Source organism: Faecalicatena faecalis, assembly GCF_012524165.2.
Classification (GTDB): domain Bacteria; phylum Bacillota; class Clostridia; order Lachnospirales; family Lachnospiraceae; genus Faecalicatena_A; species Faecalicatena_A faecalis.
Genome location: NZ_JABACJ020000029.1, coordinates 1 through 57671, shown reverse-complemented (window position 1 = coordinate 57671; position 57671 = coordinate 1). Strand labels below are relative to the sequence as shown.

Annotated in this window: 54 protein-coding genes, 1 rRNA gene and 2 CRISPR repeat arrays; of the genes, 12 read left to right on the top strand and 43 right to left on the bottom strand. The window is 42.6% G+C overall.

Annotated features, from left to right (window positions below; all coding sequences use genetic code 11):
* Window positions 1-600: 600 nt before the first annotated feature.
* Window positions 601-1559: a CRISPR direct-repeat array (repeat unit 32 nt; unit sequence ATTTCAATCCACGTTCCCGCGAAGGGAACGAC).
* Between the two features lie 170 nt (window positions 1560-1729).
* The 22 genes from cas2 to HGO97_RS20580 form a co-directional block, all read right to left on the bottom strand.
* Window positions 1730-2020, bottom strand: a complete 291-nt coding sequence (gene cas2 / locus HGO97_RS20685) for a CRISPR-associated endonuclease Cas2 (RefSeq protein ID WP_216244861.1) — start codon at window positions 2018-2020, stop codon at window positions 1730-1732.
* A 31-nt stretch (window positions 2021-2051) separates the two neighbouring features.
* Window positions 2052-3083 (bottom strand): type I-C CRISPR-associated endonuclease Cas1c, encoded by a 1032-nt coding sequence (gene cas1c / locus HGO97_RS20680; RefSeq protein ID WP_216244859.1) that lies wholly within the window; start codon window positions 3081-3083, stop codon window positions 2052-2054.
* Window positions 3080-3742, bottom strand: coding sequence for a CRISPR-associated protein Cas4 (gene cas4, locus HGO97_RS20675; RefSeq protein ID WP_216244857.1), 663 nt, complete (start codon window positions 3740-3742; stop codon window positions 3080-3082). The genes cas1c and cas4 overlap by 4 nt, the downstream gene beginning before the upstream one ends.
* Complete coding sequence (gene cas7c, locus HGO97_RS20670; RefSeq protein ID WP_216244856.1) at window positions 3742-4632, bottom strand: type I-C CRISPR-associated protein Cas7/Csd2; 891 nt, start codon at window positions 4630-4632, stop codon at window positions 3742-3744. Before cas7c ends, cas4 begins: the two co-directional genes overlap by 1 nt.
* Complete coding sequence (gene cas8c, locus HGO97_RS20665; protein ID WP_216244855.1) at window positions 4633-6381, bottom strand: type I-C CRISPR-associated protein Cas8c/Csd1; 1749 nt, start codon at window positions 6379-6381, stop codon at window positions 4633-4635. It abuts the gene before it with no gap.
* Window positions 6378-7037 carry a type I-C CRISPR-associated protein Cas5c gene (gene cas5c, locus HGO97_RS20660; protein WP_216244925.1) on the bottom strand — a complete coding sequence of 220 codons (660 nt, stop codon included), beginning with the start codon at window positions 7035-7037 and terminating at the stop codon, window positions 6378-6380. The genes cas8c and cas5c overlap by 4 nt, the downstream gene beginning before the upstream one ends.
* Window positions 7038-7063: 26 nt before the next feature.
* Window positions 7064-9220 carry a CRISPR-associated helicase Cas3' gene (gene cas3, locus HGO97_RS20655; protein WP_216244854.1) on the bottom strand — a complete coding sequence of 719 codons (2157 nt, stop codon included), beginning with the start codon at window positions 9218-9220 and terminating at the stop codon, window positions 7064-7066.
* 94 nt (window positions 9221-9314) lie between these two features.
* A CRISPR array of direct repeats spans window positions 9315-10472; the repeat unit is 32 nt; unit sequence ATTTCAATCCACGTTCCCGCGAGAGGAACGAC.
* A gap of 240 nt (window positions 10473-10712) precedes the next feature.
* A complete protein-coding gene (locus HGO97_RS20650; protein ID WP_216244853.1) occupies window positions 10713-11099 on the bottom strand; it encodes a (deoxy)nucleoside triphosphate pyrophosphohydrolase in 387 nt (128 codons plus the stop codon).
* Between the two features lie 140 nt (window positions 11100-11239).
* Window positions 11240-12004 (bottom strand): HNH endonuclease, encoded by a 765-nt coding sequence (locus tag HGO97_RS20645; protein ID WP_216244852.1) that lies wholly within the window; start codon window positions 12002-12004, stop codon window positions 11240-11242.
* A gap of 353 nt (window positions 12005-12357) precedes the next feature.
* On the bottom strand, window positions 12358-13365 hold the full coding sequence (locus HGO97_RS20640) for a PDDEXK nuclease domain-containing protein (protein WP_216244851.1): 1008 nt from the start codon (window positions 13363-13365) through the stop codon (window positions 12358-12360).
* 314 nt (window positions 13366-13679) lie between these two features.
* On the bottom strand, window positions 13680-14258 hold the full coding sequence (locus HGO97_RS20635) for a hypothetical protein (protein WP_216244850.1): 579 nt from the start codon (window positions 14256-14258) through the stop codon (window positions 13680-13682).
* A gap of 300 nt (window positions 14259-14558) precedes the next feature.
* On the bottom strand, window positions 14559-15371 hold the full coding sequence (locus HGO97_RS20630) for a hypothetical protein (protein WP_216244849.1): 813 nt from the start codon (window positions 15369-15371) through the stop codon (window positions 14559-14561).
* A gap of 12 nt (window positions 15372-15383) precedes the next feature.
* Window positions 15384-16424 (bottom strand): hypothetical protein, encoded by a 1041-nt coding sequence (locus tag HGO97_RS20625; protein WP_216244847.1) that lies wholly within the window; start codon window positions 16422-16424, stop codon window positions 15384-15386.
* A 328-nt stretch (window positions 16425-16752) separates the two neighbouring features.
* Window positions 16753-17406: a flavodoxin gene (locus tag HGO97_RS20620; RefSeq protein ID WP_216244845.1), complete on the bottom strand. Its 654-nt coding sequence runs from the start codon at window positions 17404-17406 to the stop codon at window positions 16753-16755.
* Between the two features lie 17 nt (window positions 17407-17423).
* Window positions 17424-17957 carry a flavodoxin family protein gene (locus tag HGO97_RS20615; protein WP_216244844.1) on the bottom strand — a complete coding sequence of 178 codons (534 nt, stop codon included), beginning with the start codon at window positions 17955-17957 and terminating at the stop codon, window positions 17424-17426.
* 16 nt (window positions 17958-17973) lie between these two features.
* The gene (locus tag HGO97_RS20610; RefSeq protein ID WP_246597646.1) at window positions 17974-18330 is read right to left on the bottom strand and encodes a cyclophilin-like fold protein; all 357 of its coding nucleotides are present in this window, start codon (window positions 18328-18330) and stop codon (window positions 17974-17976) included.
* A 16-nt stretch (window positions 18331-18346) separates the two neighbouring features.
* Window positions 18347-19222 (bottom strand): aldo/keto reductase, encoded by an 876-nt coding sequence (locus tag HGO97_RS20605; RefSeq protein ID WP_216244842.1) that lies wholly within the window; start codon window positions 19220-19222, stop codon window positions 18347-18349.
* Between the two features lies 1 nt (window position 19223).
* Window positions 19224-20387: an MFS transporter gene (locus tag HGO97_RS20600; protein WP_216244840.1), complete on the bottom strand. Its 1164-nt coding sequence runs from the start codon at window positions 20385-20387 to the stop codon at window positions 19224-19226.
* 27 nt (window positions 20388-20414) lie between these two features.
* A complete protein-coding gene (locus HGO97_RS23905) occupies window positions 20415-20966 on the bottom strand; it encodes a cyclophilin-like fold protein (protein ID WP_246597644.1) in 552 nt (183 codons plus the stop codon).
* A gap of 16 nt (window positions 20967-20982) precedes the next feature.
* Entirely contained in the window at window positions 20983-21924 is a 942-nt protein-coding gene (locus HGO97_RS20590; protein WP_216244833.1) for an alpha/beta hydrolase, read from the bottom strand.
* A gap of 33 nt (window positions 21925-21957) precedes the next feature.
* Window positions 21958-22482, bottom strand: a complete 525-nt coding sequence (locus HGO97_RS20585; protein ID WP_216244832.1) for a flavodoxin family protein — start codon at window positions 22480-22482, stop codon at window positions 21958-21960.
* Between the two features lie 12 nt (window positions 22483-22494).
* On the bottom strand, window positions 22495-22845 hold the full coding sequence (locus HGO97_RS20580) for a cyclophilin-like fold protein (RefSeq protein ID WP_216244831.1): 351 nt from the start codon (window positions 22843-22845) through the stop codon (window positions 22495-22497).
* A gap of 146 nt (window positions 22846-22991) precedes the next feature.
* Between HGO97_RS20580 and HGO97_RS20575 the strand changes: the two genes are divergently transcribed.
* A complete protein-coding gene (locus HGO97_RS20575) occupies window positions 22992-23888 on the top strand; it encodes a LysR family transcriptional regulator (RefSeq protein ID WP_216244830.1) in 897 nt (298 codons plus the stop codon).
* A gap of 147 nt (window positions 23889-24035) precedes the next feature.
* Window positions 24036-24380, top strand: coding sequence for a hypothetical protein (locus HGO97_RS20570; RefSeq protein ID WP_216244829.1), 345 nt, complete (start codon window positions 24036-24038; stop codon window positions 24378-24380).
* Window positions 24381-24499: 119 nt separating this feature from the next.
* Here HGO97_RS20570 and HGO97_RS20565 read toward each other — a convergent pair whose 3' ends face one another.
* The 6 genes from HGO97_RS20565 to HGO97_RS20545 are packed head-to-tail and all read right to left on the bottom strand — an operon-like array spanning window position 24500 to window position 28148.
* Complete coding sequence (locus HGO97_RS20565; protein ID WP_330654309.1) at window positions 24500-25651, bottom strand: recombinase family protein; 1152 nt, start codon at window positions 25649-25651, stop codon at window positions 24500-24502.
* Window positions 25635-25835 carry a recombinase family protein gene (locus tag HGO97_RS24625; protein WP_330641311.1) on the bottom strand — a complete coding sequence of 67 codons (201 nt, stop codon included), beginning with the start codon at window positions 25833-25835 and terminating at the stop codon, window positions 25635-25637. The genes HGO97_RS20565 and HGO97_RS24625 overlap by 17 nt, the downstream gene beginning before the upstream one ends.
* Before the next feature lie 56 nt (window positions 25836-25891).
* Window positions 25892-26161 (bottom strand): hypothetical protein, encoded by a 270-nt coding sequence (locus HGO97_RS20560; RefSeq protein ID WP_216244828.1) that lies wholly within the window; start codon window positions 26159-26161, stop codon window positions 25892-25894.
* Window positions 26154-27128 carry a ParB/RepB/Spo0J family partition protein gene (locus HGO97_RS20555; RefSeq protein ID WP_216244827.1) on the bottom strand — a complete coding sequence of 325 codons (975 nt, stop codon included), beginning with the start codon at window positions 27126-27128 and terminating at the stop codon, window positions 26154-26156. Before HGO97_RS20555 ends, HGO97_RS20560 begins: the two co-directional genes overlap by 8 nt.
* Complete coding sequence (locus tag HGO97_RS20550; protein ID WP_216244826.1) at window positions 27118-27903, bottom strand: ParA family protein; 786 nt, start codon at window positions 27901-27903, stop codon at window positions 27118-27120. The genes HGO97_RS20555 and HGO97_RS20550 overlap by 11 nt, the downstream gene beginning before the upstream one ends.
* Before the next feature lie 2 nt (window positions 27904-27905).
* Window positions 27906-28148: a SymE family type I addiction module toxin gene (locus HGO97_RS20545; protein WP_216244824.1), complete on the bottom strand. Its 243-nt coding sequence runs from the start codon at window positions 28146-28148 to the stop codon at window positions 27906-27908.
* Window positions 28149-28714: 566 nt separating this feature from the next.
* Between HGO97_RS20545 and HGO97_RS20540 the strand changes: the two genes are divergently transcribed.
* Window positions 28715-28906 carry a helix-turn-helix domain-containing protein gene (locus HGO97_RS20540; protein ID WP_216244822.1) on the top strand — a complete coding sequence of 64 codons (192 nt, stop codon included), beginning with the start codon at window positions 28715-28717 and terminating at the stop codon, window positions 28904-28906.
* A gap of 114 nt (window positions 28907-29020) precedes the next feature.
* On the opposite strand, the gene rlmD is transcribed toward HGO97_RS20540, so the two are convergent.
* The 3 genes from rlmD to HGO97_RS20525 form a co-directional block, all read right to left on the bottom strand.
* Window positions 29021-30682 carry a 23S rRNA (uracil(1939)-C(5))-methyltransferase RlmD gene (gene rlmD, locus HGO97_RS20535; RefSeq protein ID WP_216244820.1) on the bottom strand — a complete coding sequence of 554 codons (1662 nt, stop codon included), beginning with the start codon at window positions 30680-30682 and terminating at the stop codon, window positions 29021-29023.
* Window positions 30683-30816: 134 nt separating this feature from the next.
* Window positions 30817-31758 carry a 3'-5' exoribonuclease YhaM family protein gene (locus tag HGO97_RS20530; RefSeq protein ID WP_216244819.1) on the bottom strand — a complete coding sequence of 314 codons (942 nt, stop codon included), beginning with the start codon at window positions 31756-31758 and terminating at the stop codon, window positions 30817-30819.
* 203 nt (window positions 31759-31961) lie between these two features.
* Entirely contained in the window at window positions 31962-33251 is a 1290-nt protein-coding gene (locus HGO97_RS20525) for a S1C family serine protease (RefSeq protein WP_168866753.1), read from the bottom strand.
* Between the two features lie 137 nt (window positions 33252-33388).
* Here HGO97_RS20525 and HGO97_RS20520 point away from each other — a divergent pair, with 137 nt between their 5' ends.
* The 3 genes from HGO97_RS20520 (at window position 33389) to HGO97_RS20510 (ending at window position 38031) form a co-directional block, all read left to right on the top strand.
* Window positions 33389-35764 carry an endonuclease MutS2 gene (locus tag HGO97_RS20520; RefSeq protein WP_216244816.1) on the top strand — a complete coding sequence of 792 codons (2376 nt, stop codon included), beginning with the start codon at window positions 33389-33391 and terminating at the stop codon, window positions 35762-35764.
* A gap of 98 nt (window positions 35765-35862) precedes the next feature.
* Window positions 35863-36564, top strand: coding sequence for a response regulator transcription factor (locus tag HGO97_RS20515; protein ID WP_216244815.1), 702 nt, complete (start codon window positions 35863-35865; stop codon window positions 36562-36564).
* A gap of 57 nt (window positions 36565-36621) precedes the next feature.
* A complete protein-coding gene (locus HGO97_RS20510) occupies window positions 36622-38031 on the top strand; it encodes a sensor histidine kinase (RefSeq protein ID WP_216244813.1) in 1410 nt (469 codons plus the stop codon).
* A gap of 130 nt (window positions 38032-38161) precedes the next feature.
* Here HGO97_RS20510 and HGO97_RS20505 read toward each other — a convergent pair whose 3' ends face one another.
* A complete protein-coding gene (locus tag HGO97_RS20505) occupies window positions 38162-39325 on the bottom strand; it encodes a substrate-binding domain-containing protein (RefSeq protein WP_216244811.1) in 1164 nt (387 codons plus the stop codon).
* A 264-nt stretch (window positions 39326-39589) separates the two neighbouring features.
* Here HGO97_RS20505 and HGO97_RS20500 point away from each other — a divergent pair, with 264 nt between their 5' ends.
* Window positions 39590-39760 (top strand): DUF362 domain-containing protein, encoded by a 171-nt coding sequence (locus HGO97_RS20500; RefSeq protein ID WP_216244809.1) that lies wholly within the window; start codon window positions 39590-39592, stop codon window positions 39758-39760.
* A 241-nt stretch (window positions 39761-40001) separates the two neighbouring features.
* Complete coding sequence (locus tag HGO97_RS24575; protein ID WP_216244807.1) at window positions 40002-40832, top strand: MerR family transcriptional regulator; 831 nt, start codon at window positions 40002-40004, stop codon at window positions 40830-40832.
* A gap of 79 nt (window positions 40833-40911) precedes the next feature.
* On the opposite strand, the gene dnaB is transcribed toward HGO97_RS24575, so the two are convergent.
* From dnaB to nhaC, 7 genes are all read right to left on the bottom strand, one after another.
* Window positions 40912-42261, bottom strand: coding sequence for a replicative DNA helicase (gene dnaB / locus HGO97_RS20490; protein WP_216244805.1), 1350 nt, complete (start codon window positions 42259-42261; stop codon window positions 40912-40914).
* 13 nt (window positions 42262-42274) lie between these two features.
* A complete protein-coding gene (gene rplI / locus HGO97_RS20485; RefSeq protein WP_216244803.1) occupies window positions 42275-42724 on the bottom strand; it encodes a 50S ribosomal protein L9 in 450 nt (149 codons plus the stop codon).
* Between the two features lie 2 nt (window positions 42725-42726).
* Complete coding sequence (locus tag HGO97_RS20480) at window positions 42727-44772, bottom strand: DHH family phosphoesterase (protein WP_216244800.1); 2046 nt, start codon at window positions 44770-44772, stop codon at window positions 42727-42729.
* A gap of 78 nt (window positions 44773-44850) precedes the next feature.
* Entirely contained in the window at window positions 44851-46080 is a 1230-nt protein-coding gene (locus tag HGO97_RS20475; protein ID WP_216244798.1) for an AI-2E family transporter, read from the bottom strand.
* Between the two features lie 202 nt (window positions 46081-46282).
* A complete protein-coding gene (locus tag HGO97_RS20470; RefSeq protein WP_216244797.1) occupies window positions 46283-47209 on the bottom strand; it encodes a DMT family transporter in 927 nt (308 codons plus the stop codon).
* A 39-nt stretch (window positions 47210-47248) separates the two neighbouring features.
* Window positions 47249-48253: an asparaginase gene (locus HGO97_RS20465; RefSeq protein ID WP_216244796.1), complete on the bottom strand. Its 1005-nt coding sequence runs from the start codon at window positions 48251-48253 to the stop codon at window positions 47249-47251.
* A gap of 22 nt (window positions 48254-48275) precedes the next feature.
* On the bottom strand, window positions 48276-49772 hold the full coding sequence (nhaC, locus tag HGO97_RS20460; protein WP_216244795.1) for a Na+/H+ antiporter NhaC: 1497 nt from the start codon (window positions 49770-49772) through the stop codon (window positions 48276-48278).
* Window positions 49773-50005: 233 nt separating this feature from the next.
* Here nhaC and HGO97_RS20455 point away from each other — a divergent pair, with 233 nt between their 5' ends.
* From HGO97_RS20455 to HGO97_RS20445, 3 genes are all read left to right on the top strand, one after another.
* On the top strand, window positions 50006-50968 hold the full coding sequence (locus HGO97_RS20455; protein WP_216244790.1) for a LysR family transcriptional regulator: 963 nt from the start codon (window positions 50006-50008) through the stop codon (window positions 50966-50968).
* 373 nt (window positions 50969-51341) lie between these two features.
* Complete coding sequence (locus HGO97_RS20450) at window positions 51342-51545, top strand: cold-shock protein (protein WP_216244788.1); 204 nt, start codon at window positions 51342-51344, stop codon at window positions 51543-51545.
* A 230-nt stretch (window positions 51546-51775) separates the two neighbouring features.
* A complete protein-coding gene (locus HGO97_RS20445; RefSeq protein WP_216244787.1) occupies window positions 51776-52396 on the top strand; it encodes a TetR/AcrR family transcriptional regulator in 621 nt (206 codons plus the stop codon).
* 6 nt (window positions 52397-52402) lie between these two features.
* Here HGO97_RS20445 and HGO97_RS20440 read toward each other — a convergent pair whose 3' ends face one another.
* The 3 genes from HGO97_RS20440 to HGO97_RS20430 are packed head-to-tail and all read right to left on the bottom strand — an operon-like array spanning window position 52403 to window position 56126.
* Window positions 52403-54394, bottom strand: a complete 1992-nt coding sequence (locus HGO97_RS20440) for an FAD-dependent oxidoreductase (protein WP_216244786.1) — start codon at window positions 54392-54394, stop codon at window positions 52403-52405.
* Window positions 54391-54852: an aconitase X swivel domain-containing protein gene (locus HGO97_RS20435; protein WP_168866493.1), complete on the bottom strand. Its 462-nt coding sequence runs from the start codon at window positions 54850-54852 to the stop codon at window positions 54391-54393. Before HGO97_RS20435 ends, HGO97_RS20440 begins: the two co-directional genes overlap by 4 nt.
* The gene (locus HGO97_RS20430; protein ID WP_168866494.1) at window positions 54852-56126 is read right to left on the bottom strand and encodes an aconitase X; all 1275 of its coding nucleotides are present in this window, start codon (window positions 56124-56126) and stop codon (window positions 54852-54854) included. The genes HGO97_RS20435 and HGO97_RS20430 overlap by 1 nt, the downstream gene beginning before the upstream one ends.
* 301 nt (window positions 56127-56427) lie before the next feature.
* Here HGO97_RS20430 and HGO97_RS20425 point away from each other — a divergent pair, with 301 nt between their 5' ends.
* Window positions 56428-57288, top strand: coding sequence for a YwqG family protein (locus HGO97_RS20425; protein WP_216244785.1), 861 nt, complete (start codon window positions 56428-56430; stop codon window positions 57286-57288).
* A gap of 275 nt (window positions 57289-57563) precedes the next feature.
* Here the strand turns inward: HGO97_RS20425 and HGO97_RS20420 are convergent.
* A 23S ribosomal RNA gene (locus HGO97_RS20420) occupies window positions 57564-57671 on the bottom strand; the annotation flags it as partial.

Genomic DNA, 57671 nt, shown 5'->3' with positions numbered 1-57671 from the left:
ATGTATATTACATCATGAATTAAGATCACAAACTAACATACAGTTGCCAGATAATGAAAAACCAATCTGACCCATTGGTGTCATTATATCATATTGCCGTGGAAAAGACTATCTAGGGTTTGCTGTTTTGCTGTTTTTGTCGGCTTTTACAAGCCTTTTTAGAAATACAGCATTGTTCCTCTCACTTTACCAAGAGCGTGTCAAAAAAAATGAACGTATACCTATGTTCTCTACTGCACTATAATCTTATCCTCTAAGTATCTGTCCACATTTACCCATGTAATAAAACTATGGCAGAGGGATGTTGTCATCTCAAGAGCATAGCTTGTTACTGACCTATTGGTAGGAAATATTCGATAAGGGATCTACATCAATCAATTATTTCATTTCGCTGCAAAGCCGTGTATTACTGCCTTATTTTTGCAACTTACTCTAGTAATAAAAACAAACCATGATGATTACGATTTGCTGATGGTCTATGATTCCGTGAGGGGAATCAGAAGGATACCTATTTGGGATTTGAGGGGGATTTTGATTTTAATCTGCGTTTCTGAAAAGGGAATGACGAGGCTGTAAGTTAATCAGAAGATTCATATAATAATTTTAATCCATGTTCCCGCAAAGGGAACGATCCGTCAGCCAGCTGCGCAATTTCTGCTGCACTAAAATTTCAATCCACGTTCCCGCGAAGGGAACGACGGTGGGAGAGCGAAGTATGCACACCAAATGCTGCATTTCAATCCACGTTCCCGCGAAGGGAACGACGATATAGGACTTTTTAATAAGGACCTCTTGACGCAATTTCAATCCACGTTCCCGCGAAGGGAACGACGTGCCCTTGCACGTGAGGAATGGGTAAAATATGCACAATTTCAATCCACGTTCCCGCGAAGGGAACGACGGGGAAAAGTTAACTGTTGATGGCATAAACAAAAATTTCAATCCACGTTCCCGCGAAGGGAACGACACTTCCACAGGATGGAAAAAGAATTTGATACAGTAATTTCAATCCACGTTCCCGCGAAGGGAACGACCGGGAATTATATATTAAGCGGATCATGGATTACATTTCAATCCACGTTCCCGCGAAGGGAACGACTTTAAATTCCTTATTTACAAGGTGCAGTTCAAAGATTTCAATCCACGTTCCCGCGAAGGGAACGACTTAATTTTCAACTAAATCGCAATTTAATTTAACGATTTCAATCCACGTTCCCGCGAAGGGAACGACCAGAACATTTATATTATTGAGCTGTTCAAAATTAATTTCAATCCACGTTCCCGCGAAGGGAACGACCATCCGGATCAAGATCACAGGTAAATGTCCTTAATTTCAATCCACGTTCCCGCGAAGGGAACGACCTTTTGTTTTTTTCCCATCTATAATTATTTCATAAATTTCAATCCACGTTCCCGCGAAGGGAACGACATGAGTTATTATGAGCTGGATGTAAGACAGTATATTTCAATCCACGTTCCCGCGAAGGGAACGACTATACGGATTGTACATATATCAAGAATATCGCAATTTCAATCCACGTTCCCGCGAAGGGAACGACAGCAAACATATCCAAATTTTCCAGCAAAATAGCACCACCTTTTGTGCCATCTCACAAAATCTTTTAGACATATTCTCATTTTAAAACTTATTTCTAATATTATCTATAGTTTTTTTGCAATTTTTCTGGTGCGAATCCCCCGGGGTTTTCATGTGTGCTTCACATTCGCACTACAAAATCAGAGGTTCATCCACTGCAATTCCCCGATCGACTCCAACATGTTCCACCTTGGTCTTATACTTATTCCCTAAATAGTAAAATCTCAGGCTATCCACCTCTTCATCTATTATTTCCGTCAAAATAGATTTCAACATGACACACTGTGCATTATCCAGGATACACTCAAAAACCGAGTTCTGTACACGTCTCCCATAATTAACACATTGTTTGGCTACTTTCCTGAGTCTGGTTTTACCGCCTGCTGATTCTGTGTTGACATCGTATGTAATGAATACTAGCATCGTATCTCCTCCCGATATATAAGTATGGGGCTCACTTCCACAAAAATGGCGGATATGCATCCAAATCTCCACGAAGATATCTTGCCAATAGCATCGCCTGCACGTAAGGAACCATTCCCCACTCTACTTTTTCTTTCAAATATGGATGCGTCAGTGTTTCCTTTTTTCTGTTCTGCCATTCTGAAAGGAAACGTTTTCTGGCATCATCCTTCATAAGAACGGCTCCATTCTCTTTTTTCAGGAAATCTTTGATACTGACCACTTTTTTATTAATCATGGAAAGAACAAAACGATCTGCCAGCACAGGGCGCAGTTCTTCAATCAAATCCAATGCAAGCGATACTCTTCCAGGACGTTCTGTGTGCATCATCCCCACATAAGGATCTAATCCTACCGTTTCTAATGCAGATGCAATATTATTTGTCAGTAAAGTATACACAAAGGATAACATTGCATTAACACAATCTGTTGGCGATCTCTTATTTCTGCCCGTAAATGTAAAGTCCTTCTTTTGCTGAAGGATCATCTCGTCAAATACGCTGAAATAAACACTGGCAGCTTCTCCTTCATATCCTCTTAGCTGATCCATAGATTCACAGTTTTGTACCACAATAGCAGCATCTTTCAACTTTCCAGAAACACGTTTCACCTTTTCAGTGTCAATCTGCATACTATGGTCCCGCACAGCCCTCTCCAACACCCATCTTGCATTGTATACTTTCCCAATAATACAATTCTTCGCTATTCCAAGGCTCACTTTCTCATCCTGGCTTGCCTCATACTGTTTCCTTCTTAAAACGACATTTCCCTTCACGCTTCCTGTCACTCGTGCCAAAAATCTTCCATTAGGGGTTACATAGCAAAGAGAAATATTCCGATCAGCACATGCGCCCATTAAAGCCGGGCTTGTCCCTCTATAGCCAAATGAAACAATGCCTTCCAGGTTATGCAGTGGAACCCTGCCAACCTCCCTGTCTTTATCCAGCACAACAATATTTTCACCATCCAAAGCAAGATAACTGTCTTCTGATGTGATATATAAAGTATTTAATAATTTTTTCATTCATCTTCCTCCAAGGCCATCTTCACATATTCCCTCACAGCCATGGTTTTCCCAAGTTTTGGCAGGCAGATATCCTTCAGCGAACATCCATTACAGCTTTTACTCCACTTGACCTTTGGAGTATACTGCCGTTCATAATACTGATGCATTTCCCGAAACATATCTCTCACCCGGTTTCTCAGCTCTTCTGTTATCTCTACAGTTTCACGCCGCCTTGTCTCACCATAGAAAATGGCTCCTTCTGGAACTTCTGTTGAAAACATTTCCTCCAAACACATGGCCTGGGCCGCCATCTGTAAAATATCTTCCTCTGAAATCTTGGGCTTCCCTTTTTTATACTCTACTGGATATATACGATAAAGTCCCCGATGCCCCTGGATATGTACGCCATCTTCACTCTTATGAAATTCTACCACATCACATTCTCCACTTATGCCCAACTCTCTGGAAGATACAGGCAGTGACCTTGTTATTAACACATCTTTTCTACTTTCTGCCAAATACGGATCGTGCACCTTTTTGTGCATTAATTCACCTGTCACAGTATGCACATTTTCCGCCCACTGCTGCTCAATATGAATCAAAGCCCACTGCCTGCGGCAAAACTTAAAATGTTGAATGCCGGATATCATCAAATACTCTTCTTCCTTATATTCCATTATATTTTCCTTATCATCTCCACAGTTCCCGGAATCTGCTCTTCATGGATTGTAACCTCATAGTCCTGATATTTTCTCGGATAAATCACATCCTCCTTGCGCTTCACCTCTACGGCTTCAAACAGCTTATAAGCAGGACAGTCTCCCATTTCCTTACTATGCTTGAATACAATGAGTTCCCTTACTGACATTTTCCCTCTTGCCGCTGAATGGTCGTGTTCGAACATATTGATGATTGCCTCCCACAGAAGTTCCAGATCGTCCTCTGAAAAGCCTGTAACTTTTCTTGCAAGATTTGCGGAAATATAACCTTCTAACCTATAGAGCCCATAAGGTACAATACTCTTTCTTCCCATTTCTGTACTCTTAATTCCTGCATCCTTTTCCGTTGTGATTGCTACCCTTGTAATGGTCACCTCCTGGCTGATGATTGGGTCCACACTCCTGGCAAATCCAAGCTGCACGGGACCTCTGACCTGTCCACAATTTAAGGGAGCTTTTACAAACGTCGTCATAACAGCCCCGAAGGTCCTGATATCAAAGAAATTTTTACACATAAAATCTCTGATCTTCTGGTCTGCTCCTGGGTCATTTTTCTTTAAATCCTTTACGCCCTTTTCGTCAATTCCTAAATACTCAAAGGCTTTATTGTCACTTCGATTCAAAGGTACATTCTCTTTAATGTAGATCTGGTAACCCTCTTCGTCTTCTTTTACCATCTCAACATAATTACGAATCTTTCTTTTTAAACAGACATCTGTCACCAGGCCGTATCCACTTTCAGGGTCAATCCTGGGCATATTGCCTGCATCAGGGTCCCCGTTTGGATTCCCATTCTCTACATCGAATAATACAACAAATTCATACCTATTCTTGATTACTTCACTCATTTACTTCTCCTCCTTTTTCTCATAGCGTTTCTGAACCTGATGGTAATATCCTAAGATAAACATTCCCTGCTCCTCAAGGGATAAACGACGAGGTAATGCACTAGACTCTCCATTCCCCACTTCTATCTTTCCCTGCAGTTCGGTCAACATTTTTTCATAATAAATCTTTTTCCCAGTCTCAAGCTTTCGAATATGACTGTTCTTAAGCTTTTGGAGGATAGGAAATACCGATGCCGGCGTCGCACATGCTGAGTTAAAGTACCTGTCTTTAATTGTTGCATTAATCCCTGGATTCGCGTCCTCCTGAATTGCTTCCAGCACAGCAAATTCTCGTCCCAATACATAAGCCACATCCTTACACTGTTCATTTAGTCCCACAAACTCACCCTCCTTTATCCATTGTTTTTCATGATTCCGTATCAGGCAGGCCCTGATAATTGCAGCTCTTCCTCGGGTAATTCTTCCCTGCTCTGCACGGATCCGTATCATCACATTACTATATAAACTCTCAGGATATCTTTTTCCTGATAAAATTGCTTCAAACACTGATGCTGCCATATTGGACTGCGGTTTTTTATCTTTCGATTTCTGGTTAAGAGTCTCCATCAACATCCGCCAGACACCTAAGAACTCCTGGCCATCCCAGGATGGTCTTACAATTTTCATCTCATCATAATGCACCTGAAGATTTGATAAAATTTTCCCAAAGCTATTCTGATAGAAAAATCTCACTGACAGACGCGCAGCATTTGGTGCAAGCCCAAGTATATAAAATTTTTGCTCTGGATTAATTTGGATTCCTTCTATGTCAATACTACGTCCCGCCTGCAGATTTGAAAAAATGCTCTTTAATATTTCCTGATTATCTTCTGCTGGCTCCATCGAATCTATGAACAGTCTCTGGTAAATCTCTTCCCCATCTTCCGCCCAGAATACAATGGTCGTATCCCCCAACATGAATACATAATCTCTTTGAGACAGCAGATAATTCAAGGCTGTCGTGTAGGCGAACATTGCATATTTTCCGACTGGTGCATTGTAGCTTTGTTCTTTTCCATAAGATTCAAAGGATGGTGCATTAAACGATACCAAAGCCGCCCCGCTGGGCTGTGCCCCCTGAACACCTTTAATAGCAGTATGTATTCTGGATATTTCCGTCTTATCACCAGTGACAAGACAGACATCTCTCGACACTTCGCTGTCTGAACGCAGGCGTTTTTCCCACAGATCACATATCTCCTGTTCATCCTGGGCATATCCCATACCTACGTAAAAAATCAAATTCCCACCTGCTGTGATATCCTCCCACTTTTCAAGGATTTCCGCATTCTCTTTTGCCTTGGTGGGATCCCATTTTTGAAAGAAATTTTTAACCGCAATAGCCGCCTCACTATGCGCAGAATCCAACAAACTGCAGTGTTTCTCTTTTGCCGCCTGAAAACATTCCATGATACGTTTTCCTGTCCCATCCTTGTCAATTCCCAATATATATTTCGAATTGTCGCAGAGAAAATTTGCAGCGATACCTGAAGAACGGGATACCATCTCCGGGACTTCTATCATTTGTGGTACCCATGCAGTCTTTTTGCCACGTTGAACTTCCTGTTTTACTGAAATAACTCCCAGCAGATTTCCCTCTGCATCAATATCTAACGCATAAGAAACCTTTGCCTGACACCAGCCTTGTTTTGCCACCTTCTCCTGCTCTGCCAGGGTCTCATAATGCTTTACCAATGCCTGCAGTATCATCGAACCACCTCACAGTCTCTCAAGTCCAGGATTCCCCGGCGCATCACTGCTCGAAAAAACATAGGCTGTATATTCTCCGGATCTGAGTAATCCATGTCATAAAGCATAAAGCCTAAATCCTTTTCTTCCACGACTTCATAAGCGCCATGCACCTCTTCTTCGCAAAGGCAGAAGTTCACGGGGAATTCACGGCATCCAAAATAAGGTGTATGATAACATTCCCCACGCTTTAACCGTCTCATAATAATATCTTTGAACTTACCCGGATTGTCTGTATCGTTGGCTTTCTCTGTCATCTCAAAGTGGGCGTCAATGACGTACTCCACATCTTTTAATAACAAAGAGGCCCTCTGGACAATATCCTCTTTACTACTGATATAAAGTTCCTTTTTTGCACCATTATAAACTGACAATACATTATTCGCAGAAACCTTACTTTTCACCTCATTCCTCCGAATCGATGTAAACTGTATGGGCTTCAATACATGAATGCGGTCAATCTTCCAACACATCCCCGGATGCCAATACACAGCCTCTAAAATCCCCCGAGCCGCAGAAGGCGTCATAACGTCGTAGCTGCAGCGTTCTACCTTCATCTCGGGACGGGAGAAAAGCGCATAATCTCCCCAGACCTTTACACGAACTCCAATACTCATTTTTGTCCTCATCTCCTTTCTTCATTTTATAACCACACATCCATTCCCAATTCTATATCTACCCGCAAGCCTGTTTCCTCTGAATAGTCCTCGCAGCTTCGTAAAACAAAGAAATCCTCTTTCAGTTCTTCCGATACTCCGCTAATCATTCCTGCACCCTGCAGTTTCTGAAAAAGATTGTCATATACATTCACACAGTATTGTCCTGCTTCTCTGATCAGTGCTTTTGTAGCCCCTTTATATCTCAACTCTTCCGCTATCTCTTTCGCACGAGTTTCTATTGGGATCAGAATCGTCTTTGTGTCCTGTTCTATTAATTTGAATTCTTTTCCAACCTTGGCAAACGCAAACCTTCCTTTTTGAAACGCTTCTAATATTTTTTTCTTGTCCAGTGCATCCCCTTTAAAGTTATAAAGCCTGGCAAAATATTCTTCTATCGCAACAAGTGAAGAAATATCCTCATACTTTCTGATTACCAATTTTGCTGTATCAATCTGTTGTTCCTGCCCAGGGATTTTCTGTGATTCTTCTAATTGAAAAATATAGGTAAAACTATCTGAAACATCTCTTTTTCCTTCTCTATTGCATCGCCCTGCTGCCTGAATCATGGAATCTACACCTGCAAGCTGCCTGTATACTGTATTAAAATCCAGATCTACACCCGCCTCCACCAGGCTGGTTGCAATCACAATACATTTCATTCCATCTTTCAGTCTCTTCCGTATAACATCCAGCACTGCCTTACGATGTAAAGGATACATGAACGTAGAAAGGTGATAAACACCTTCTCCCTTTAGTTCTTCATACATTTTTCCTACACTTCTTTTCGTGTTTAGGATACATAGGGCCTGATTTTCAGTTTTCAATCTGTCTAAAAGACCTTCTTTAGAGATTGTTCCTAAATTTTCAATCGTGGACCGCTTAAAAAAACGAAACTGTTCCTCCATGTGAGGGCATAATTCAAAACATTGTATGTCGGCTGAAAAAAATGATCTTAAAGATGGCTGCGTTGCAGTACATAATACAACACTGCTTTCATAGTGTCTTATCAGCTCCTCCATAGCTGCAATACACGGTTTTAAATAATCATTGGGCAGCATCTGGGCTTCGTCAAAGATAATAATACTGTTTGCTATATTATGTAATTTTCTGCATTTTGAAGCCTTGTTAGAAAATAAAGACTCAAAGAACTGTACATTTGTCGTTACGATTACCGGTAGATCCCAGTTTTCAGTTGCCAATTGTTTGGGTAGAAGTTCTTCTGAACCTCCATAATCTATATTGCTGTGATGTTCCAGCACATTATTTTCACCGAGAATATCACAAAAAACCTTTGCATTCTGCTCAATAATGCTGGTATAGGGAATTACATAAATAATACGCTTCATTCCATGTTCTACTGCATGATTCAAAGCAAATGCCAGAGATGCAACAGTCTTTCCCCCTCCAGTGGGTACCGTCAGACGAAACAATCCCTTTTCCATACATCCTGATTCTATACAATTTCTCAGAATTTCTGTTCTCCGACCATTGATTGTATCTCTGTCTTCATTCATCATCCAGCCTGATATATGATGATTTAATTTTTCTAGAAGTTCCGAAAGACTTTGCCCATTCTTCCTTCCCGTCTGGCCGTGTTTCATAAACTCTTCTGTATCAAGATAATCTGCATCCACAAGACTGGAATACAACATACGAATCAAAAAACTCATCGTAAAACTAGGATCCTTTTTACCATCCACCCTGAAAAATGGAGTTTCTAACTGAGGAATCGTTATTTCCTCTTTGTATGTTTCATAGTCTTCTGTGTTCTTCTTCATTCTTCCTATGAATGTTCCTCTGTCTCCAGTGTCAGCACTTCCTCCCGTATCCGGGAGACCTGCATGATGACCAGCAATACAATAGGCAAGCGCTGTATAAAAACCACCCTTTTCTTTACTCAACTTCTGACACAGTTGTGCTCCTGCTGTAGCATGATCGACCTTTACCTCACTTCCGCGGATACGGCTCTGAAACTTTGCTGTGTATTTTCCTACATCGTGGAGCATACCGCAGCAAAATCCCCAGTCACCATAACCAAATTCTGCTGCAAATTCCTCCGCATACGTTGCGACACCTTCTAAATGCGCTTTTACACTTTGCTCACGCTGCTTGTCCTCACTGATATGTGCTAAATAATCCATATACGACTTCATCCCCCCTATTTTTCGGTCTGGTCTGTTCTTTCACTCTCGTGAAGAAGAACTGATTTTGAGATTTTTTACACTGTCTGGTACATATTAAATCCACGTTCCCGCGAGGGGAACGACTAAAATCGAGGAGTCTTTCGCGGGAGCATTTTCATTTCAATCCACGTTCCCGCGAGAGGAACGACGAGGTAGAGAGAATTGCTGATGATGTATTTAATAAATTTCAATCCACGTTCCCGCGAGAGGAACGACCCGTAGAATTTGAGAATCGCACGGATAAGACGGTTATTTCAATCCACGTTCCCGCGAGAGGAACGACTTTGCTGGTGCACCATCATCAAGATTTTGGTTTATTTCAATCCACGTTCCCGCGAGAGGAACGACGGTCACTTCTTGTTACTAAAGATGAGCTATTTGTACAAATTTCAATCCACGTTCCCGCGAGAGGAACGACACCTGGGATTTAATATTCTTAACGAGTGGCTCCAGATTTCAATCCACGTTCCCGCGAGAGGAACGACCTGTCTGTGCGAACGATGCGTCAACAATGTCGAAATTTCAATCCACGTTCCCGCGAGAGGAACGACTGATTCTGGGGCGTTACAGGACATCCAACCAGAAATTTCAATCCACGTTCCCGCGAGAGGAACGACATATAGTCCGATGGATTCCTGCGTAAGGGAGGTGATTTCAATCCACGTTCCCGCGAGAGGAACGACGATTTCCAGACGGGAGACGTTTGGGTCAAAAGGGAATTTCAATCCACGTTCCCGCGAGAGGAACGACGTCAAGGTACACTCTATTCCATCCAGTGTCACCGATTTCAATCCACGTTCCCGCGAGAGGAACGACAAAATCTGCGAAAGCGTTCTCCGGGCTATCTGACATTTCAATCCACGTTCCCGCGAGAGGAACGACTTGCAGTATCTGTAAAGCAAGATGGAATAATAGTAATTTCAATCCACGTTCCCGCGAGAGGAACGACGGTTACATTATCGAGTGCCGCCCCTAGGATACATTTCAATCCACGTTCCCGCGAGAGGAACGACGGAGATAATATCTCCAGCCAGGACGATAAACAATGATTTCAATCCACGTTCCCGCGAGAGGAACGACAACGATCACAAAAAAATGCAGAGGAGTTGTTGTATTTCAATCCACGTTCCCGCGAGAGGAACGACGAAATAAATTAAAGTTTAGGAGGCATGAGATATATTTCAATCCACGTTCCCGCGAGAGGAACGACAGCAAACATATCTAAATTCTATTGTAAAACAGCAAAATATTTTGTACCATTTCACAAATCCTTTAGATATATTCTTATTTTAAAACTTATTTTCAATAAAATCTATAGTTTTTATGCAATTTTTTTGGTGCGAATCTCCCGGGATTTTCATGTGTGCTTCCTATTCGCACTATAATAGCAAAAGCTCATCCGAAGCTTCTTCCCCCATTTTAGAATAGATTTTTAAATTCCTTGAAGTCACTACAAAATCTCTTTTATCAAGTCAATGATATACAAGTCTGCTGGAAGCCATCGTACCAAATCCAATTCGTCTTTTCCTAACCACCTGGCTGCCTCTGCTTCTTTCAGTATTAATTTTCCTGCTATGATCCTGGCCCAGAAACAATCCATGGATAAATGAAATTTCGGATAATCATATTCAATTGTCTTAAGCAGGTCACCAACCTCGATATCGGCATCTAATTCCTCTTTAATCTCTCGTATTAGTGCCTGCTGCGGTGTTTCCCCTTCTTCAATTTTCCCTCCCGGAAATTCCCACTGTCCTCTAAATTCCCCATAGCCTCTAGCTGTAGCAAAGACTTTATCTTTATCACATATAACTGCTGCAACAACTTTTATTGTTTTCATACCATCCTCATTTCAAAAATCACTGCACATAATCCAGCTCTAAGAAATATATAATTTTCTTGTCCCCTTAAAAACGCACTAGATCTTATATATGCTCTGATTATATAGCTATTGTCACTATATGATTCATCTTTATCCCATTAAATGAATTCTAACAATTTCCTTTCCATGCATAACTCATACCCCATTTTTTTGACCCCTACTGTATCAAATGTAACAGTGATAGTTGCTCCTTCAATTTCAGTAATTTTCCCTTTTCCAAACGTCCTATGCTTTACCTGCTTACCAATAATATCCCTAGGGACATCTACTGGCGGTTTTGGCTCTGGTTTAGGTACAAAAGAATTGATAGGAGTTGAGGATTTTACTTTGATTCCACTCTTTTTCTTAGCTGCAAGAATTCTAGCATATTCAGCATCTATATTTTTACCACGTACTTTATAATCCTCCATATCCTTAAACACAAACATGGTAGGCTTCCTTACATCATTATCTGGAACCGGGCGAATAGGAAACATCCATACTTTTCTATCGACACCATCTGCACCAGGTTGCATATCCATATAAGGCTCGCTAACTAATTCAATTCTTCCACAATAAACATATTCACCTGCATCCATTACCTCGAAAAGATGCACATCAACCCCATTGTATCCACATTCAGCCAATGTTTTGTTTTGAGCCCAGTTAATATCTTGATCGCCCAATTTACCCATACCTGTATAATGAAGAACCCCACCAATCCATTTATCATGATAGATCCCCTTAGTATAATCAGATACGATTACTAATGTATTAGTTGTCTTTGATCGTCTCATTCCCCCCATATTACCACATTTAAACTTATCAACAATATCTACGTTTTTTAATATTTGCCCTATTTTAAGTCCTGGATTAAATGTCATATGGCCCCTCCTGCTTTGAACCTTGTTTTAATAGGTATAACCGTACCGTTACAGAAATCCAACTATTCCAATTGCCTTATAAACTCATGTATTATTTATACAATAAAGCACATCTATAAAATAAACGGTTCCCCTACTTAATATTTGTTTATTAGTCACTCCTTTTGTATCAATACCACACATTCTGTATGCGATGGGACGGGAGTTTTATACTACATGGCAAAAATATTTTCATTACATAATGGTGGTGTGGATTTCTTCGATTATTCTACCACTCTTATCCTTTTTGAAGAAAATCACCCCTTTATGAATAATTTACCCCTCCACCAAAATTACACTATCTTGAAGTAAAGTTAATTTGATTTTTCTTTATCATATTCCAATGCTCTATACTCTCTTTGCAATTCTTGTAACAGTTCTTCTTCGCTTGGAAGGTATAGTTTATACTTTGAAGCAAAAATCTGTGTTTCATTTTCCGGCAACGTATACTTTACTACAGATTCACTTTTATCCGCACAAAGCACAATTCCTATGGGTGGATTATCTCCTTCATTCATCAATTCACGTTCATAATAATGTACATACATCTGCATCTGCCCCAAATCCTGATGTGTCAAATCTCCAATTTTTAAGTCAATTAATACAAAGCATTTCAAAATATAATTATAAAAAACAAGGTCTATTCTGAAATGTCGCCCATCAAATGTAATCCTCTTTTGTCTGGCAACAAAAGAAAACCCTCGCCCCAACTCCAAGAGGAATTTCTGCAAATGTGTTATCAATGCTTCTTCAAGGTCGCTCTCATAAAAATCATCATTCGGACTTAAGCCCAGAAACTCTAATACATATGGATCGCGTATAATATCCTCTGGAACTTTTGCAGGCTCCAATTTCTGGATTTCTTCTGTAACCTTTTCCTTATTTTGACTGGATAACAGCCTTTCATAAAAGAAAGAATTAATTTGCCTTTCCAACTGCCGTGTGCTCAAATTTGATTTTATTGCTTCTTCTGTATAGAATTCACGGGCATTTTCATTTTCCACGCGCATAAGCAGTCGATAATGTGTCCAACTCAATTCGCTACGCAGTGCGTAGCCTTTTGGAAAAGTAAGATAAAACTGACGCATATTTTTAAGGTTTGCAACAGTAAATCCCTTTCCAAAATCTGCTGTCATCTGTTTAGATAGTTCGACTATCAATCTGGCACCATACTCAGCCTTTCCCTCTCCGCCCTGCTGTTCCACGATACTCTTTCCAATATTCCAATATGCTTCTACCATTGCAAAGTTTGCACTTTGGTATACTTTGTTTCTGGCTTCAGAGAGAATTTTTTTAATTTGTTCATAAAATAGTTGCTCCATTTGATTCCTCCGAACATTTTATCCAACTCATTTACCACAGTTTCGAATACAGAAATATTTTTCCTGTGCAAATACATTTGCCAGACTTGGCGGAATGTTATTTAAAATATTTTCTTTAGTCACTTGGATTAATTTATCCTTTCCAAATGCGCTACCAATGTCTTTTTATGATTTATCCTTTTTACAGATTCTAAATAGCTGCTGAAAAAATGAAGGAATTGAAACGATAACCCTATCCCGCATCATATACTTTCACTTTAGTAAATCTATTCATTTATTTGGGTTAGTTAAACAAATAATGGTACAGCTTTTAATCATGTCAAATATAATAATATGTATAATGTTTCACGCAGTTTTGAATAAAATTGAACTGTTGTCACATATAAAGGATTAAATTCTACTGCATTCTCAGACAGAGCAATTTGCTTACCTGGTCTGCAAACAAGAATACATGACTTATGTTGCTCAGAACAATATTTTGATATCCGTTTGTACAAAGGGTTCTCATTTGAACATGGTATACCAAACTCGTTATCATGTACCTTATAAATAATAATGTCAAACCCATCAAATTTATCGTCAAAGTTTTCAGTATCAAGCGGAATGAAAATAATTTCTTTTTCATTGTCAAAATATTTCTTTATTTCTTTATATCCTGCTTCATTATCCCTAGTGCTAGATGCAAATACAAAAGAGTGTTTCATTAAACGCTGTTTATACGATTTTCTAAATAATAATGGATCTTTTATTTCTTTTGCGTCCTTCCATATTTGATTAATTAAAGAAATCTTGGGAATAAAATATGCGAAAACTATAATTACCACTAACAAAAATATTATCAAAATAGTTGTCACCAAAACAATATGCTTATCCAAAAAATCTACAATAGTCATCTTTTCCACCTTTCATTTTTCCTGCCTGTCATCTCGTATTTATTATACAGTTGAGCCTTCTTTTTTGCTCTACAGCCAGCGTTTATCTTACCCCACCACGGTAACCGGAAACATATTTCATCTCGATCAACCACAAAAGTACACCTACATATCCTTCCCAAAGCTCCCAACTATTTGGTTTACTGGGTTTTCCTCCCCAACAAAACAACGGTCTCCACATGCCCCTGAACTTTGATTTTATACTGCATAGCAAAAGTATGCAATAGGTTTTCAAAGTGGGGTAAGGGTTTTATCCCCTTATCATACAGAATATTGTTGGTATAATATGTCATCAACAGTCTTCTTGATACGTACTAAAATCTCAAAACAAGTAGATAACATTTCAAAAAAGCAACTCCAGTAATTATCATATAAACCACAAGTATCGCTTTGATAAGAGAAATTCAAATAATTACAATAATTATTTATTTCTTGACATATCTCCGGTCCTAAATCCAGTGAATACTCTAATAGCACCTCATTCAAAAGCACTCTTTTCTCTTGAAATGTATAAATTCTTTTTAAATCATCTTCATACAGAACCCAATGTTCCATTATCTCATTTTCCAAAAATGAACCATAATGTCGATTCTCAAAATTATGTTTCCAATATTCGTATGCGTACTGTAATATACCATGCAAATTATCTAATGCTTCTTTTGCTTTCCTACATGCTATGTTTTTTCTACTTTCAAATACCACATTTGATTTTAACCAATTATCCATCTGATTTATAATACAAAATTGTTCATACTCGGCCATACTTTTCCATGTATATAACAATTCTGCCGGATACTGATTTTCATCACTATCTATCATTCTTGCACACGACTTGCATAACCAAATTCCATTTTCTATACTACTTCTCTCTTCTGGCGTTAAGTCAGGGTTGTATCTTGGTCCACCTTCAGCTGCTGCGGTTATATGTGCAGCCTCACCGATTGATACCCGCTTTTGTGGATTGCTGTGAGGGCCTTTTGTTTCTCTTCTACAGTTTGGATTAGAACATTTTCCTCCCACTCTCTCACATAATCTATCTATAGTTTTTTGCGAAAAGTCATCTCTTTTATTCATTCGTAATGCTCCTTACCTATCTGCAAACATAAACTCAATAACACTTAGCGCATTCAAAATCTGTATACATTCATATCTTTTAATACTTCTATTTATTCGACCGTGCATTAACCAATTTCTATTCAAATACGGAGGTTCGATGCCATTTTCGAACTTATATGAGCCATCTATAAATATCCTATTCAAATATGCTATTAACGAAGGATACATTTCCAAAAAGTATATTTTTTTTGACATGAATCCTCGTTTTTTGGTAAGCTGTCTAAAGTCCTCCGCCTTTTGATTTGCAAAGCCTTCATTAGAATATTTAACTTTGTATCTCATACGTTGGTTCGGGAAATCAACTAATTTATTTACCCTATTATCAAGTAATGCAAGCAAGTACATAGCTGCAGTCATATAATCTTCATTTTCAAAAGCCTGCATACCATTCTTAAAATATAACTGTGTCTCGTCCAAAACATACTTTTCCTGTAACCCCTCTATAATCACATCAAGAATTACAAGATCTTCTCCATCAAAAAACTCTGCTACCTTTGCTTCCCCTTCACATAATAATTTTTCCCAATTCTTAATATCTGCAGGATTTGAATGCTCTGAAATAACCCAACCATTTTTTCCGAACTTTTCACTCCACTCAATTTCAGATCTATATTTTTCTTCAAATTCAGCTTCTGTTAAACCTTCAGTTTCTCTGACCTCTTGCTGATAATTATTGAGCATTTCTGCCAACTTTAGAAGACCCGGCATATTGTTAAGTGAATTCTTCCATTCATTTAGTTTGTTACTGAGTTCTTGAAATTTTGCTAATGCTTCCGGAGATATCGATTTCGTAACATTTTTATATAATTCTTCCTGCTTCTTAGCTATCTCAAGTGCTTTCCTATACTCCTGTGAATTTTCAAAATCATTACTCATCTTCTCATCCTCATGACATGAAATAACTTTAGCCAAAAAGTATCCTTTCGCTAAAATGTATATCTCCCATCCCTCAAAGCCTATCCCCTGAGGTAAACCTCTGGCTATATCATCACTCTGCGGAAACAGAAACACACATCTATTTTTCTTCCCAAATCGCAGAAACCTTTGATTTATTGGGCTTTTCTCGACAGAAGGCAGACTGTTTCCACATGGCACGAGAGGATAGGAAGAATGTCAAGTCGCAACGTCCGTATTGGGGAATTGGTCAACCGCTTTTTGCGTCTACGGGAATTGGTCGAGAGTCATTTTCGGGTATTTTTATGTACTCTGCGTTTAAGAGAACATATCCACTTTTTCAAACCACTTTTTCATAATTTTACCATGAATCATGAGATTCTACAATCAGAGGCACAGGCAAAAAACAGCACTCAAGACTTTCAATATCCTGAGTGCTGTTTTCTTATAATTTCAAAGAATCTATCCATTCCTGAATCTCATCTGTATCCACACTGCCCGAAAAGCGCTTTCCTTCAAGCCAATTGGCGTTCGGTGATAATGTCTTTAAATTTTCTGTACTCGTGCCGATTCCGCTGCCTCCGGAAGTGCAGAAATTTGCCAGCGTCTTGCCCGAAAAATCATAGCTCTCCATAAATGTATTCATAATTCGTGGTTCCATTCCCCACCAGATAGGATGCCCGATCAGCACAACTTCATACTGATCCATATTCTCAATGCTGCCGGAAATAGACGGTCTTTCATTTTTGTCCTGCTGTTCACGATTGGCACGGCAGTTATCATCATTATAATCAAGATCGTCCTCACTATAGGGTTCTGCAGGAATGATTTCAAAGTAGTCTGCTCCCGTAACTTCAACTATTTTCTCTGCCACTGCTTTTGTATTCCCTGTTGCAGAGAAACATACGACAAGAATTTTTGTATCTTTTTCCGTCTGCTCGGCAACTGTATTTGATTCTTCTGCTTCGTTGGAACTCGATGCAGAAGGTTGATTCGTATCATTATCGGCTGTTGACGGGCTTTCCGTACCATTTGCTGCGCAAGCAACAAGTGACAAAATAAAAATCGCTGATATAAACAGTCCCATTATCTTTTTCATAAAAGTTTTACCTCCTATTACACAGACTTGCCAAGCTGATATGCTTTTTGCATATGTACGGACTTTTTAGTCGTTTCCGGTGTACCGCAGCCCGTACCAAGTACCATTCCGCAATTTTCAAAATTCATATAGCGGCATAGCTTTTCATAATAGCCTGCGCAATATGGCATAACATCCTCATTGTCATCCCAGGCAGCAGTAATAAGAACCGCTTTCAGGTGTTTCCCTGACAATTTCATTGTGTAGCTATAAAATCGGTCAATCACCATTTTAAGCTGTGCACTCACGCCAAAGTAATAAATTGGTGTTGCAAAAACCACCATATCCGATGAAAGCAGGGTATCTCTAATCGTTTGATTGTCGTCTTTATGAACACACTCTCCGTTCATACCGCAATGCCCACATCCCAAGCACGGATGCATATCCATATGTGCGGCGTCCAAAACTGTAACGTTGTGTCCTGTTTCCTTTGCACCTCTTATAAATTCCTTTGCCAGCATATTGGAAGAACCACTTTTATGCGGGCTTCCCTGTAAAACTGCTATCTTCATTTTCAAAACCTCCTGCTTATTCATCTTTCAAAATAAGGGTTGCCATTATATTTCCCTTACCGAGTACCTTTTTCAGTTCTTTCTCCGTAAGATTCACCACTTTTCCAAGCCTGGTGAACTTCCAGGTGTTAGGCGCATAATAAATCACCAGCAGATTCCCCTCGGAGAGAATCACATCTCCCGCCTTTGTGGTAATCTGCTGATCGTTGCGTGGCAATCTTGTACCGAGATCACCAAACTTCTCCATATGGGCGTAATCCTTCATGGGAATTGTAATGGAACCCTGGCGGAGTAATTCTTTCATTGCATCGGCGGAACTGTTCTGTTCCAGTTTGATTTGGAGGGCTGTGCCATCCACTTCCATAATCATCATTGCTCATATCCTCCGTTTACAGACTGGTCAGCACCGGGTTGTTCAGATAGTCATACAGTCTGTCGATTTCACTTGGCTTTGAGCAATCCAGCATAGACGGCATATTTTGATTCAGTTTTTCAATTTTCTTCATATCATCACTATCCAGTTCAAAATCCCAGACCGCCATATTTTCTTCCATACGATTTTTGTGAACCGATTTTGGAATGATAACGACACCCTGTTGAATATCCCAGCGCAGAATAATCTGCGGCACGGTTTTCTTGTGTTTCTCTGCGATTTTCTGTAATACAGGTTCTGCAAACATCCCTTTTAAGCCTTCCGCAAATGGCGCCCATCCTTCAGGCTGTATAGCAAACTTCTTCATAATCGCAAGTTCTTGTGTTCTTTGATAATGCGGATGCCGTTCAATCTGATTTACCATCGGTTTGATTCTTACGTTGTAGCAAAGATCCATCAGCCTTGCCCCGTCAAAGTTACAGACACCGATGGCACGGATTTTTCCCGCTTCATACAAATCCTCCATTGCCCGCCAGGCGCCATAGTAATCGCCAAGAGGCATATGAATCAGATACAAATCCAGATAATCCAGTCCCAATTTATTCAGCGATTCATAAAAGGCCTGCACTGTTTTTTCATAGCCCATTTGTTGGATATAAGCTTTGGTGGTGATAAATAGGTCTTCACGCTTTACTATACCCGCGGCGATGGCTTTCTTTACTGCACTTCCTACCGCTTCTTCATTTTTGTAAGAGCTTGCTGTATCAAGCAGGCGGTAGCCTGTTCCTATGGCATCCAGAACCACCTGCTCACACTGGTCTTCCGGCACCTGAAATACACCAAAGCCCTCCATTGGTATATCAATTCCATTACTTAACTTTGCATTTCTCATTTTAATTTCTACCTCCTTCATTTGCTGTGGTGGTTCTTGATCTTTCCATTCCCATTTTCAAAAGGATTACCGAAAAGCCAACTGCAACAAATATAAATGTTCCTATTAACGCATAGCGTGTATCTATTGCCGTAATAAATAATCCGCAGATAAATGTTCCGAATGTGGTTCCGAGATTCGCGGAGGTCAGATACAGTCCGTTGGAAAACTCCGGCGCTTCCGGTCCTGCTTGGGTAATCAGATACTGGTTCACATTGGAATTGATTCCTGCCAATGCTCCGATAATTACGATACAAATTGCTGTAGCCACCGTTATTCTTCCCGTCAGAAACAACCCGATATATGCCGCTGCCAAAGCAAAGGGCAGGACAAATGTTGACAGCTTTGCATTCACTGTGAGAATCTTTCCGGCAATCATATTACCAACAATATTTGCAACGCCATAGAACATCAAAAACAAACTGATGGCAGATGCGTCGATTCTTGTAATCGTTCCAAAAAAGTCAGAAATATAACTATAAAAGCCGAATATTGCGCCGTTTAAAAAGACAACAATAACAATAGATAAAAGCATAGAAGGCTTTTTCAGTACACCAAGCTGCTTCCCATAGGATACCGTTTCTGTTGCAGGCAAGGACGGAATAAAAAAGATGGTCAGGACAAAGGCAATCATGTTCACCGCTGCAAAGAACACCATAGCGACTGTAAAGGAGGAGTTCGCCGCAATCAGATTGGTAACGGGTACGCCAAGCACCATTCCCGCTGATACGCCGATAAATACCTTTGCTACGGCCTTTGCTGATTCTTCCGGCTTCACTGCTTTTCCTGCTTCCGTTAATGCCATTGACACATACGCCGGATGAAATGCAGCCGGTACGATACGCGCAAGCATCAGTACCGCAAAATTCGGCGCAAATGCCGAAATAATATTTGTAATGATGAAAATTCCGCCCGAAATCAACATCAGCGTTTTCCGGTTCATTTTGGAGCAGATAAGCGGCATAGTCGGTCCTGCTATGGCTACCACAAGTGCAAAGGCACTGACCAGCCAGCCTGCTGTAGCTATGTTTACCTGAAATTGCTCTGCAATCATCGGCAGGATTCCTACAATCCCCATTTCCGTATTAAGAATTCCAAAAACGCCGAATGTAAGTATTAAAATCATTCTACTGCTTTTCTTATCCATTTTCGCTTATTCTCCCGTATATATTGAAACCGTAATCGTACCGCCAAGCTTTTCAATATTCTCCTTACCGGAAACAACCTCTCCAAGTCCATACAGACTGCCGTTCGGGTTGCAGTAATCATAAAACATTACCACGTCTCCCCAAGGAGAATAGTAGGACAATGTTCCTGCCTCACCGCTGCTTAAAGGCGTATCTGAGGTATCAAGCTTCTGCGGCGGATAAAATGTCATTTCATTGTTACTGAAAGGTTCCACCTCCATCGTTAAGGGCAACTGCTCATAAAGAGTCTTTGCCGCATTGCTGTTATTCAGTTCATATATGATTTCATTGTCTGCTGATTTTACTGAGATTTTCATCGTTTCCTCCTCCTCGATATTATTGGATTCACTTTCTGTCAGATTTTCTACTTCCTGACTTTGTGTTTCGTCCTCTTTATTTCGCGCTTGTTCTGCTGTGCTGCTTTCATCGGCTATGCTTTGTGTGGATGCAGGGCTTTGACACCCTGTTACACACCACATCAAAACAGCAAAAATCAGCAATATGGTCATTTTTCTCATACGCATATCCTCACGCTTATTTCAGGTTTTTACGCAGAAAACTTTCAATTTTATCAAACGGGATTCTGTCCGTTCTGTCATACAGGTCGATATGCTCCGCATCCTCTACAATATAGAGTTCTTTCGGCTCGGCAGCTCTCTCATACACCTGTTCGCTAAAGAAGCGTGACGCTGCTCTGTCGCCTACGATCATCAGGATCGGACGAGGAGAGATTTCGTCTACATGGTCAAGCAATGAATAATTCATAAACGACAAATCGCTTGTTGTGGTGAACCCCGCCTGTGCATTTGGATGATGTCCTCTCTTGACACCATAAAAACGATAAAATTCATCGGATACAGGATCAAGACCTTCGGGGACCTTATCCACAGGCTCTTCGGGAAATGACGGAATCCACTCCGGACAGCCGTTCTTTGCATCAATCCAGCGCTGAGCAGACAGTCTCTCTTTGTTTTTCTGAAGCGTTTCTTTGTCTGCCCCCAGTCTGGAAGCCGCACTCATATCATACATACTTGCTGTGACAACCGCTTTGATTCTGGTATCCACCTGTGCCGCTGACAAAGAGAATCCACCGCTGCCGCAGATTCCGATTGCTGCAATCTTTTCTCTGTCTACAAAAGGAAAAAGTCCAAGATAATCTACGCCTGCGCTGATGTTCTCGCTGAACAAATCGGGTGAGGACACATGGCGGGGTTCTCCGGCACTTTCTCCCATATAACAGGGATCAAAGGTCAGCACAACAAAGCCTCTCTGTGCCAGCTCGTTTGCGTATACACAGGGACCCTGTTCTTTCACGCCGCCGTAAGGCGCGCCCACAACAACAGCCGTATACTTTTTGCTTTTATCCATATCTTTCGGAGTATACAAATCTCCTGCAAGGGTAATTCCGTAGCGGTTGTTGTAACGAATGTGTTTTCTTTCAACCTCATCACTCAATCTGCAAATGTAATGACTCATTTTTTATCATCCTTTCATTTTACTGTTATATTTTTATATAGTCAGACTGCGTCCAAACTGATATAATTCGTCCAGTTTTTCTGCTGATTTGTTCTGCCCGCCATAAGCTGTGAACACACCGAGGTCTTGAAGCTTCATATACTCAATAAACCCATAGTGGTATGAATAAACCGCTCCATCGTAAACATCATCTGCGCCTGAGCTTAAAATAAGCGCCGCCTTTTTCAGATTTTTAGGAATCCCGATGTTATAGGTTCTGGTAATGGCACATTGAAGCTGACCAGAGATATGCAGATAATAAACCGGAGATGCCAGTACAATCATATCCGCCTGCTCAAAGTGCGGATAAATCTTCTGCATATCATCCTCCTGTATACAGTTTCCGTTTCCTTTGGTGTGGCAGTATTCGCAGCCCAGACATCCTGCAATCTTCATATGACAAACCGAAAAAACATCAATCTGATTTCCGGCATCTTTCGCTCCCCGTATAAATGCATCCACCATAGCCGCCGTATTCCCCTTCGGACGGGGGCTGCCGTTTAAAACAAGTATTTTCACAAAAACACCTCCTTAATCCGCTGCTGTAACAGTAATCTCAACAGCTTTTGGCAAACCCTTAAGATCGTTCACATCTTTCAGTCGCCCAATAATCATCAAATCCTCATAAGCCTTAGATTCTTCCTCTCCGGCATACAGCAGCGCAAACCATCCACCCGCCAGATTAATATCGCCGTTTTTCCATCCTGCCTGACGCTCATTTGGATCACTTTTTCCTTCCTCGGCAGTACAGCAATAATCAATACCGGAATCGTAACCCGCTGTGTGAAATGGCAGGCGTGTTTCAAAATCCTTTGCCGCAACGGTGTCGTTTAATACCGCCGGGATTTTCCTGTCTGCAATATGTAAGATAATATCTTTCATGGTTTACTCCATCCTTTCTATTTAAAGTATACTGTAGCCGCCAATCCATTACAAACAGTTGTTAATAATGTTTTATCATCGTTGACAGGAATAGTTATGTTGCGTATAATTAAAAGAAATGAAAACAACGGGAGGAACCTTTGTATATGATTGAAACAAGATTGTTCCATTATTTTCTTGCCATTGCAAGAGAACAAAATATAACAAAAGCTGCTGAATCTCTGTATATCACACAGTCCACACTCTCTAAACAGATGATGGATTTGGAACAGCAACTGGGGAAACAGCTTTTTATTCGCGGAAAACGAAAAATTACCCTGACGGAAGAAGGTATTTTTTTGCGCAACCGGGCGCAGGAAATTATGGCACTTATTGAAAATACGGAGTCTGCTCTTCAAACAGATTCTACACGCCTATGCGGGGATATCACCATTGGCTGCGGTGAAACCATTGTGATGGATTATATTGCCGATCTGTTTTCTGCATTTCATACACAGTATCCGGAAGTTAAATTTCATACTCACAGTGGGGATGCTGACACTGTTTTGGAAAGATTGGATATGGGATTAGCGGATATGGGATTGCTGCTCGGTCCAATCCGACAAGAAAGGTACGACTATCTCAACATACACAGGAAAGATATATTCGGTCTTTTAATGCCTGAAAACTGCATATTGGCTGAGCAGGAATTTATCAATATTGACCAGCTAAAAACACTGCCCCTGATTTTGGCAGAGCAAACTTTTTCCGGTCATCAAGACTTAGACTGGTTCGGAACAGATGAATCTGTGTTAAATGTAGTTGCAACCTACAATTTAATTCATAACGCCACTTACTTAGTAGAACGAGGTGTCGGTTACGCACTATGCCTTGATCAATTAGTAAATACTGCAGGAAGAAATTTGGCCTTTCGCCCTATCACCCCGGAACTGTCTGTTGATTTGTATATCGTAACAAAGAAATATCAGGTATTCTCTCCGGCAGCAAAAGCTTTTCTGAATTTGATAAAGCAAACCATCTCACATCAAATCAATCAAGTGTAAGCAAAATATCTGTACAGGATCAAGTAGGAGGCGGTGACTAACCGCCGTCCTCTTACACCACCGTGCATACCGTTCGATACACGGCGGTTTCAATAGTTGACGTGCACTTTAACTCTGGAGCAAATCAATATCCTAAAATGCTATTACTTGAAGAGATACACAAAAGTTGCCAGATCCGAAAATACTACTGCCAACAAAATAAAACAGAAAAAAGAAAATGCCCTCCGGTCAATCCGTCTGGCATACAGCAAGTCATATATGCAGGGCAAACGATTTGATGGAAAGACTGTCCTGCAGCATATGGCTGAACGCAGCGGCAAAACAGAAGATGAGTTCACTGCAATGTTTGATAACTATATAGCAGAGGGTCTGGCTTCTGAGAACAAGCGATATTGGGAACGGATAAAGAAAAAGGGAAACATCCCTACAGCGGCAGAACTTCTTGATTTCATTTACGATAAATTTGAGGTGGATATTGAAGGCTTTATTTGATAATTGAAAAGCATCCTAATGGGGATATCTGTCTAAGAGCAAGTTTTAATGCGCCATAACAATATCTAGGAGCAGCACCTTTTATGAATGCTGCTCCATTATAAAATACACATATCCGATTATCGCTCCACCTCCAGGCTGATGCCTGACTTGAATTCTACTACAAACTTTTCTTCGTAAACCATGACTTTTTCAATCATCTTTCTGACCAGTGCCTCATCGTAACCTTCGATATCTGCATTTTGGTCTTTTAAGAAATCCACCATCTCGGCAATCCGTTGTTTTAAGCCATCCCGTTCGGCATTTTCCACCAAAGTATTCTGCTTCATTTCCCGGAGGCGATCTATTTCATCCGCAACCTCCGTGTAATCCGCTTTGCTGTTGGCAAGTTTCAGCAGTTCCTTTTGCAGCTCCTCCAGCCTGCCGTCCACATTATCAGTAGGCCGTTCTGCTTCAGAAAGTACTGCATCGATATTCTGCTGCAACTGTTCAAGCACAGCATCCCGGCTATGGTAAGCAGTGTTGATTGCCTGCATGACCGCAGCCTGCAATTCTGTTTCCTGCACCGTTGGCGCATCGCAGCACTGTGGACCATGCTCCACACGGGTACAGCACCGCCAGACTGTGGAATGCTTTCCCCGATTATTCCATGCTATTCTTCTGTAAATGTCACCGCACTTTGAGCAGTAGACGATACTGGATAAAGCATACTCACTGCTGTATACCCGCTTCCTCCGTTTTGCACCGCTGTGGAGGTTCGCTCTTCGCACCATTTCTTCCTGCGCCTGCATATAAAGTGCACGGGGAATGATAGGCTCATGGCTGTTCTCTACATAATACTGTGGAACAATGCCATTATTCTTTACACGCTTTTTTGTGAGAAAATCCACGGTGTAGGTTTTCTGAAGGAGCGCATCTCCGATATACTTTTCATTTTGCAGTATCTTCTTCAGCGTTTCCGGACGCCACTTTTTCTTTCCTGCCACCGTCAGGACACCGTCTGCCTCCAGACCCGCCCCGATCTGCTTAAGGCTTGCCCCTTCCAGATATTCACGGTATATTCGTTTGACCACCTCGGCTTCCTTCGGTTCAACAATCAGATGCCCCTCCGAATCTTTGGTGTATCCAAAAAAGCGCTTATGATTGACCTGAACTTCACCATTCTGATAACGGAACTGCAATCCCAGCTTCACATTCTTACTTAAAGATTCCGATTCCTGCTGTGCCAGTGATGCCATGATGGTAAGCAATGCCTCACCCTTGGAATCCATCGTATTTATGTTTTCCTTTTCCAAAGAACACGGGGATGTTTCTATCTTTCAGCTGACGGATGTATTTCAGACAATCCAGGGTGTTTCTGGCAAATCGGCTGATGGACTTTGTAATAATCATGTCAATGCGGCCTACCATGCACTCCTCAATCATGCGATTAAACTCTTCACGTTTATTTCCCACACACCTTCTGACCAGAATCACGGTAATGCTTTTTCAATATGAACACAATATCCAACCTATCTTCTCCCATTCATCTGGAACACATCATGCTTCTTAATATTTCTGACTGCCTGATGCAGATTTCTGGCTCTCCCATGTAAATGATACGGGTGGGATGCCCTGTGCTTATGGAAGATCACACAGGCTCCCGTCCCCAGATGCTCCGGATTATGGATATACCAGAAATGTCCGGTATTCTTAGACTGGACAGTCACATCATAGTCTGCCGCCAGGACAATATTAAAATACGATCTATCCAGCATCCCTATGTCACGTTCATTAAACAACCTCTCTCCCCCTGCTTTCTGTAAACCACGCCTCCAATGCCTCCTCCACAATTCCAGCCACATCCTCAGCCTTCACATCTGAAAAAAACCTCTCATACACATTTAAGGAAAGCTGTATCGTTTTACAGGCATCTCTCTTCTTTTCTTTCTTATGCCCGACATGCTCCAGAACACTTTTCTCCGTCACCTCTCCCGCCAAAGCCTTTATACTCTTGACCGTATTGGAATTGAGCCTTATCTTCCCCTGTTCCGCCATTTTAGATATGATTTTCTGTTCCTTCGGAGACAGATGCGAAAGCTCCACAGCTGACACCAGAGAAAGCTCCCCCTCATCCAGATGCTTCTTTAAAGACTTCTCCAGCTGGTTCACCCGGATGTATCTGGCAATATTCCTTCCAGTCATTCCATACTCTTCCCCAACCGCATCCCGGCCTTTCAACTTGTGGACATCATGTCCACAAGTTTCTGTGTCCGCCCCATTCAGCTTTGCAATCTCCTGCAGGATATCATTGCGCTTTCCCTGGCTGCTCACTTTCTCATACCGCTCTGCCAGCACCGCAGCCTTCTCTGATGGGAGCAGTTCTGCAAATCCCCTCTGCATCACATTGGTCTCAATCACATATACATAGGCTTCTTGTTCCGTCAGATCCGTCTTCACAATGGCCGGCACTTCTGTCAGCCCTGCCAGTTTAGCCGCATTCTGACGGTTATGCCCGGCAAGCATTTCATAGCCCTCCGGATTCTTCCAGACAATCACCGGGCTTAAAATCCCATGCTCCCTGATGCTCTCCACCATATCCTCCAGCCGCTCCCCCTCATACAGCCGGAATGGATGATTCCTGAACGGGCGGATATTATCAATGGGAAGCATCTGAATCCCATTCTCCGGGGCAGATTGGTCATCCGCCCCGCATAACAAATCCACAGCATCATTAAAAATCTTTCTCTTCGGGGCATCAGCCTTCATCTGCAATCAACTCCTTCGTGAACTTCCAATAGGCAATACTTGCGCTTGACTTAAGGCTGTACTGACCAACCGGCATACTGTAATAAATGCTCTCCCCAACCTTTACCGTATTGGGAATCCTTGTTTCAAATATCCGAACCTGCCCCTGAAAACAATCTTCCACCTGCTCCGTCAGCACCTTACACAACTTTGTCCTGGTGTCGCACATGGTCAGCAGAATCCCCGCAATCTCCAGCTTTGGGTTAATCCTCCGCTTAATCTTCATCACAGTTTTCAGAAAATCCTGCATCCCCATCATCGCAAGAAGCTGTGGATTCACCGTGATAATCACATCATCAGCCGCCGCCAGCGCATTGATGGTGAGCGTCCCCAAAGACGGACAGGTATCAATTAAAATATAATCGTATTTCTCACGCAGAGGTTCCAATATCCCGGACAGCATCTTTTCCGCTCCCATTTCCAGCCTCAGTTTTGCATCCACCACTGATAAATAAATGGAAGCCGGAATAAAATCTATCCCCTCTTTCGTCCTTATGTACCTCTTAGGAGCGGGCAGTTTCGCATCTTCCATCTCCGCCATCATCAAATGCCCAATCGTATTCTCCAGTTCCCCTGTATTCACAATCCCCAAACAGGCAGTCAGGTTTGCCTGACTGTCAAAATCCACTGCCAGCACCTTTTTCCCCATCTTCTGCAGGAAATAAGCCAGGTTCAAGGTGGTCGTGGTTTTACCCACGCCCCCTTTCTGTGAACCAACCATATAAATCTTTCCCATAATCAAAATTCCCCTTTCTCTTCCGCTATGAAGCACGCCATCTGCGCCTCAAAAGCATCAACATAGTTTGCTTCCTCCTTTGGTGTGATGACCAGCTTTCCCTCCTCACACTGAACATCCACAGACATATTGGATGTAAACCCCCACTCTTCCAGCCATGCGCCCTTTAACATAAGAGCCGGTGTCGGCTTATATTTATATCCGGACTGCTCGCAGACCTTCAATGTTCTCTTGTCTTTTCTCATATTCTCTACCACCCTTTATAAAATTCACAGTATCGCACGAGATTTTGTTCAGAACTTTCCACGAACCTGATAGGTACACCATAGACAAAACGTATCAGACTGATTTTATAAGTATGAAGCAATACTGTAAGGTAAATATGTTCCCGTTAAATATTGCAGCAGAATTGGCGTTGTAAGATCCCTGACTTTTAGTGGATGAATCTGATTTATAGCCGTGGTACAAAAACACAGGTTTAATTCTCCCACAGCGCCCGGTTCACATTAAACCCGGCCGGAACTTGTCAACCAACATTACAACGCCACATTGCAACCCGTCAGCATTTCTAAGGACTTCGGACCTTCACATCTACCCGCCAGAGTGATGTGGTTGCTTTCATTGTAATGAATCATCTGTTAATCCACATATATTTTTTAAGTGTATAATAATATTTATTTTGTATTTACTGATTTTATATTAGCATATACTTATATTTTTGTCAACATAAATATTAGCGTTTGCTAAAATTCCTTTCACTTTCATAAATAATATGTTAGAATCTACTTATACGAATTAAGGTGGTGATTTTATGATGAAATATTATAAGTTGTTTGACTTGCTTTCACGTCGTGACATGAAGAAAACTGATTTATTAGAAGTGATTTCTGCTCCCACACTTGCAAAATTGTCAAAAGGAGAAAGCGTAACAACAGATGTGCTTTGTAAGATATGTGCCTTTTTAGATTGTCAACCGGGAGATATAATGGAATTCATAAAATAAAAAAATCCGGTAATGCAGGAATACAATTATCCTACGCTACCGGATTTTTATTTACACAATACTTTACTACTTATATCCTCCAGGCTACTATAAAATTCAACCTGTTATACTTCGTCAAATCATCTTAAAATGCCTTAGTGCTTCTTCAATAGCTTGTTCTTTTTCTAATGGCACTTGGGGAATCTTTGCTTTACCATTACCTGTATTGTAATTGACTCTCTCAATGATACCGTGTTTTCTTTTTACCTGTGCAATATACAACTGCGATACTTTTAGTCCTGTATTCTTCAAGACATATTCCTTTATTTCTGCATAGGTTGCCTTGCTCTCTGCCTGTGTTAAATCCATCTCATCAAGTTTAATTTCCACTTCGATAGACTTGGTTGATTTTAGTTTGGACAAAAGTACAACTGTTTCCACATGTCCCGTCATCGGAAATTGATCCACTCCTCTCACTCTCTCCACCTGATACCCTTCCCCGCAGAGCACTTTCAGATCCCGTGCCAGCGTAGCTGAGTCACAACTCACATACACGATCTTCTCCGGCTTCATATCCACCATTGTCTTCAACAGGGATTCCTCACATCCTTTTCTCGGCGGATCCACCACGATCACATCTGCATGTGCTGCCTCCCCCGGATGTTCCTTTTCATACTCCCGATAATATTCCGGCAGCACCTCTTCTGCTTTTCCGACATAGAACTTCGCATTCTCAATCCCATTGATTCGTGCGTTATTCTGGGCATCCTCAATCGCCTGTGGTACAATCTCAACACCGTAGACCTGTTTCGCCTTCTGCGCCAAAAACAGGGAAATCGTCCCAATTCCACAATACAGATCCCAGACTGTCTCATCCCCTTTCAGCCCGGCATAATCAAGCGCCAGCCCATAAAGCTTTTCCGTCTGAACTGGGTTCACCTGATAAAAAGACAACGGGGAGATCTGATACTTCACATCTCCGATATAATCTGTAATAAAACCCTGTCCCCACAAAGTTTCATAACTCTCTCCCATAATCACATTGGTATTCTTCATATTAGAGCTAATCGTAATACTGGTCATACCGTCGATTTTTTTCAGTCTTTCCGCCAATTCCTCACCGCGGGGAATCTTCTTCCCATTGATTACCAGGCATACCATGATCTCCTTTGTTGTAAAGCCATAACGAATCAATACGTGACGTATCAGTCCATTCCCACTTTTCTCATCGTAAGAAGCAATCCTATATTCTTTCATGAAGTCCAGCACGATCTCCAGGATTTCTTGGTTCACGGATACACCTAAAGCACAGTCTGTATTTGCTATGATGTCATGAGTCCTTCCTGCATAAAATCCCGTGATCGGATTCCCTTCCTTGTCCGTTCCAAAAGGAAATTGTGCTTTATTTCTATAATAAAATGGTTCTTCCATCCCAACGATTGGCTCCATCACCTTGTCCAACAGGTCTGGCGAAAATCCTGCGATTCGTTCCAGATTGCCCCTGATCTTCCTGTTCTTAAACTCAAGCTGCTTCTCATAAGACATTTCCTGAATCTGGCATCCGCCGCATTTACGAGCAAATGGGCATCTAGGTTCTACCCGGTCCGGCGAAGGCGTAAGAATCTTCATCAGCCTCGCGTAACCATAATTCTTTTTTGCCTTTATCACCTTGGCTTCCACTACATCTCCAATTACAGCATCCTTAATAAATAAGGTATAGCCATTCACCTTGCCTATACCCTCACCATTCACACCTATATCTTCAATTGTCACTCTGGCAATTTCATTCTTCTGCATAAAAGTACCCCTTTTTACAATCTACATCACTACTTGCTCAATTCATATAATAGCTGTTGTTCCTATTATTTTAACTTAGGACGCGGCTTTTTACAAAACCACGTCCCTCATATCTCGTCCATATTATCTTATTTCTATATCGATGTTTTCCTGAGATTCGTCTCGAACATTCGATTATATCCCAGCCAGTCTGTCCCGGTCTTATCTTTGAATATTTCCGTCAATGTCTGCATCTTTGCATCTGCATTGTCTGCCAAATTCAGAGCAAATGCCTCCGCCAAAGCCGGTTTTTTCGGTGATCCATATTCTAGTTCACCATGATGTGAAATAATGCAGTGCTTCAGTTCACTCGCAAGCTTATCTGGAAATCCAGGAATAGCACGCACAGCCTCACCCACCATCTCTACACCGATTACAATATGTCCTAATAACTGACCATCGTCTGTATAGTCATTATCCGGAAATGCAGACAGCTCCTTCGTTTTCCCGATATCATGGCAGATAGCAGATGCAATGAGCAGATCCTTATTTAAAATAGAATAGGTACCTGCAAAATATTCACACATCTTCACCACGCTTAACGTATGCTCTAATAATCCTCCGGCAAACCCATGATGCACGGTCTTCGCTGCGGAATGTCCTTTGAATCCCTTGATGAACTCAGCATCCTCTACAAAATAATATTCCACCAGCTTTCTCAGGTAATCATTAGAAATCTGGCGTATGTAGGAAAGTAGTTCCTCATACATTCCTTCCACACTTTTTTCTGAGGTCGGCATATAATCTGCCGGATCGTATTCTCCTTCACTTGCCTTTCTGATCTGCTTAATATTAAGCTGAAGATTATTGTTATAGCTGATCACCTCACCGAATACTTCAATGAAATCCTTTTCATCATAATCTGCGATTCCCTGTGAATTGGGGTCCCATACTTTCCCATCCAGTGTTCCCGTTTTATCTTGAAGCAGCACATTATCATAAGGTTTCCCATTTCTCGTCTCTGCGGAACGTTTTCCCTTACAAAGATAAATGCCGCGTATTGTCTCTCCCTCGTGTAATTCGTTAATAAATTTCATGATTTCCTCCATTCTATATTCACTGCAAACCCAATCATCCTGCAATTCATATCCTTTTTACATAGTTGCGGCTGCCATGTTTCCGGCAGCCGTCTCACCTTATACATTTTCCTTTTAAATGTTTCCTTACTAGCATGTAAATGTCATCTTTTTTCTAAACCTAAAGCTATCATTACATTTTCCCTGTCATACAGATACTCTGTCTATTCCAGGCTCCCCACGACAACATTGAAGTCAATATCTACATACCCGCCGGCCCCGCGTCGTTTGCCTTTTATTTTAACAGTCTGCCCTACCTTACAGTCAAGCACTGCCTTCTCATATGATAAAAGATTGGAAAGCTTCTCCCCTGCAATCTCCTGCAGGACATCACCATTCTGAATTCCTGCTGCCATTCCCGGCGAATCAGCCCTTACCTGAGTAACATAAATCCCGGTCGGCATCTCCTGCTCTTTTGCCACTGCATCATTGATGGTCGTACCGTAAATTCCCACATATGGTACGCTTTCGCCATTAACCAGAAGCTGGATCATGGCTTTTAGATCAGAAACCGCCAGTGCCTTAGCTGTATTGGAGCCGCTTTCGCCCCAAATGTCAGGTTTTACCATCCCGATCACTTCACCGGACAGATTGAATAAGATTCCAGTTCCATTTGCAGACGCCGGGATATCTGTCGCTAATACACGGCGCTGACCATCCGCCAGATTCTCCAGATATTCATTGGAACTGATGATTCCATATCCCACTCCATCTGCATAACCAAATGTGTTCCCCAAAGCAATCGTTATGTCACCCTTTGTGACCAGATTCGAATTGCCTAAGGTGGCTACATCGATATTATTCCATGTTGCCTTCGTGATCTTGATACGTGGAACCGCAAATACGGCAAATCCACTGTTCTTATCCTGCTTCTTTAGATTCGCACCATATTGTGTGTTATCTGAAAAGGTCACCGTCCACTTCTTTGTATCTTCACAGATTGAATTGTCACAAAGCACAAGGAGCTCCTGCCCATTATCTGCCACTATAATGCCCGCATTACTGTCCTCTGTCCCGCTTCCCTGTGTCATAAGAACAGAATCCTCTTTTTCCGGCTGGATAGAAACGACGCATTTGTTCGCCTCTTTTGCGATTTCAAAGACGCTTTTCATCATTTCCTTAAAACTATCCGCATCCAAAGCAGGGGCCTGCTGTACTACTGGCTCCGTCTCCTTATCCGGCTCATCCTGTGGCTCCTCATCTGCTGGAATCGTCACAGTCTTAGGATCTCCTTGGAACTGGTTCTGTGCCCACGGTTTGAGCGCAAAAAAACCAAGGCAGGCAAACGTTCCGAAAATCAGTCCATAAATCCCCACTCTTGCAAGCTGGGTCAGAATCTTTCTTCTGGTGACTGGTTTGGGTTTAATCGTCTCCTGCAAAAAAGAAAATTGTTCTTCTTTCTGCTCTTCCAATCCTTTTTCCGGCTTTTGCTTCGGCTCTTCATCGTACGGCATAGGCTCTAATCTCCTTTAGTCTATAGTATAACCGATTCCCTGGGATTGTTCAATATTTATCCTTTTCAATTTGTCCTTTTCAATATCCATTAAATAAGGTAGAATGTACCTATGAACTTAAGCAAAAGGTGAAGAAAATGAATCAAAAAACAATATATAAATTAGAATTTGATAAAATTATTACATTATTAGAAGAACAGGCATCCTCCATGAGGGGCAGACAGCTCTGCAGGAAGATCAAGCCTTTGACCGACCTGGAGCGAATCGACACCCTTCAGGAGCAGACAGCGGCCGCATTTACCAGGATTATTAAAAAAGGACGAATTTCTCTGAGTGATGCATTTCCGGTCGGGGAATCTTTAAAGCGTCTGGAAATCGGCGGTGCCATTGGAAGCGGGGAGCTCCTGCGTATCTGTAAGCTTTTGCAGACCGCAGCTCGTGCGAAGTCCTATGGACGCCATGACACACAGGATGAACTGGCAGATTGTCTGGACGTTTATTTTGAGCAGCTTGAACCCCTGACACCACTCACAACAGAGATTGAACGATGTATTCCTGCGGAGGATGAGATTAGTGATGAAGCAAGCAGTACTCTGAAAAGTATCCGCCGCAGCATCAATTCCCTGAATGATAAGGTCCATGCGACCCTTACCAATCTTGTGAATGGTTCACTACGCACCTATCTTCAGGACCCTATTATTACCATGAGAGGGGACCGTTACTGCGTACCCGTCAAGGCGGAATACCGCAGCCAGGTGAATGGTCTGATTCACGATCAATCCTCCACTGGCTCTACTTTATTTATAGAGCCGATGGCTGTTGTAAAACTGAATAACGATCTGAAAGAGCTTTATGCAAAAGAACAGGAAGAGATACAGGTCATCCTTGCCAGATTGAGCGAGGAGACCGCAGTATATATAGAAGAAATCCGTACGAATTACAAATTACTGACTGAGTTGGACTTTATTTTTGCAAGAGGTGCATTGGCCCTCTCCATGAATGGCAGTCGTCCAGTACTGAATACCGAAGGCCGCATTCGCATCCGCGAGGGACGTCATCCGCTGCTGGACCCAAAGAAGGTCGTACCGATTACAGTTTCACTAGGCGAAGATTTTTCCCTTCTTATCATCACAGGACCAAATACAGGTGGTAAGACCGTCTCATTAAAAACAGTCGGCTTATTTACATTGATGGGGCAGGCCGGCCTGCATATTCCGGCAGGTGACCGCTCGGAGCTGGCTGTATTTCACCAGGTCTATGCGGATATCGGAGATGAACAGAGCATCGAGCAGAGCCTGAGTACCTTCTCCTCACATATGACGAACATTGTTTCCTTCTTAAAAGATGTGGATGAGAAGTCCCTGGTACTATTCGATGAGCTTGGTGCCGGAACAGATCCAACAGAAGGGGCGGCACTTGCTATCGCCATTCTCTCTCATCTGCACAAACGCAATATCCGTACCATGGCGACCACACATTACAGCGAGCTTAAGGTCTATGCCCTTTCTACCCCCGGTGTGGAGAATGCCTGCTGTGAATTTGATGTTGAGAGCTTAAAACCAACTTATCGTCTGCTGATCGGTATTCCTGGAAAAAGTAATGCATTTGCTATTTCCGGGAAATTAGGGTTGCCTGATTATATTATCGAGGATGCTAAGGAGCGTTTATCCGAGCAGGATGTTTCCTTCGAAGACCTTTTGACCGATTTAGAGACAAGTAAACGTACTATCGAAAAGGAACAAGAAGCAATCAACGCTTACAAACGCGAAATTGAAGCATTGAAGGTTCAGGCAAAGCAGAAGCAGGAGCGGATCGAGGAACAGCGTGAGCGGATTCTCAAGGAAGCCAATGAAAAGGCAAGCAGTATCCTGCGTGAAGCAAAAGAACTGGCTGATGAGACGATGAAGAATTTCCGCAAATTCGGAAAAGAGAATATTTCTGCCGCAGAGATGGAAAAAGAGCGTGAACGCCTCCGCCAGAAAATCAAAGAGACCTCCTCTGCCAATGCACTGCCTGTACAGAAGCAGCAGAAGACCTATAAGCCAAGCGACTTCAAGCTCGGCGAATCTGTCAAAGTATTGAGCATGAATCTGACAGGAACAGTCAGCTCTCTGCCAGATTCCCGCGGCAACCTGACTGTACAGATGGGAATACTGCGCTCACAAGTCAACATTTCTGACCTGGAGATCATCGAAGAAGCGCCATCCTATTCCGTAAAGACAAAGAAGGGCACTTCAAAGGGAAGATTAAAGATGAGCAAGTCACTGTCAGTAAGACCTGAGATCAACCTTCTCGGTAAGACAGTGGATGAAGCGGTCTCCGAATTAGATAAGTATCTGGATGATGCACTTCTGTCCCACTTGAATACGGTCCGTGTGGTACATGGAAAAGGGACCGGTGCTCTTAGAAAAGGCATCCACGAATACCTCCGCAGGCAAAAACATGTGAAGTCTTACCGGCTTGCAGAATTTGGCGAAGGGGACGCAGGTGTCACAATAGTTGAATTAAAATAACATACAATATAACAGAAACCAGGGTTATCCCCTTAAATTGTCCGGTTTATCAGAATACGGAGATCAAAAGGGCCTGACCCCTTTGAAGGAGGCTGCTTATGGTTACGAAACAGAAAATCTTGATTGTTGATGATGATGAGAATATTGCAGAGCTGATCTCACTCTATTTGGTGAAGGAATGTTTTGATACGAAGATTGTGTACAATGGGGAGGATGCCCTGTCAGCCTTTGAGACATATCACCCGAACCTGATCCTGCTGGATCTCATGCTGCCGGGAATCGACGGCTACCAGGTATGCCGGGAGATTCGGGCGAAGGCTTCCACACCGATTATTATGCTGTCAGCCAAGGGCGAGGTCTTTGATAAGGTCCTTGGATTGGAACTTGGGGCTGACGACTATATCATGAAGCCCTTCGACTCCAAAGAGATGGTCGCAAGGGTCCGTGCGGTCCTGAGACGGTACAATCCTGTAAAAGCGGAAGAACCAGTTGAGGACAAGACAAAATGCGTTGAATATGACGGACTGACGATTAACCTGACGAATTATGCCGTTGTCTGTGATGGCCACCAGGTCGATATGCCGCCAAAGGAGCTGGAGCTGCTCTATTTCCTAGCAGCCTCACCCAATCAGGTATTTACGCGGGAGCAGCTTTTAGACCAGATTTGGGGGTATGAGTATATCGGGGACACCAGAACAGTCGATGTCCATATCAAGCGTCTGCGTGAGAAGATCAAAGACCATCCATCCTGGGGACTCAGTACAGTATGGGGGATTGGTTACAAATTCGAAGTAAAATAAATGCGGTCTTTTGCCGGATCAGCAACAGGATGATATTCACAATAAAGGAAGTGCGGCATGAAAAGTACCTTGTACTTAAAGTTTATTATTATCTATATCATATTTGGTTTTTTGAGTTTTTTTACTGTTGGTATTCTGCCCAGCCAGCTCATGCTGGACCGTCTGGAGCAGAATGACTCACAGAACCTATATCAGGAAGCCAATTTAATCGCTACAGACTATCTTCCTTCCTATTTTCAGGAGGAGGCTTCTTCTTGGGCAGTCCATTCCCAATTAAAGGCGATGAAGCTGTATCTGAATTCATCGCTTTGGTTCGTTGAGGCCGATGGAACCCTGATCACCTCTGCTAACCTGGATGATACGACAGCCCCGGAAGCAATTGAGAATTTTGACCCGGCTGAGATCGGCAGCAGCCAGTATATGATAGGCGATTATCACGGGTATTTTGAGGAGGATGTAATTACCGTTATGGCACCTGTCACACAGGGCTTTTACATCAAGGGCTACCTTCTCATCCATAAGCCAGTCTCCTATATTCAGGCGATCTGCAACAGGATGATGCTGCCGATTTACATTACAGTGATTGTCATCTATATTCTTTCGTTCAGCATTCTCCTGGCCTTCCACTTCTTTATCTACCGTCCACTGCGGCTGATAACGGAGGCGGCTACCCAGTATGCCTCCGGCAACCTGACCTATGAGATTCCAGTGAATACACACGATGAGATGGGGTATCTTTCCGCTTCCTTGAACTACATGTCTGCCCAACTCAGAGATATGGAAGAATATCAGAAGAAGATCGTAGCAAATGTTTCCCACGATTTCAGGTCTCCGCTGACCTCGATCAAAGGATATATACAGGCCATGGCCGACGGTACCATCCCGCCTGAGCTGTACGGAAAGTACCTGAATATCATTCTATTTGAGACAGAGCGTCTGACCGATTTGACCAAGGATCTTCTGACACTGAACGAGTTTGATACAAAAGAGCTGCTTCTGGACAAAACAGAATTTGATATCCAGGAAATGATCAAGAATACCGCTGCCTCCTTCGAGGGCGCATGTACTCCGAAACGAATTTCCATTAATCTCTTACTTCTGCCGGATGCCGCCACTGTATATGCAGACCGCAGAAAAATACAGCAGGTTTTATATAATCTGATTGACAATGCAATTAAATTCAGTGAAAACGAATCGACCGTTACAGTTGAGGTATCCGAACGGGGTGAGAAAATCTTTGTTTCTGTAAAAGATTCTGGTATTGGAATTCCCCGCAAAGAGCTGAATAAAATTTGGGAACGTTTTTACAAATCAGACCTGTCCCGGGGAAAAGATAAGAAAGGAACTGGACTCGGACTTGCCATTGTAAAGGAAGCAATCCAGGCACATGATGAACATATTAATGTAATCAGCACTGAAGGAGTCGGAACGGAGTTCATCTTCTCCCTCAGCAGAAAAGAAAGTTAATCTTGAAAAGGACGCTGAAATGTAAAGTATTAGAGAAATCCATTCTCTTTTCTTTACATTTCAGCGTCCTTTTCACCATCAAAGCAGATACTTATAATTCACTTGTCTGCGTCCTTGATCGGGTCATCCTCTATTCATACAGCATATTCTGAATGGACTCCTCCTCCAGGTTATCCTGTGTCACCCAGATATATCCGGTATCCACAACTGCCTCGTTCCCTGTCTCCAGAATCGTTCTGGATGCAGCGATAACAGATGCATACCCGATACCAAATGGATTCTGGATTACAAGTCCCTTGATCTCTCCGGCCTTTAATGCCTCAATCTGTTCTTTTCCTCCGTCAAATCCCATTAAAACAACATTCTCCAGCTTGTCCGCCTCTTTGAGAGCAGAAAGCCCAAGCTGTGTGGCCGTTACATTCGTACCGAAGCATCCCTTGATATTCGGATGTTTCTCCAGGTAATACTCGATGACATCCTCGTCTGTCAGACTGTCAGCGGATATCTCCTTTTCATTCTCTTTCTTAGCCTTATTCTTCTCTTCTACAATAGCCTTCTTTAAATCATCCATCTTATCCAAGTATAACGTCTCAACAACCTTCACATCTGGATAATTCTCTGTGATTTCCTTTTGAAAACTGCTTTCCCGCTCTCTTCCCGTCGTTGACTTAGAATCATGTACGAGAAGCAGGACTTCTCCCTTATTCTCAATTTGATTGCTCAGCTTATATGCCCCAGTCCGGGCGGCCTGATCATTATCTGTCTTGATCGTACACTGAATTCCCTGATAGGAATTCCCGGAATCTAACGCTATAATCGGAATTCCATTCTCTGTTGCAAGATCGAATTGGACCGTGCAGGCATCTGCATCAATGCTCGCAATCCCAATTGCATCGGGGTAACGTGCCAATTCTTCATCCAATATATTTACCTGTTCATCAATGTTCTCCATCTGACTGGGAGCATTGTAGGTGACCTTGATCTTATCATCACCAGAGTAACCAAGTTCTTTATTCAGATCATCGGCTGCCTGCTCTACGCCCTTCTTAATTGCCTTCCAATAAGCAGAACTGTCATCCTTACCTATAATTGATATATATGACCCCGGCTTTAAATTAAGCCCCTTCACATTATTGTAAGCAGACGGGGAAATCGCATTCAGATTATCCTGATATGGCGGTTCCTCTGTCTTATCACCTGTGAACTTCGGCTTCTCTTCCTTCTTCGTACATGCACAAACAGCCATCATAATGCATAATACAGCCGGTATGATGATCGTCCATTTCTTTTTCATAATTACTGCCTCCAGATTTTGTCTTACTGCCTCCAGATTACCACTTATATACTATACACTAATCCTGTGAAAAATAAAGGAATTTTTTCTTAATTTTTTAAAAAAAATATTTGGTTCCGTACTTTCCTTGATTGGCATCCCTTCCCAGAATTGTTTCTAATTTAAAGCATAAAATAGCTTGTATATTTATTTGATTTATATTAGAATAAGCATATCGGCAGTTGCATAAGCACTGTTTATATTTCGTAAAGGAGGATACATACAATGGCACACGTAATTAGTGATGAATGTGTAAGCTGCGGTACTTGCGAAGCAGAATGCCCAGTAGGAGCTATCTCTCAGGGAGAGAGCAAATACGAGATCGACGCTGACGCTTGCGTAGATTGTGGAGCATGTGAGTCTGTTTGTCCTACAGGCGCTATTTTAGCAGAATAATTTTAGTAATATATCGCAAAGTGATCACAAGCAGAGATACCGTTCCGATAAGGGACGGTATTTTTTTATGATATAGACAGATTCATTCCCTATATATCATCCCCCCTTTGATTCCTCTTTCAAATTTCCTGACATAATTTGACGAACGATTTCTCTCTAATCCCCCTTCAGGCTATGGTATAATAACAGCGAACACAAGAATTTTGTAACATCAATGTCTTTAAGGAGGTATAGGTATAATATGGGTGAAGTCAGATTTATGATTTCTGAAGCCGCCAAGCAGGTGAAGGTCGAATCCCACGTCCTACGTTACTGGGAGGAAGAACTGGACCTGGTAATCGGGCGCACAGAAATGGGGCATCGATATTATACGAAAGACGATATACAACTTTTCCGCTGTATTAAAAAACTAAAAGATGAAGGGATGCTTTTAAAGGACTTAAAGCCTTTGATCCCAGAATTAAAAGCAACACGCCTTAAGGTTCAGGCTTCTGATTCTTTGAAATCTCAAGACGTTCAAAAACAGGACAGGCCCAAAATCCAGGAAGCGACAAAAAACATAAAAACAACTGAAAATTCTGCAACTGCTGCGAATCTTCAAAGTACATCCGGCCGCTCTCATAACGAACCAGAATCTGCGGATCTTTTGCTTGCTAAAGAAATGAAAAAGACTCTTTCTGCCCAGAGCAGTACTGGCAAGAAGACCACCTTACAATCCAGTCCAGACAATACAGTGGCTGCAAATCCTCTCGCTGTCCTGACTGCGAAGGACAAGCCGGCCGTTGCTCAAGCCGAGGTCATTCCGGTGACCCAGTTAGAACAGGTTCGTTCCCTGATTGGTGATGTGCTGACCGAAGTGGTCACAACAAATAATGATGCATTGAAAAAAGAAATCAGCCAGACCGTAACTAAGGATGTAATCCGGGAAATGGACTTTCTGTTCCAGGCTAAGGAACGACAGGAGGAAGAACATTTTCGTAAGCTGGACTGCCTGATCCGCCAACAGCAGGCCAACCGGAAGGAAGCTGCCAGGGAGACCCCCATCGGCAAGCTCAAGAAACTTCTCAATTAACAAAGAAAAGCGAAAAACCAGGATTGTTTCTCCTGATTTTCCGCTTTTTATTTTTCTGCCTCGTTTTATACTTTTGCTTTTAGGATTCCTGCTGCCGCAGTTCATTTCCAAACCGGGTATACTGCGGAATCCAAGCAAGTCTTACAGTCCCGACCGGACCATTTCTCTGCTTCGCTATGATAATCTCAGCAATTCCTTTATCTTCCGTATCAGGGATATAATAATCCTCACGGTAGATGAACATACATACATCGGCATCCTGCTCAATCGCTCCTGATTCTCGAAGGTCAGAAAGCATAGGACGCTTATCTGTCCTCTGCTCAACAGCACGGCTGAGCTGTGACAACGCAATGACCGGAACATTCAATTCCCTTGCCAGCCCCTTAAGAGAACGTGAAATTTCAGAAATCTCCTGCTGACGGCTTTCATTGCTCTTACCGCCGCTTCCGCTCATCAACTGCAGGTAGTCAATGATAATCAGATCCAGTCCCAGTTCCATCTTGAACTTCCTGCACTTAGACCTCATCTCTGTAATTGAAATACCAGAAGTATCATCTATGACCAGCTTGGACTTTCCAATTCTTCCAGCTCCCTCGATCAGCTTCTCCCAGTCTGTATCCTTTAAGTTACCAGTACGCAGAAGCTGTGCATCCACATGCGATTCCAGGGAGAACAGACGATTCACCAACTGTTCCTTGGACATCTCAAGACTAAAGATCGCAACAGCCAAATTCTGACGGAATGCAGCATGCTGTGCAATATTCAGTACAAATGCGGTCTTACCCATAGATGGTCTGGCCGCGACCAAAATCAAATCTGAACGCTGTAACCCGGACAGTTTATAATCCAGATCAATAAACCCTGTAGGAATACCTGTAACACTTCCTGTCGTCTTAGAGGCCTTCTCAATTACATCCAGAGCATTCAATACGACCTGTTTGATCGGCGTATACTCTTGCACGCTGCCCCGTTCTGCCAGCTCAAATACCCCTTTTTCTGCCTTATCCAAAATAACTTCGAGAGGTTGGTTCTCCAGATAACAGGCATTGGTCACCTCTTCGTTGACCTTGATCAGCTTACGTAATGTGGACTTCTCCTGCACAATCTCCGCATAATACTTCACATTCGCAGACGTTGTGACACTGGCTATCAGATCTCTGGCAAACTCCATACTGCTGATTTCCGGTGGAACGTCCTTCTCCTTTAAGTGCTCCTGCAGCGTAATCAGGTCTACCGGCTTACCGGCCTGGAAAAGTTCTACCATCGAATCAAATAAAATTCCATAAGCGGTCTGATAAAAGTCTTCCCCCCTGATGATCTCCGATGCGGCCATAATTGCATCTTTGTTCATCAGCATCGCCCCCACAACAGCCTGCTCTGCTTCGGCACTGTGTGGGAGTATTCTCTTAATCGCTGCTTCCATTTCCATAAAGCAAATCCCCTTATGCTTCTTCTACAACGGATACTTTTAACTCTGCAGTCACTTCCGGGTGCAGCTTAACTGGAACCGGATGCATACCAAGAGTCTTGATAGTCTCCTTTAACTGAATCTTCTTCTTATCAATGTCTAACCCCATCTGATCCTTCACCGCTGCTGCAATTTCCTTGCTGGATACAGAACCGAATGTACGTCCGCCTTCTCCGACTTTAATGGAAAGCACGACTTTATCGGCTTCTATTTTTTCTTTTAACTGTTTTGCCGCATCCAGATTCTCCTGGGCGATCTTCTCTTCTTTCTTCTTCTGCAGCTTTAACTCGTTCAGGTTCTTATTATTTGCCTCCACTCCGAGTTTCTTCGGCAGGATAAAATTCCTTGCATATCCATCATTTACATTCACAATTTCTCCCTTTTTACCGAGAGACTTCACATCCTGTAATAAAATCACTTTCATAATTAAATATCTCCTTCTTCTATCATATTGTCTATTGTCTCTTTCAGAAGACTGATTGCTGAATCCATATCCGTATGATCAAACTGTACTCCGGCAGAATTGATGTGTCCGCCTCCACCAAGTTTCTCTGTAATAATCTGTACATTGACCTCATCAATCGAACGGGCGCTTAAGAAAATCCTGCCCTCGTACACAGTCAGAACAAAGGACGCCTTAATTCCACTGATATCCAGCAGCTCATTCGCGGCCTGGGCAGCCAGAACGGTCGGGCTTTCAATATCTCCGGGACACTGTGCAATCGCATACTCATCCCTGTAGACCTCTGCCATACGGACGGCCTCCGCTTTAGCACGGTAGGATTCCATATCATCACGGAACATCTTGCGCACACGGGTGATGTCTGCCCCGCACCTTCTCAAAAATGCTGCAGCCTCAAAGGTACGCACTCCTGTACGGTTCATAAAGTTACGGGTATCAATCATAATTCCGGCATACAGGCAGTCAGCCTCGACTGATGGGAACCTGATATCATCTACAATATACTGCAGAACCTCGGCTACCATCTCACTGGTAGATGAGGAATACGGCTCCACATAAGAAAGCACAGCATTCTCAATTACGTTGCTGCTCTGGCGGTGATGGTCAAGCACAGCAATCGTCTTGGAACGCTTTAACAGCTCCGGGCATTCCGTCATCTGAGGCTTATTTGTGTCCACCACAACGACCATGGTATTATCCGAAATATAGTCCAGTGCCTGTTCAGAATTCAGAAAAATATCTTTTCCATAGGCAGGACTCTCAGCAATCTCATCATATAAAGGACGCACAGAGTTCGTAATCTCATTGATGACCACATGTGCCTTCTTCTCCAGCTCCACAGCAGCACGGTAGATTCCCATACATGCCCCCAGAGAATCGGCATCCGCAATCTTATGTCCCATAACAATGACTTGATCCTTTGCAACGATAAACTCACGCAGCGCCTCGGCCTTAACACGAGCCTTGACACGCGTGTTCTTAGAGGTCTGCTCCTTCTTGCCGCCAAAGTATGTAATTCCCTTGCAGTCCTTGATGACGGCCTGATCTCCTCCCCTTGCAAGGGCCAGATCGATTGCAACACGGGCATAGTTATAACTCTGGGCATAAGTAGCCGTATTGAGCCCAAGTCCGATACTTAAGGTAGCGGAACGTGCATTCCCGATATTCACCTGCTTTACATCTTCTAACAGAGAAAACTTATCCGCCTCAATCTTGCGGTAGCTTTCCTTTTTGATCACGATAAAATACTTATCCTTTTCCAGCTTCTTTACAATGCCGTCAATATCACCGATATACTTGTTGATCTTCCGGTCAATGAGGGCAACAAGAAGAGACTGCCGCACTTCCTCGACACTCTCCATGACTTCGTCATAATTATCAATATAAATCAGTCCTGCAATCAGACGCTGGTCTTCATTCTCTTTGATATAAGCGTTCAGTTCCGTGACATCCTTCATATAAACTGCGATGAAATATTCCTTCTCACGTGGAATGGCAAGAAGCTGTTCTGCCTCACTGAACCCCTCAACTGAAATCCTTCTAAGCTCGACCTGGTAATCTCTCTCCCTGTAGGTGACCTCAATCTCCACATGGTCAGACTCTTCCCTTGGGAAAACCCCCGTATTCAGCTCTGGAATCAGCTTCTGCAGATACTTCTCCCGCTTCTGGCCCTCAATCATGTCATTAAAGCTGCCATTCTTCCAGAGGATACGTCCATCTTCCAAAAGAATCGCATAAGGAATCGCCAGCTCCTTGAGCAGTGTGTTCTGAATTCCCTTATACTGGGTGGAAAACTGAATCAGGTCCGCCAGAATAAGCGAGCGGTTATAAAAATACAGGATTCCTGCTATCACAAGATAAATGACAACAAAAACAGACATCATAGCGCCTGCCTTCCTGTCGATCATATACATCCAGATGTTCATCGCGAGCAAAAGAACGGTCATAATCAGCGGCCACTGCATATACATCCGCAGTTGTCCCTTTAATCGCATATTCTTCTTTCCCATGCTTTTTTCCTCATAAATCTTCTATCGTGTTACCGTTAATGTGTCTAGTATATCACTTTTTCGCATATTATTCTACTTTTAGTTTTCATTCCCAGTAATCCCATTCCCTGAATCCGCCGCTTCTGCTTTAGACAACTCCACCGGATTCCCGGATTCCTGGTCAATCTGAAGCCCTTTTTTCTCGAGCTGTCCATACACATGGTTCCGAAACAATGTATAGATCACTGACACGATCGGGATAAACACGAGCATCCCCACGACCCCCATCAGGCTCCCGCCGATGCTGACTGCTGCCAGCACCCAGATAGACGGAAGTCCGACTGAGCCTCCCACGACTTTTGGATAGATCAGATTCCCTTCGATCTGCTGAAGCACCAGGAACAGGATAACAAAGATTACTGCTTTCATCGGCGCATCCATTAGAATCAGGAACGCTCCGACTACGCATCCGATAAACGCTCCGAAGATCGGAATCAGCGCCGTAAACGCAATCAGCACACCGACCAACAGTGCATAAGGCAGACGGCAGATTGTCATTGCTACAACAAACATCGCGCCCAGTATCACAGCCTCCACACATTGTCCTGTAAGGAAACTTGAAAAAGTCTTATAAGTCAGAGAGCAGATATCTAATATTTTTTCTACATATTCCCGTTTCAGATAAGCATACATAATCTTCCGAACCTGAATATTCAGCCGTTCCTTCTGTAATAAGATATAGCACGCAAACACGAAAGCAATTACAAAAGTCGTCATTCCGCTTACAATACTCTTCGCGACTGTAAAGGTTGATCCAAGAACGCTTCCAGCCCCATTTTTGAAGAATGACATGATCCCATTCAGCACCTTGTCCCAGTCAATCCGAATATCGTTGACCAGGGCCACCACATCTTTATTATTATTGAACAGCTCCTCCACCCAAATCTGAACCTTCGGCACAAAAGCCTGTATACTTTTTCCCAGGGACATAAAGGTACTGCCCAGCTTTGGTACTACAACAAAGATGACCAAAGAAATAATTCCCAACACAAATATAATTGTCAGCACGAGACTGACCGGCCTGGATAATCTCTTTGCCCACTTCTGATTCTTTGTCTTCTTATTATAAAAGAGCTTTTCTTCTATAAAATGCATTGGTACATTCAGGATGAACGCGATTGCAGCTCCTAAAAGAAACGGAAAAATGATTCCAAGCAAAAATCCTAACGCCTCCAGAACAACAGTGTATTTCCAGAGAGCTATCAGTACAATGATCGTAAAAAGAATCAGCCCCCTGATTTTCCTTAAATTTTCTTTATTAAATTCCATGTCATACCCACTTTCTATTCTGCACACAGTCAAACCAGATATTCACAATCCGCTCTGCTGCTTCCCCGATGAAATTAAATTGAACTGATTATTCCACATTCTAACATATCAGAATATATAGTTCCATAGTTTTTCCGCGGAAATTCAAATGCATTGCATGGAAAGCTGACAGAATTACTATATCATAACAAAAGAGCCGTCATCAGCGGCTCTTTTGAAAGGATAAGACGGGCAGATTCACATTTAGTATTACCACCGCGCCCAGAATACATACAATTCCAAGTGCAGACCCCCAAGTCAGAGGCTCTTTATATATCACAGCCCCGAACAAGGTAGTCATCATTGGCTCGATTGTTGCAAGAATGGCAGCCTTACTGGCAGGAGTTGTCTTGAGCCCTATTGTATACAGAAGATGCGGTACCACAGCCGTTACGATTCCAAGGGCCACAGACCAGCCCACCAGTCCGAATTTGTCACCTGCTGCATGGTACACTGTTACAAACTCCGAAGGTCTGGCAATTATGCACATGACCATTGCTGCGAATAAAAAGCTGTAAGTCGTCACCACCAAGGGAGGATATTTCCGCAGGGCCACAGTTCCGATGATACTGTAAGACCCATAAGAGATGCCGGAAATGATTCCAAGCACGATTCCCACCGGAGTCACCAGTCCTCCCCCACTGCCAGAAACCAGGATGCAGCCCATAAAAGCAATGATTAGAGCCCCCAGCTTTCTTCTGGTCACCTTTTCATGGAAGAACAAGATGGACATCAGCATCACCCATATGGGGGAGGTATACATTAAAATAGAAGCGACCGACATTGACATCATCTGTATGGCAGTAAAATTGGTACATGTAACAATCGCAAGCCCACATAGACCAAGGCTGAAAAACAGGGGAATATCCCGCCAGTTGATTCGAAATCCCGACGGATTCTGAAACAACATAATCACTACATAAAAGACAGCGGCCACCGTCAGCCTGAGGCAGGAAATCTGGATTGATGTCAGTCCGTACGCGGTAAGCTGTCGGACGAAAATCCCCATCGTTGCCCAGAGGATACCCGCGGTCATAATCAGAAGAGTTCCTCCGTTATCCAAAAAGTGATTTTGATTCTTCTTATTCATAGTCCTCCATTTCTCCTGTGCCATATCAGACAATCCTATTTATAACTGGAAAATACAACGGGTCTGTCCTACAACCTCTTTTTTGAAATTATAGACATTCATCTTTGTCTCCGGCTTAAAATCACCAAGCTCACTATCCAGAATTTCTCCAAGCTGACGCAGAGTTTCCACTACGACCGCATCTCTGACCGGCCCCATGCCGCAATCCAGTTTGATTGCAATGCCGAGCCCCTTGTCCTTAATTCCCAGTCCATAGAAACCATCAGCACCAGATTTACTGAAAACATTTTTCCGCTTGAGCGCATTGATCCGTGCATCTGGACGCCCTGTCCCTGAGACATAGAGTGGATATTCCTGAATAGACTCAACGACTCTTTCGGCTGACTTCCTATGTCCTTCTGGAAGTACCTCCGGGCGGCTGAGCTTCGCAAAGCCTAATGCAAAATTGTACATCGGCATCGCATGGACTGGAACACCACATCCATCAATACCAAGCTCGATCTTTTCAGCAGGGTAATCACAGATTTCTCCCAGCATCTTAAGGATTCTCTGCTGATGCGGATGAGAGGTGAGATAATAATCTTCCAGGCTGTCTTTTAAATACTTCGAGGTGATCAGCATGCCTGCATGCTTGCCGGAACACATCTCCTGTGCCGGAATCGGTTCGATTCCCTCCCGCCGCATTTGATCTGCAAGCGGCTGGTACATGGGATAATGTGTACCGCACTGCAGATAATCCTCTGAAAGCCCAGCCTTCTCCAAAATCTCCCGCACAGCTTCCACATGATAATCCTCTCCACTGTGGGAAGAGCAGATCAGAGATACCTCTTTATTGGTGATCCCATAATAATCAGCAGCTCCGCTTTCCAGAACGACCATCGCCTGAAATAATTTTGCAGAAGACCGGGCAAATACCATCTTATCAGGGTCTCCTAAGCTGTAAATAATCTCTCCGGCGGAATCTACCACCAAAATATGCCCTGTAAAACCAAGGTCCTCATAACCACCGCGATAGCCGACAGCCAATAATTCTCCAACTTTCATGGTTTTTCTCCTTTATCATCTATTATGCTTCCTTTGGGACTGCCTGGACCACATCCACCTTTGCCTCAGTCTGATCCTCCATTTCCCCGGGTGATAGTCTCTTAATGCCGATTCCTGTAAAGCCATAGATCAGTGCAAATACGATACACAAATAACACAGGAAGGCCCACGGCAGGTATGCCATTACGGAAACACCCAGTGTGGAGGACATGAACACACCACTTGTCGACCAGGGAACCAGCGGCATAATCACTGTACCGGCATCCTCAAGGGACCGGGAAAGATTTTCAGGTGCCAGTCCTCTCTTTTTATAAACATCCCGGAATAATTCGCCCGGGAGAATGATTGTAAGGTAGGTAGCGCCTACTGTAAATGCAAGCCCTGCTGTAGCAAATAAGGTAGAAGCAATCAGGCCGCCTGTACTCTTGACACATAAAAGTAGTTTGTTCAACAGCACTTCTGTACATCCTGAGGCAACCAGCATTCCTGCAAATGTCAGTGCGACCATGAGAAGCTGAATTGTACTCATCATACTAGAAAGACCACCTCTCACCAACAGCGTGTTGATTTCAGGAACAATTGCTGCCATATCAAATCCCGGAACATGGAGCAGATCCAGGTTAAATCCATTGATCATTGCAGATAAAACATCTCCCAGTGCCGCATGCTGGAAAATCATGCTCTCTACACTGGCAACAGCTACAGAAACGACCATGATCGGAGTCGTTGGCAGGCGCATCAGGGAACCTCCCAGGACAATGACTGCCGGTAAGAGAAGCAGGATATTAAAATTAAATAAGGTATCTAACTGTCCCATCATGATATCCACACCTTCTGCATTGACTGCATTAGAGACCTTTCCGCTCATACCAAGAATGGTATATGCCACGAGACAGATCACGGTAGGCGGTACAATTGTCCACATCTGATGTTTAATATGTTCATATAAGGTACAGCCTGAGACCATCGGTGCCAGATTTGTGGTATCTGACAAAGGAGAAATCTTATCACCAAAGTATGCACCGGAGAGTACCGCGCCTGCTGCCACAGGAAGTGATACACCAAGTGCCCCGGCGATTCCCATGATAGCAACGCCCATGGTTCCTACAGACCCCCATGAAGTTCCGGTCACGACTGAAATCACTGCACATACGATAAAAGCCGTAGTCAGAAGCATATGCGGGTTAATAATCTTAACACCATAATAAATCATCATGGGAATACAGCCTGACAAGATCCAACTTCCGATAATCATTCCTACAGCCAATAAAATCATGATTGCTCCGAATGCTGATTTAATCTTATTGCCAATCTCCTGTTCCATTTCCTCCCAGGTGTGTCCGGTGCGGCGTCCAATAATAGCTGCAATAACAGCAGCAATAATCAGAAGGGCCTCTACCGAATAGTTTTTGACTCCCTTTCCATAGACCAGCAGAACAACCAGAGCGACCAGTGGTATCATTGCCTCCCAGAATTTGGGCAGCCGTTTTTCTACGTGCTTTTTCGTTTTCTTTCCCATAAAAATCCTCCCATTCTTTTTCAAAATGAATTTTACGATTCCTTTTCTTGTAATTATCATACTACGAGATCTTGTTTCCTTTCCAATTCCTATTTCTTATAACAGTTATCAGAAAAATAAATCAATTCATCGAAGTTACCTATATCCTCGTGTTTCTATCTTTTACTTTCATGATTTTTATGCTATGATGATTAAAATTTGTAATATGTCATGGAATGATAGGAGATGATTATTTGAATATTCAGCAGTTACGGTATGTCATTGAAATTGCAAGACAAGGATCTTTTAATAAGACTGCACAGACGCTCTTTATCTCGCAGCCAGCGCTCAGCAACGCAATCAAGGACCTTGAGACAGAACTGGGATACAGTATCTTTATCCGTGACAGAAAAGGAGTAAGACCCACAGATGAAGGAAAACAATTTTTAGCTTCTGCCAAGACAATCATTCAAGAATTAGAGAATATCCAACAGCTTCATGTCCCGCAGTCCTCATCCCAACAGCAGATTTTGAAATTTTCGAGCGACCGCGCTGCATTTGTAGCAAAAGCATTGGTAGAATTCAGCCAGGATTATCTGAAAGATAAGAAGTATGCACTACATCTGTATGAAAAAGACAGTGCCCAAGTCATCATTGACGTTGTGACAAGGAAAGTTGATATCGGTATCATTGCCGTCCTCGCCTCGGATAACATGGAATGGATCAAGGACCTGAAAAAAAGAGATCTGGTCCATGAATTTCTGTTCCGAACCAAATCTTATGCAATCCTTAGAAAGGGGCATCCGCTGCTTGAAAAGGCAGAGCTTCATCTGGAAGATCTTTACCAATACCCCATCTTCCGTACGGACTATGATGCCAATCTTCTGGATGATTATAATTTGGTCGCTGGTTTTCCTTTTTATAATCAGTTTGAGCAGACCATTTACACGGATAGTATGCGTTTCATGTATAATTTTATCGGACATTCGGACGGAATCTTTATTGGTACGACCCAACTTCATGTAGAAGAGCTGCATCCATTTCTGACAGCACTCCCGCTGCCTGATATCGATGTTGACTGGGAATATTACTATATCTACAGAAAAGGTTACCGTCCTTCGCCTATGGTGGCGGAATTTTTAAAATATCTGGAGGGTGTGATTACAGAACAGCAGGAGGTAGAAGCAGCAGCAATAGCACCTGTTGCTGTAAAATAGAACAAATTTGCACCCGTATATTCATAACTGTATATCCATAACTTTTTTTCGTACATATGAAGCTGTATCTTCCGCTGCATGGTTCTCTGTCATGCGGCGGAAAATACAATCTTTTGATCTATACGAAATAAATGGGAATATGACGCCTAAAAGTGAACATTTCTGGAACCTGTGACATTTTGGTGATATTATTCCTGAAAACGCTTGACGGATTGGTTTTTCTATGTTATTCTTTACTTGTATTTTCATCGGATTAGATTTCACATATTTTTGTAAGTCATTATGTTCCATTGATAATGCTTTACAAAAATATGTGATTTTTTATTATCAGAGGATTTACAACAAAATATTATTATTTTTAGGAGGTATCTTCATGAACAGAGGTACAGTTAAATGGTTTAACGCACAAAAAGGATTTGGATTTATCACAAACGACGAGAACGGTGAAGACGTATTCGTACACTTCTCAGGAATCGCTGCTGATGGTTACAAGAGCCTGGAAGAAGGACAGAAAGTAACATTCGAAATTACAGAAGGAAACCGCGGACCACAGGCTGTTAACGTAACAGCTGCTTAATTTTATTAAGCCCGTGTCTTTTGAATAAGATGTGAAGACCAAAAAGAAGCATTGACCTTTCCATAAGTCAATGCTTCTTTTTTTGATGTAGTGCAGATATCGGCAACAGAAACGCCTTTCTCTAATCTGGTCTGATCTTCTGCCAGCCGATAGATGATTCACTGTTTACATTCCACCTAAAATACGGTACGATATTGACATCAATTCAATGAATCAGAAAGGCGGCTATTATGAACAAACGTCAGAAACAGGCTATGCAGACAAAAGAAAATCTTGTAAAAGCGGCGCTTTATCTGTTGCGGGAGAAGGGCTTTCCTGACCTTACGATCAGAGACCTCTGTCAGTGTGCAGAAGTCTCCATCGGAACATTTTACCATTATTTTTCCTCCAAGGAGGATATTATCAATCAGGGATTCGGATTCTATGACCTGGATCTGGAAGAATATCTGGAAACCTACACACAGACGAATCCCAACCCGATCCGTGCAATTTATGATATCATTATGAACCAGACCCGTTATGTAGCGGACAGGACAGCCGGTTTTACCAAGGAGCTGTACATCGGTATGCTTTCTATCCGGGAAGGATATGCGACCAAGGACACTCGCAAGTATTACCAGACTATCCTGTACTATACGAAAGAAGCTGTTAAGCAGGGACTTTTTAGTACGGAAAAGACCGCGGAAGAGTTGGCCGAGTTCATGATACGTACTAACCGCGGAGATATTATTGACTGGTGTCTGCACGACTATCAATATAATCTTGAAGAACGCGCACAGGAAGACCTGCTCTTTCTTTTAAAAGGTCTGCTTAAGGATGGGGCCGGAACATTAGAAAGTCATCTGGAATAAGAGACTTTAGATATTCCGTGCGATTTCATAGGCATCCCAGATTGCATACATAATATTATGTACCTGATTTGAATCTCCTACATTGTACAGCGGTACTGGAATATCAATAAGATCCTGATATAATTGATTATCCGAACGGTATCCAACTGCCGAAATGACAGTGTCTGCCTCAATCTCACTGACATAGTTTCCTGACTTTGTAAGGACTTTTCCAGCCTCAATCTTTGTTACTGTAGTACTCGTGTGTATTGCTACCTGATGCTTTTCCAACAGCGCCATCAACATAGAATAGTTCATGAACGGAATTCCATGAATTCCTCCGACTACCTCCGGGAGCATTTCAATAATCTCTACCTTTTTGCCTTGCTGTGCAAGCCATAAGGCTGTCTCACATCCGACCAGCCCGCCGCCGATCACAGCAATCTTCTCTCCTGGAACGACCTTTCCAAGAAGGATATCATCTGCCGGAACCGCAGTCTTCAATGCTTCCTGTGTCAGGTGGATTGGCTTGGAACCTGTCGCCACGACAACTGCATCCGCATGATACCCCTTGACATCCTCTTTGGATACTGCCGTATGATATTTCACCTCGACCTTGAGAAGTTCTAATTGCTTTTGATACCATTTCACCAGCATCCCGTCATATTTCTTGAAGCTTGGCACTCCTCCCGGAATCAGATTTCCTCCTAATTCACCGGTTTTTTCGCATAGAGTTACTTTGTAGCCGCGTTCAGCACATGCTCTTGCTACTTCACACCCTGCAACACCGCCGCCGATCACAAGAATATGCTTCTCCCCGTTTGCCGGTGGAAGCGCATAAATTTCCTCACGTCCACAGGCCGGATTCACTGCACAGCTGATCGGTCCCTTTGTAATATGTCCCAGACAGCCTTCATGACAGCCCAGACATGGACGGATCTCATCTAGCCTTCCAGTCCTTAACTTCTCAGGATAGTAAGGATCTGATAGAAGTTGGCGTCCATATTCCACGATATCGCAGGATTTTCCGAGTGCCTCTACAGCTATGTCAGGATTCTCCATACGTCCTGCAAGAATAATCGGCACATCTACTTCTTTTTTCAAAATCTCTCCGATTGGGCGGTACATTCCCTCTTCCTCAAAATACATTGGCGGATGGTTCCAGAACCAGGAGTCATAAGTTCCGGCATCTACATTAAGTGCATCATATCCTGCAGCTGCAAGAAGCTTTGCTGCCTCGATTCCTTCCTCAACGTCACGCCCTGCTTCGATATACTCTTCTCCTGGCAGGGCTCCCTGTCTAATAGCCTTCATACAGCTCTTTAGACTATAACGCAGTGACACTGGAAAATCTGTTCCACACGCCTTCTTAATTCCTTTCACAATATCCGTTGCAAAACGCAGACGGTTCTCAAGGCTTCCACCATATTCATCTGTACGCTGATTAAATAGTGCGATTGCAAACTGATCCAGCAGATATCCTTCATGAACTGCATGAATCTCCACACCATCAAAGCCTGCACGCTGCGCGATCACTGCTGACTGCACAAATTTTTTCGTCATAATTGCAATCTCTTCTTTTGTCATCTCCCTGTGCTGGATACGGACATCGAAACGGTTCACCTGCGCAGACGGAGCAATGTAGTTCTTTGCATTGCCCGGCATAGTGCTTCTTCCAGTTCCTGCTGTAAGCTGAAGCAGGATTTTACATCCATAAGCATGAACACGTTCATTCATCTGGTTTGCATTATGTACAAAAGCCATCGGATTGACTGTAGGACTCGGCATTCCCGGCTGGGGAATCCCCTCAATTTCTGGTGCGACATCACATAACCCAGTAATAATCAGGCCGATTCCGCCCTTTGCTCTCTCTACATAATAGTCCTGTAGTCTCTGTGTAAATGCAAAATTGGGGTCCGCATAACCGATAGGTCCCATAGGGGCCATTGCCATTTTATTTTTCAATCTTAACTTTCCAATGCTGGTTGGTTCAAACAGTGGAGCATACTTTTTATTCATTCTCTTCCCTCCCTTTCATCCTCAATAATTATGGTTCCGTCTTCTTTAATTTCAGCCATCTGTCCATCTTTTACCTCGTCCAAGAAGGCCTCTCCCAGTCGATCTACAGCCACGATCTTTGTATTTTCCCAGATATCCGCCAGAAGGACACCGGATAACGCCAGGGAGTCGATTGGATTGGCAAATATGATTGCCTTCGGATGTTTTTTCAATGCCGCAATTGTCTGAATCAGCATCCCAGCAGTGGTGGAACCGATGACCTGCGGAATGCACAAAATCACCCCTGCCAGGTCCTTGTTGTAGAGATCCTTATTATCCGCATCAATGCAGACTGCCGGTGCCGACGGGTTGGTAAGTACTCCTGAATAGGATGCCAGAACATTCAGACCATAATGGGAAACAAGTAAACGTCCGGTCACATTACCTTTTACAACTGCTCTTCCTTTATATTCCTTCATTACATGCCACCTCCTGTCACAATTACATCTACCAGCTCATCATCGTCTAGATACCTGGACTTTGAATAGGTCCGCAGCTTGTTGGAATTTGTGATCACAGGGACTCCATCCATACCGCTCACTCTCATCAGAGGACACACGCCTCCAATTTCCACACCGATCTTCGTCAACTTTTCATAATAAGGTGTTTCTTTAAAACGTCTAATGACAGCCGGAGCACTACAGATTACCGTATCTACGGAGATTCTCTTTTTGTTATGCCGTACCAGAGCTTCTTCAAACTTCTCTGCCCATTGAATCAACTGGTCGTAGGAGCAGTGTGGACATCCGATATATGCCTTGTAAGGAATGGCATGCTCATATTTCCAGAGAATCGGATAGGAATTCTTCACCCGTTCCAGTTCGGCATCATCAATCACATATGTCTGCGCACCTTCACGAATGAGTGCATCTCCATGTTCTTTTGCTTCTGGTGTTAGATTTTCCACATGATAGAGGCCGACTGCACCGTTGGATGCGGTTGCAGCGCCCATATCTTTTAGAAAATCTTTTGCATTCTGATCAATCACACTGCCTAGATATTGATCCAAACCTTTGATATATGGGACCTTCTCCATAACCTTAAATCCGATTGCACTTCCCAAAATCTGCGGACGAGGCAGCTTCGTTGTCTTTAATTCAATCACCCAATCGGCTTTTCTGCCTTCATCCGTCATAAAACCAAAGTTCGGAGTCAGCCCCAGTATTCCGCTGAATATCTCGATTACGCCGGAATTTCTGTTAGTACGGGCCCCCAGAACGGAATTCGCATACACTACGGCGGAAGACTCTGCCCATGCCAGCTTATCTCCATAGGAGGGCGTATTGCCAATCTCGTCAAAATAACAAGCACAGGAAAATGCATCCTGATCCTTCAAACCCACGCTTTTTAAAAGCTCCTCATACTCCGGCTGTGTGGAATATAATTTCTTATAGACCGTCTCTTCCACCGTGTTCCCATGAAATCCCATGTTTTCAAAATCCATTGGTCTTGGGTCCGCTGTAAATGGAAGCTTGGTCTTGATTCCTGCAGCTTTAAACTCGCCTAAGATTTTAAAAAATGGTCTCAGTGGCGCCATCGCAAAAGAGCATACAAGCTGTACCGGCCCATCCAGTTCAACCATGCGGTCGGCTTCATATACCTCTCCATACCGTACCAGAGTCTCCATCGTCTTCTGGAGCAATTCCCCCTGTCTGCCATCTAAGATGGCCTGTTGTTCGTCTGTTAAATACATATGTTTCTCCTTTCATTTGTTGAACATAGTTCGTCGAACATTGTTTAATGTAATTATAACTCTTATTTTCTGTTTGTCAATTAATTAACCAATTTAATGACAAGAAGAAGAATATTCAGCATTTTTTACAATTAAGAAGATGGTATTTTGTCTATAAACGCCAATAGCTTCTCGACTTTGCTGCTAACAGAGGACTTATAGTCCCAGAAAGCACATAATATAGATGCAGATTTAGAAAAAACAAGTTAAAATCAGTTTATATCCAGATCTTCTAATCTTATAAATCGGAGGCGGAAAACATATGAAGATATCCTTATTCAAAAAGATACCCAGGCCATCAGAAAGTCCTTCCACAGACAAAAGGCCTGATGTAAACCACGTGATTCAGGTATCCAAAAAACACACTGAAAGGGAAGTGATACAAATCCATTTAGAAGACCAGGCGCACTCTATATTTGCAAGCAAATTCGGTGGTCGGCCCTATCTCCCACGCACTCTGGAAGTACCAGTGAATCAAAATGGACAACAACTACGTCTGCTTGCGCAGATACGCATGGATGAACTGCCACCATCACGAATAGGACTTTCCCTCACAGGTCTACTGCAATTCTGGGTATTAGACGATGATACAACAGGGCTGGATTTTGAATATTCTTTAGAAGCAGATGATTATCGGATTCTTTATTATCCAACCATTGACGAAAGTGTGACAAGCACAGAAATTGATTACAAGTATCATCCTTATTGTGAAAACAAAAGCTATTTTCCAATCCAGGACGAATTTGGCCTCCATTTCACATTAGAAAAAGAGTCCATGTCTTACTGCGATTTTCAATTTGTACAGACCTTTGTTAAAGTTTGGAATCAGGAATATCCAGATTTCCCGATTTCAAACTTAGATAGTTTAGATGAAGAAATGATATCAGAACAGTTTTGTATGGGTGGACATAAAATCGGCGGCTACCCACTTTTCACCCAGTGGGATCCCCGTGAAGGGAAAAATGAAGATCATAAGATTCTTCTTTTACAAATAGATACAGATCAATTTAATGGAAAAGAAATTATCTGGGGCGACAGCGGAGTCGCTAACTTCTTTATAACCACCCATGATTTAGAAACACTAAACTTCTCCAGGGTTCTATACAACTGGGATTGTTATTGAGCAAAGGGAGCAGGCCCCTTTGCTCTCCATTTTCAAAATAGTCTCAAAAGCAACTTATAATCTATCAACCTTCTTTCTCCATATTGCTTATTTTCTCTATATTTCTTATATCTTTTCTTTTTTTATATCCTACTTATTCCTATGGCACCCACCACTGTTCTTTAAATACAAAAAAAACGATACCAATCGGTATCGTCCTCTCATCCCATCTATCTGATGTACCTTCAAAACTACACACAAAGAATCTTTCAAACATCCATTTCCTATCACCCTGCTTGGTTATGCCCTCGACCTATTAGTAACAGTCAGCTCCATGCATTACTGCACTTCCACCTCTGCCCTATCTACCTCGTCGTCTTCAAGGGGTCTTACTAACTTGACGT

What these genes read in the sequence shown, in the direction of transcription:
- cas2 (WP_216244861.1), bottom strand. Translation starts at nt 2,020, where the DNA reads ATGCTAGTATTCATTACATACGATGTCAACACAGAATCAGCAGGCGGT.
- cas1c (WP_216244859.1), bottom strand. Translation starts at nt 3,083, where the DNA reads ATGAAAAAATTATTAAATACTTTATATATCACATCAGAAGACAGTTAT.
- cas4 (WP_216244857.1), bottom strand. Translation starts at nt 3,742, where the DNA reads ATGGAATATAAGGAAGAAGAGTATTTGATGATATCCGGCATTCAACAT.
- cas7c (WP_216244856.1), bottom strand. Translation starts at nt 4,632, where the DNA reads ATGAGTGAAGTAATCAAGAATAGGTATGAATTTGTTGTATTATTCGAT.
- cas8c (WP_216244855.1), bottom strand. Translation starts at nt 6,381, where the DNA reads ATGATACTGCAGGCATTGGTAAAGCATTATGAGACCCTGGCAGAGCAG.
- cas5c (WP_216244925.1), bottom strand. Translation starts at nt 7,037, where the DNA reads ATGAGTATTGGAGTTCGTGTAAAGGTCTGGGGAGATTATGCGCTTTTC.
- cas3 (WP_216244854.1), bottom strand. Translation starts at nt 9,220, where the DNA reads ATGGATTATTTAGCACATATCAGTGAGGACAAGCAGCGTGAGCAAAGT.
- HGO97_RS20650 (WP_216244853.1), bottom strand. Translation starts at nt 11,099, where the DNA reads ATGAAAACAATAAAAGTTGTTGCAGCAGTTATATGTGATAAAGATAAA.
- HGO97_RS20645 (WP_216244852.1), bottom strand. Translation starts at nt 12,004, where the DNA reads ATGACATTTAATCCAGGACTTAAAATAGGGCAAATATTAAAAAACGTA.
- HGO97_RS20640 (WP_216244851.1), bottom strand. Translation starts at nt 13,365, where the DNA reads ATGGAGCAACTATTTTATGAACAAATTAAAAAAATTCTCTCTGAAGCC.
- HGO97_RS20635 (WP_216244850.1), bottom strand. Translation starts at nt 14,258, where the DNA reads ATGACTATTGTAGATTTTTTGGATAAGCATATTGTTTTGGTGACAACT.
- HGO97_RS20630 (WP_216244849.1), bottom strand. Translation starts at nt 15,371, where the DNA reads ATGAATAAAAGAGATGACTTTTCGCAAAAAACTATAGATAGATTATGT.
- HGO97_RS20620 (WP_216244845.1), bottom strand. Translation starts at nt 17,406, where the DNA reads ATGAAAAAGATAATGGGACTGTTTATATCAGCGATTTTTATTTTGTCA.
- HGO97_RS20615 (WP_216244844.1), bottom strand. Translation starts at nt 17,957, where the DNA reads ATGAAGATAGCAGTTTTACAGGGAAGCCCGCATAAAAGTGGTTCTTCC.
- HGO97_RS20610 (WP_246597646.1), bottom strand. Translation starts at nt 18,330, where the DNA reads ATGATGATTATGGAAGTGGATGGCACAGCCCTCCAAATCAAACTGGAA.
- HGO97_RS20605 (WP_216244842.1), bottom strand. Translation starts at nt 19,222, where the DNA reads ATGAGAAATGCAAAGTTAAGTAATGGAATTGATATACCAATGGAGGGC.
- HGO97_RS20600 (WP_216244840.1), bottom strand. Translation starts at nt 20,387, where the DNA reads ATGATTTTAATACTTACATTCGGCGTTTTTGGAATTCTTAATACGGAA.
- HGO97_RS23905 (WP_246597644.1), bottom strand. Translation starts at nt 20,966, where the DNA reads ATGAGAAAAATGACCATATTGCTGATTTTTGCTGTTTTGATGTGGTGT.
- HGO97_RS20590 (WP_216244833.1), bottom strand. Translation starts at nt 21,924, where the DNA reads ATGAGTCATTACATTTGCAGATTGAGTGATGAGGTTGAAAGAAAACAC.
- HGO97_RS20580 (WP_216244831.1), bottom strand. Translation starts at nt 22,845, where the DNA reads ATGAAAGATATTATCTTACATATTGCAGACAGGAAAATCCCGGCGGTA.
- HGO97_RS20575 (WP_216244830.1), top strand. Translation starts at nt 22,992, where the DNA reads ATGATTGAAACAAGATTGTTCCATTATTTTCTTGCCATTGCAAGAGAA.
- HGO97_RS20565 (WP_330654309.1), bottom strand. Translation starts at nt 25,651, where the DNA reads ATGGATTCCAAGGGTGAGGCATTGCTTACCATCATGGCATCACTGGCA.
- HGO97_RS20555 (WP_216244827.1), bottom strand. Translation starts at nt 27,128, where the DNA reads ATGAAGGCTGATGCCCCGAAGAGAAAGATTTTTAATGATGCTGTGGAT.
- HGO97_RS20550 (WP_216244826.1), bottom strand. Translation starts at nt 27,903, where the DNA reads ATGGGAAAGATTTATATGGTTGGTTCACAGAAAGGGGGCGTGGGTAAA.
- HGO97_RS20545 (WP_216244824.1), bottom strand. Translation starts at nt 28,148, where the DNA reads ATGAGAAAAGACAAGAGAACATTGAAGGTCTGCGAGCAGTCCGGATAT.
- HGO97_RS20540 (WP_216244822.1), top strand. Translation starts at nt 28,715, where the DNA reads ATGATGAAATATTATAAGTTGTTTGACTTGCTTTCACGTCGTGACATG.
- rlmD (WP_216244820.1), bottom strand. Translation starts at nt 30,682, where the DNA reads ATGCAGAAGAATGAAATTGCCAGAGTGACAATTGAAGATATAGGTGTG.
- HGO97_RS20530 (WP_216244819.1), bottom strand. Translation starts at nt 31,758, where the DNA reads ATGAAATTTATTAACGAATTACACGAGGGAGAGACAATACGCGGCATT.
- HGO97_RS20525 (WP_168866753.1), bottom strand. Translation starts at nt 33,251, where the DNA reads ATGCCGTACGATGAAGAGCCGAAGCAAAAGCCGGAAAAAGGATTGGAA.
- HGO97_RS20520 (WP_216244816.1), top strand. Translation starts at nt 33,389, where the DNA reads ATGAATCAAAAAACAATATATAAATTAGAATTTGATAAAATTATTACA.
- HGO97_RS20515 (WP_216244815.1), top strand. Translation starts at nt 35,863, where the DNA reads ATGGTTACGAAACAGAAAATCTTGATTGTTGATGATGATGAGAATATT.
- HGO97_RS20510 (WP_216244813.1), top strand. Translation starts at nt 36,622, where the DNA reads ATGAAAAGTACCTTGTACTTAAAGTTTATTATTATCTATATCATATTT.
- HGO97_RS20505 (WP_216244811.1), bottom strand. Translation starts at nt 39,325, where the DNA reads ATGAAAAAGAAATGGACGATCATCATACCGGCTGTATTATGCATTATG.
- HGO97_RS20500 (WP_216244809.1), top strand. Translation starts at nt 39,590, where the DNA reads ATGGCACACGTAATTAGTGATGAATGTGTAAGCTGCGGTACTTGCGAA.
- HGO97_RS24575 (WP_216244807.1), top strand. Translation starts at nt 40,002, where the DNA reads ATGGGTGAAGTCAGATTTATGATTTCTGAAGCCGCCAAGCAGGTGAAG.
- dnaB (WP_216244805.1), bottom strand. Translation starts at nt 42,261, where the DNA reads ATGGAAATGGAAGCAGCGATTAAGAGAATACTCCCACACAGTGCCGAA.
- rplI (WP_216244803.1), bottom strand. Translation starts at nt 42,724, where the DNA reads ATGAAAGTGATTTTATTACAGGATGTGAAGTCTCTCGGTAAAAAGGGA.
- HGO97_RS20480 (WP_216244800.1), bottom strand. Translation starts at nt 44,772, where the DNA reads ATGGGAAAGAAGAATATGCGATTAAAGGGACAACTGCGGATGTATATG.
- HGO97_RS20475 (WP_216244798.1), bottom strand. Translation starts at nt 46,080, where the DNA reads ATGGAATTTAATAAAGAAAATTTAAGGAAAATCAGGGGGCTGATTCTT.
- HGO97_RS20470 (WP_216244797.1), bottom strand. Translation starts at nt 47,209, where the DNA reads ATGAATAAGAAGAATCAAAATCACTTTTTGGATAACGGAGGAACTCTT.
- HGO97_RS20465 (WP_216244796.1), bottom strand. Translation starts at nt 48,253, where the DNA reads ATGAAAGTTGGAGAATTATTGGCTGTCGGCTATCGCGGTGGTTATGAG.
- nhaC (WP_216244795.1), bottom strand. Translation starts at nt 49,772, where the DNA reads ATGGGAAAGAAAACGAAAAAGCACGTAGAAAAACGGCTGCCCAAATTC.
- HGO97_RS20450 (WP_216244788.1), top strand. Translation starts at nt 51,342, where the DNA reads ATGAACAGAGGTACAGTTAAATGGTTTAACGCACAAAAAGGATTTGGA.
- HGO97_RS20445 (WP_216244787.1), top strand. Translation starts at nt 51,776, where the DNA reads ATGAACAAACGTCAGAAACAGGCTATGCAGACAAAAGAAAATCTTGTA.
- HGO97_RS20440 (WP_216244786.1), bottom strand. Translation starts at nt 54,394, where the DNA reads ATGAATAAAAAGTATGCTCCACTGTTTGAACCAACCAGCATTGGAAAG.
- HGO97_RS20435 (WP_168866493.1), bottom strand. Translation starts at nt 54,852, where the DNA reads ATGAAGGAATATAAAGGAAGAGCAGTTGTAAAAGGTAATGTGACCGGA.
- HGO97_RS20430 (WP_168866494.1), bottom strand. Translation starts at nt 56,126, where the DNA reads ATGTATTTAACAGACGAACAACAGGCCATCTTAGATGGCAGACAGGGG.
- HGO97_RS20425 (WP_216244785.1), top strand. Translation starts at nt 56,428, where the DNA reads ATGAAGATATCCTTATTCAAAAAGATACCCAGGCCATCAGAAAGTCCT.